This is a genomic window from Dictyobacter vulcani (genome assembly GCF_008974265.1).
Lineage (GTDB): Bacteria > Chloroflexota > Ktedonobacteria > Ktedonobacterales > Ktedonobacteraceae > Dictyobacter > Dictyobacter vulcani.
Window position 1 is genome coordinate 2,998,922 of sequence record NZ_BKZW01000001.1, and the last position, 57,671, is coordinate 3,056,592.

General features: G+C 49.5%; 43 protein-coding genes, 3 tRNA genes and 3 pseudogenes (1 of these 49 cut by a window edge). 32 read left to right on the plus strand and 17 right to left on the minus strand.

From position 1 onward, the window contains the following. On the minus strand, positions 1–630 hold the beginning of the coding sequence (gene hisS / locus KDW_RS12585; RefSeq protein ID WP_151756279.1) for a histidine--tRNA ligase. It extends 675 nt beyond the left edge of the window; 630 of the gene's 1,305 nt are visible here — the first part of the coding sequence; the start codon lies at positions 628–630; its stop codon lies off the left edge, out of view. A gap of 324 nt (positions 631–954) precedes the next feature. Here hisS and KDW_RS12590 point away from each other — a divergent pair, with 324 nt between their 5' ends. The 3 genes from KDW_RS12590 to KDW_RS12600 all read left to right on the plus strand — a co-directional run bounded on the left by KDW_RS12590 (position 955) and on the right by KDW_RS12600 (position 4,945). Further along, entirely contained in the window at positions 955–2,604 is a 1,650-nt protein-coding gene (locus tag KDW_RS12590; RefSeq protein WP_151756280.1) for a glycosyltransferase family 39 protein, read from the plus strand. A gap of 194 nt (positions 2,605–2,798) precedes the next feature. Further along, positions 2,799–3,173, plus strand: coding sequence for a hypothetical protein (locus tag KDW_RS12595; protein WP_151756281.1), 375 nt, complete (start codon positions 2,799–2,801; stop codon positions 3,171–3,173). A gap of 119 nt (positions 3,174–3,292) precedes the next feature. Further along, positions 3,293–4,945: an MptA/MptB family glycosyltransferase gene (locus KDW_RS12600; RefSeq protein ID WP_162005179.1), complete on the plus strand. Its 1,653-nt coding sequence runs from the start codon at positions 3,293–3,295 to the stop codon at positions 4,943–4,945. Between the two features lie 115 nt (positions 4,946–5,060). Here KDW_RS12600 and gyrA read toward each other — a convergent pair. Next, a pseudogene (gene gyrA / locus KDW_RS12605) lies at positions 5,061–7,663 on the minus strand (DNA gyrase subunit A). Between the two features lie 378 nt (positions 7,664–8,041). On the opposite strand from gyrA, the gene KDW_RS12610 reads away from it, so the two are divergent. Together KDW_RS12610 and KDW_RS12615 are read left to right on the plus strand one after the other, a co-directional pair. Continuing rightward, a complete protein-coding gene (locus KDW_RS12610) occupies positions 8,042–8,599 on the plus strand; it encodes a hypothetical protein (protein ID WP_151756283.1) in 558 nt (185 codons plus the stop codon). 59 nt (positions 8,600–8,658) lie between these two features. Further along, positions 8,659–10,281: a PH domain-containing protein gene (locus tag KDW_RS12615; protein ID WP_151756284.1), complete on the plus strand. Its 1,623-nt coding sequence runs from the start codon at positions 8,659–8,661 to the stop codon at positions 10,279–10,281. A 143-nt stretch (positions 10,282–10,424) separates the two neighbouring features. Here KDW_RS12615 and rlmD read toward each other — a convergent pair whose 3' ends face one another. The 5 genes from rlmD to KDW_RS12640 all read right to left on the minus strand — a co-directional run bounded on the left by rlmD (position 10,425) and on the right by KDW_RS12640 (position 15,086). After that, positions 10,425–11,786, minus strand: coding sequence for a 23S rRNA (uracil(1939)-C(5))-methyltransferase RlmD (gene rlmD / locus KDW_RS12620; RefSeq protein ID WP_151756285.1), 1,362 nt, complete (start codon positions 11,784–11,786; stop codon positions 10,425–10,427). Between the two features lie 192 nt (positions 11,787–11,978). Further along, entirely contained in the window at positions 11,979–12,977 is a 999-nt protein-coding gene (locus KDW_RS12625) for a DUF8173 domain-containing protein (RefSeq protein ID WP_151756286.1), read from the minus strand. Between the two features lie 46 nt (positions 12,978–13,023). After that, positions 13,024–13,611 carry a zf-HC2 domain-containing protein gene (locus KDW_RS12630; RefSeq protein ID WP_162005180.1) on the minus strand — a complete coding sequence of 196 codons (588 nt, stop codon included), beginning with the start codon at positions 13,609–13,611 and terminating at the stop codon, positions 13,024–13,026. Then, the gene (locus tag KDW_RS12635; protein ID WP_198925254.1) at positions 13,592–14,359 is read right to left on the minus strand and encodes an RNA polymerase sigma factor; all 768 of its coding nucleotides are present in this window, start codon (positions 14,357–14,359) and stop codon (positions 13,592–13,594) included. The genes KDW_RS12630 and KDW_RS12635 overlap by 20 nt, the downstream gene beginning before the upstream one ends. 644 nt (positions 14,360–15,003) lie before the next feature. Continuing rightward, positions 15,004–15,086, minus strand: a tRNA-Leu gene (locus tag KDW_RS12640). Between the two features lie 324 nt (positions 15,087–15,410). Between KDW_RS12640 and KDW_RS35870 the strand changes: the two are divergent. From KDW_RS35870 to KDW_RS12655, 3 genes and pseudogenes are all read left to right on the plus strand, one after another. Further along, positions 15,411–17,440, plus strand: a pseudogene (locus KDW_RS35870) (tRNA uridine-5-carboxymethylaminomethyl modification enzyme MnmG/GidA). Between the two features lie 280 nt (positions 17,441–17,720). After that, positions 17,721–18,404, plus strand: a complete 684-nt coding sequence (locus KDW_RS12650) for a response regulator transcription factor (RefSeq protein WP_151756288.1) — start codon at positions 17,721–17,723, stop codon at positions 18,402–18,404. A 19-nt stretch (positions 18,405–18,423) separates the two neighbouring features. Further along, positions 18,424–19,635 (plus strand): sensor histidine kinase, encoded by a 1,212-nt coding sequence (locus tag KDW_RS12655; protein WP_162005181.1) that lies wholly within the window; start codon positions 18,424–18,426, stop codon positions 19,633–19,635. A gap of 24 nt (positions 19,636–19,659) precedes the next feature. Here the strand turns inward: KDW_RS12655 and KDW_RS12660 are convergent, their stop codons facing one another. Next, entirely contained in the window at positions 19,660–21,357 is a 1,698-nt protein-coding gene (locus tag KDW_RS12660) for a recombinase family protein (protein WP_151756290.1), read from the minus strand. 70 nt (positions 21,358–21,427) lie between these two features. Then, entirely contained in the window at positions 21,428–22,228 is an 801-nt protein-coding gene (locus KDW_RS12665; protein WP_151756291.1) for a helix-turn-helix transcriptional regulator, read from the minus strand. Between the two features lie 353 nt (positions 22,229–22,581). Between KDW_RS12665 and KDW_RS12670 the strand changes: the two genes are divergently transcribed. Further along, positions 22,582–23,379 (plus strand): sigma-70 RNA polymerase sigma factor region 4 domain-containing protein, encoded by a 798-nt coding sequence (locus KDW_RS12670; protein WP_151756292.1) that lies wholly within the window; start codon positions 22,582–22,584, stop codon positions 23,377–23,379. Between the two features lie 506 nt (positions 23,380–23,885). After that, positions 23,886–24,074 carry a hypothetical protein gene (locus KDW_RS12675; RefSeq protein WP_151756293.1) on the plus strand — a complete coding sequence of 63 codons (189 nt, stop codon included), beginning with the start codon at positions 23,886–23,888 and terminating at the stop codon, positions 24,072–24,074. Between the two features lie 95 nt (positions 24,075–24,169). Here the strand turns inward: KDW_RS12675 and nfi are convergent, their stop codons facing one another. The 5 genes and pseudogenes from nfi to KDW_RS12700 all read right to left on the minus strand — a co-directional run bounded on the left by nfi (position 24,170) and on the right by KDW_RS12700 (position 30,609). After that, positions 24,170–24,940 carry a deoxyribonuclease V gene (gene nfi, locus KDW_RS12680; protein ID WP_151756294.1) on the minus strand — a complete coding sequence of 257 codons (771 nt, stop codon included), beginning with the start codon at positions 24,938–24,940 and terminating at the stop codon, positions 24,170–24,172. 59 nt (positions 24,941–24,999) lie between these two features. Then, complete coding sequence (locus tag KDW_RS12685; RefSeq protein ID WP_162005182.1) at positions 25,000–25,764, minus strand: class I SAM-dependent methyltransferase; 765 nt, start codon at positions 25,762–25,764, stop codon at positions 25,000–25,002. Between the two features lie 531 nt (positions 25,765–26,295). After that, on the minus strand, positions 26,296–26,874 hold the full coding sequence (locus tag KDW_RS12690) for an HdeD family acid-resistance protein (RefSeq protein ID WP_151756296.1): 579 nt from the start codon (positions 26,872–26,874) through the stop codon (positions 26,296–26,298). A 309-nt stretch (positions 26,875–27,183) separates the two neighbouring features. Continuing rightward, positions 27,184–29,963, minus strand: a pseudogene (gene ppdK, locus KDW_RS35875) (pyruvate, phosphate dikinase). A 79-nt stretch (positions 29,964–30,042) separates the two neighbouring features. After that, positions 30,043–30,609 (minus strand): HEPN domain-containing protein, encoded by a 567-nt coding sequence (locus KDW_RS12700; RefSeq protein ID WP_151756297.1) that lies wholly within the window; start codon positions 30,607–30,609, stop codon positions 30,043–30,045. A gap of 408 nt (positions 30,610–31,017) precedes the next feature. Here KDW_RS12700 and KDW_RS12705 point away from each other — a divergent pair, with 408 nt between their 5' ends. From KDW_RS12705 to KDW_RS12735, 7 genes are all read left to right on the plus strand, one after another. Further along, the gene (locus KDW_RS12705) at positions 31,018–31,875 is read left to right on the plus strand and encodes a general stress protein (protein WP_151756298.1); all 858 of its coding nucleotides are present in this window, start codon (positions 31,018–31,020) and stop codon (positions 31,873–31,875) included. A gap of 205 nt (positions 31,876–32,080) precedes the next feature. After that, on the plus strand, positions 32,081–32,788 hold the full coding sequence (locus tag KDW_RS12710) for an RNA polymerase sigma factor (RefSeq protein WP_151756299.1): 708 nt from the start codon (positions 32,081–32,083) through the stop codon (positions 32,786–32,788). 2 nt (positions 32,789–32,790) lie between these two features. Beyond that, on the plus strand, positions 32,791–33,819 hold the full coding sequence (locus tag KDW_RS12715) for an anti-sigma factor family protein (protein WP_151756300.1): 1,029 nt from the start codon (positions 32,791–32,793) through the stop codon (positions 33,817–33,819). A gap of 108 nt (positions 33,820–33,927) precedes the next feature. Next, a complete protein-coding gene (locus KDW_RS12720; RefSeq protein WP_151756301.1) occupies positions 33,928–35,112 on the plus strand; it encodes an acetyl-CoA C-acetyltransferase in 1,185 nt (394 codons plus the stop codon). Between the two features lie 33 nt (positions 35,113–35,145). Then, the gene (locus tag KDW_RS12725) at positions 35,146–36,876 is read left to right on the plus strand and encodes an acyl-CoA mutase large subunit family protein (protein ID WP_151756302.1); all 1,731 of its coding nucleotides are present in this window, start codon (positions 35,146–35,148) and stop codon (positions 36,874–36,876) included. Positions 36,877–36,977: 101 nt separating this feature from the next. Then, positions 36,978–37,886, plus strand: coding sequence for a GNAT family N-acetyltransferase (locus tag KDW_RS12730; protein WP_162005183.1), 909 nt, complete (start codon positions 36,978–36,980; stop codon positions 37,884–37,886). A 118-nt stretch (positions 37,887–38,004) separates the two neighbouring features. Next, positions 38,005–38,253, plus strand: a complete 249-nt coding sequence (locus KDW_RS12735; protein WP_151756304.1) for a hypothetical protein — start codon at positions 38,005–38,007, stop codon at positions 38,251–38,253. Positions 38,254–38,314: 61 nt separating this feature from the next. Here the strand turns inward: KDW_RS12735 and KDW_RS12740 are convergent, their stop codons facing one another. Further along, positions 38,315–39,094 (minus strand): 16S rRNA (uracil(1498)-N(3))-methyltransferase, encoded by a 780-nt coding sequence (locus KDW_RS12740; protein ID WP_151756305.1) that lies wholly within the window; start codon positions 39,092–39,094, stop codon positions 38,315–38,317. Positions 39,095–39,097: 3 nt separating this feature from the next. Next, complete coding sequence (gene prmA, locus KDW_RS12745) at positions 39,098–40,018, minus strand: 50S ribosomal protein L11 methyltransferase (RefSeq protein WP_151756306.1); 921 nt, start codon at positions 40,016–40,018, stop codon at positions 39,098–39,100. Between the two features lie 268 nt (positions 40,019–40,286). On the opposite strand from prmA, the gene KDW_RS31680 reads away from it, so the two are divergent. The 6 genes from KDW_RS31680 (at position 40,287) to recO (ending at position 46,256) form a co-directional block, all read left to right on the plus strand. After that, on the plus strand, positions 40,287–42,125 hold the full coding sequence (locus KDW_RS31680) for a hypothetical protein (protein WP_162005184.1): 1,839 nt from the start codon (positions 40,287–40,289) through the stop codon (positions 42,123–42,125). Further along, positions 42,095–42,712, plus strand: coding sequence for a helicase-associated domain-containing protein (locus KDW_RS12750; protein WP_162005185.1), 618 nt, complete (start codon positions 42,095–42,097; stop codon positions 42,710–42,712). The genes KDW_RS31680 and KDW_RS12750 overlap by 31 nt, the downstream gene beginning before the upstream one ends. Beyond that, a complete protein-coding gene (locus tag KDW_RS12755; protein WP_162005186.1) occupies positions 42,699–45,101 on the plus strand; it encodes a helicase-associated domain-containing protein in 2,403 nt (800 codons plus the stop codon). Before KDW_RS12750 ends, KDW_RS12755 begins: the two co-directional genes overlap by 14 nt. A gap of 110 nt (positions 45,102–45,211) precedes the next feature. After that, positions 45,212–45,283: transfer RNA gene (locus KDW_RS12760), tRNA-Gly, on the plus strand. A 12-nt stretch (positions 45,284–45,295) separates the two neighbouring features. After that, positions 45,296–45,369: transfer RNA gene (locus KDW_RS12765), tRNA-Cys, on the plus strand. A 62-nt stretch (positions 45,370–45,431) separates the two neighbouring features. Further along, positions 45,432–46,256, plus strand: coding sequence for a DNA repair protein RecO (gene recO, locus KDW_RS12770; RefSeq protein WP_151756309.1), 825 nt, complete (start codon positions 45,432–45,434; stop codon positions 46,254–46,256). A 77-nt stretch (positions 46,257–46,333) separates the two neighbouring features. Here the strand turns inward: recO and KDW_RS12775 are convergent, their stop codons facing one another. Then, entirely contained in the window at positions 46,334–46,885 is a 552-nt protein-coding gene (locus tag KDW_RS12775; protein WP_151756310.1) for a hypothetical protein, read from the minus strand. Positions 46,886–47,149: 264 nt separating this feature from the next. Here KDW_RS12775 and hisD point away from each other — a divergent pair, with 264 nt between their 5' ends. The 9 genes from hisD to KDW_RS12820 all read left to right on the plus strand — a co-directional run bounded on the left by hisD (position 47,150) and on the right by KDW_RS12820 (position 57,452). Further along, positions 47,150–48,454 (plus strand): histidinol dehydrogenase, encoded by a 1,305-nt coding sequence (gene hisD, locus KDW_RS12780; RefSeq protein WP_151756311.1) that lies wholly within the window; start codon positions 47,150–47,152, stop codon positions 48,452–48,454. After that, the gene (locus tag KDW_RS12785) at positions 48,426–48,605 is read left to right on the plus strand and encodes a hypothetical protein (RefSeq protein ID WP_151756312.1); all 180 of its coding nucleotides are present in this window, start codon (positions 48,426–48,428) and stop codon (positions 48,603–48,605) included. Before hisD ends, KDW_RS12785 begins: the two co-directional genes overlap by 29 nt. Positions 48,606–48,810: 205 nt before the next feature. After that, on the plus strand, positions 48,811–50,634 hold the full coding sequence (locus tag KDW_RS12790) for a protein kinase domain-containing protein (RefSeq protein WP_151756313.1): 1,824 nt from the start codon (positions 48,811–48,813) through the stop codon (positions 50,632–50,634). Between the two features lie 123 nt (positions 50,635–50,757). Continuing rightward, positions 50,758–53,271 (plus strand): PP2C family protein-serine/threonine phosphatase, encoded by a 2,514-nt coding sequence (locus KDW_RS12795; RefSeq protein WP_162005187.1) that lies wholly within the window; start codon positions 50,758–50,760, stop codon positions 53,269–53,271. 94 nt (positions 53,272–53,365) lie between these two features. Further along, positions 53,366–53,734 (plus strand): NADH-quinone oxidoreductase subunit A, encoded by a 369-nt coding sequence (locus tag KDW_RS12800; protein WP_151756315.1) that lies wholly within the window; start codon positions 53,366–53,368, stop codon positions 53,732–53,734. Next, positions 53,725–54,477 (plus strand): NADH-quinone oxidoreductase subunit C, encoded by a 753-nt coding sequence (locus tag KDW_RS12805; RefSeq protein WP_151756316.1) that lies wholly within the window; start codon positions 53,725–53,727, stop codon positions 54,475–54,477. The genes KDW_RS12800 and KDW_RS12805 overlap by 10 nt, the downstream gene beginning before the upstream one ends. A 30-nt stretch (positions 54,478–54,507) precedes the next feature. Continuing rightward, the gene (locus KDW_RS12810; RefSeq protein ID WP_151756317.1) at positions 54,508–54,807 is read left to right on the plus strand and encodes a hypothetical protein; all 300 of its coding nucleotides are present in this window, start codon (positions 54,508–54,510) and stop codon (positions 54,805–54,807) included. A 9-nt stretch (positions 54,808–54,816) separates the two neighbouring features. Beyond that, on the plus strand, positions 54,817–55,971 hold the full coding sequence (locus KDW_RS12815; protein ID WP_151756318.1) for an NADH-quinone oxidoreductase subunit D: 1,155 nt from the start codon (positions 54,817–54,819) through the stop codon (positions 55,969–55,971). A gap of 74 nt (positions 55,972–56,045) precedes the next feature. Continuing rightward, positions 56,046–57,452, plus strand: a complete 1,407-nt coding sequence (locus tag KDW_RS12820; RefSeq protein WP_198925255.1) for a complex I subunit 1/NuoH family protein — start codon at positions 56,046–56,048, stop codon at positions 57,450–57,452. Positions 57,453–57,671 lie beyond the last annotated feature (219 nt).

Genomic DNA, 57,671 nt, shown 5'->3' on the forward strand with positions numbered 1-57,671 from the left:
AGGATTTTTATGAAAGCGCGTCTGACAATCGTTACAGCAGTCGCTGAGTAGCGGCTGATAATATTCTTTCAGCTTCTCAATATATTGTGGGCGGCAGTTCTGATCCCCAATACTATTTAAGCGCACACGAATATTCTGTAAGCCCAGGCGTGTATAGATTTGATACAGCATACCGATAATTTCGGCATCGATGGCTGGATCACCCTCACCTAATGCTTCACAGCCAAATTGATGGTGTTCACGGAGCCGACCGGCCTGGGGTCGTTCACGGCGAAACATTGACATACTCAGATAGTACAGCTTAACTGGCTGCGCTAGTTTAAACATACCGTGTTCCAGATATGCGCGCACCACGCCAGCCGTACCCTCGGGTCGCAATGAGATATTCTGGCGACGGCCCTCTTTATCGGCACGATCATCAAAGCTATACATCTCGTGCTCAACAATATCTGTCGCCTCTCCCGAGGTACGACGGAAGACAGAGGTGTCTTCGAGCACAGGTGTGTCGATACGCTGATAGCCATAGAGCCGTGCTACCTCGGCCGCTGTCTCTTCAATAAAGCGCCAGTACGGCTGATCTTCTGGTAAAATGTCTTTAAAGCCCTGTAAGGCCCGGTATTGTTCTGGCATAATGTAAGTCCTTATCCTCCACGCACATGCAAGTTCTCGTTATTATAGCAGATTGAGCTTATCGCTAACAGCATACCCGCTTGCGCAAAAACTATTTTGCTGTTAACAATCTTTGTACTGGCGGCATATCCTGCGTGATTTCCTCTGCTATCATGTTGATTGGGCTTTGGGGAATAGCAGATATAGCTTAGTCTGGTGTTTTGTGGTGACTGTAAAAGGGATTGCTCGTCTCTATGTAGTAATCTCTATTGCATACTTTATTAAGATGAGACTTTATTCTGAGCATGGTATATTCTCACAATATAGTCATAAGGATTGCTCGCCATGGTGCATGATAGTAATACATTACAGGATAATCATATTTCCCGGATAGCACGATTACGTCGAGGCATAACTGCCACGCCTGCTACCTGGTTGATATGTATCTTGCTAGCTCTCTTGTCATTTATTTTGAATATGTTGTATTTAGGGCGAGCCAGTATCTGGTTTGACGAAGCGTTTTCGGTTGAGCTTGCGCGACAACCTTTGCCAGTACTCTGGCGAACTATATTTGGTCCAGAGCCAAATATGGAATTATATTATTTGTTGCTTCACTTCTGGCTCAGGTTAACTGGCTGGTCTGGCTTTCTACCAGTTGAATGGGTCGTACGCTTCCCATCAGTACTCTGTTCTGCCTTAAGCACTGGCCTCCTTTTCCTGCTGGCGCGACGCTATCTGGGAACATTAGTCGCCGCCGTTGCGGCTGTATTATATGCAACCAATTATCTGCAATTAGTATATGCTCAGCAGACACGTGCCTATGCTCTTCAATTGCTCTTGTTGATGCTGTCCTGGTTTACTTTGTTGCTGGCGATGCAGAAAGTTTCGCACGAGAAACGCTGGTGGATAAGTTATGTTCTCGTGACGACCCTGGCAATTTATACACACCTCTTTAGCCTCTTTGTGATCTTTGCGCAATTCATTGCTCTTGCTGGCCTCCTGGTGCTGCCCACAGAATGGCGTTTACAGATTCGTAGTCGCATGCCAGCTTATTTGTTGAGTCTTGTGGTAGTCGCGCTTGCGAGTATTCCGATGTTCCTCGAAAGCTTGCATGGATCGAAAACTGGTTGGCTTTTTATCCCCCATCTACATGAGTTATTATCCCTTTTCACCATTATTAGCGGCAGCAATAATCGCTATTTGTTCGTGGTTGGTGGGTCTATTCTTATGGGGATCCTGGTAATGTGTCTGGCTACCTGGATACATTTCACTGCTGCTCGCTTACGAAGCGCCGGGCAACGGAGACCTGTGATACAAAAAGCAGAGCTCCTTTCCCAATTATGGCCATTTGTTTGGATACTGCTCTGCTGGTTTGTCGTACCGATTGTGGTGAGTTATCTTGTCTCACAGGGCTCTTTGCGACTGTTCTCAACGCGCTATCTGGTCGTAGTTGTACCGCCTTTTTGCTTATTAGCAGTTTTAGGGATTGTCATCTGGCAGTGGCGGGTTTTACAAGTGCTGATGATCTGTCTGTTACTTGGTTCGGCATTATTGGTTGTGCCTCATTATTATCCTAATGCACAGATTGAAGAATGGAATACTGCAGTACATTGGTTGCTTGCACGTTCTCAACCCGATGATGGGCTGGTTTGTTATGATAATGCCACAACCCAGGGGTGTCAGATTGCTGTTGAATATTATTTGCATGCATATCCTGACGGGACACATTTTTCCGAGGATAGCCCTGGAGCTTTTTCATGGGACAAGTTTAGTCGTGACCTGCCACAAACTAATCCTGCTCTTGCCATCGATCCAATTGCACTGGCAACATATGCACGAGAGCATCCACGCATATTTATGATTACTGGACGTATTGCTACGGATGCAGACGCAACGCAGGCGCGAAAGGCAGAGCAATGGCTGGACCAGCATTATCGGTTCGATAATCAGATTGTAACTCGGACGGTCACAATTCGCTTATATCGCACCAAATGATTTTTTTAATCTTTGCGAGAGTAGACCTGGTTGGCTTGATTATCTATTGACCGAATTGTTTTATCGGTGCAGGCAGGAGTACTTGTTTTCTGCCATCATATAGAATGTATGATACTATTAAAGATATATGATTATACGCTCTTATCTAATAGCCAGCAGGTGGCTATCTGGTAAGCCAACAAATGGAGCCGAACATGCCCAATTCATTTAATGAATTGTATAGTAATATACTCAATGCTGTGTTTATCGAACGAGCTCAGCAGCAATTAGCGCAAGGGGTTGACGGACTGTCCGTGGCCGAGGCCTATGCGGATCAGGGAAAACCTGATTTTGCCCTGGCTCATCTTCTCCTCACGGAAGCGCCAGATGAGTTGAAGCGAGATATACTGGCTCGCTCTTATGAGCGGCGTGCAGAGCTCACTGATGGGCGAGCCGAGTCTTTTACCTCGCAGTTCAATCGTCCTTTTCCACTGGTCAAACTGGAAGCGCAAAAGGACCGTATGTCTGCCCAACAGGTGCGGCAAGGAAGACGCATCCGTCGTGGGGTAAAGTCGTTGACAATGAATTAAGTATAAGAGAGTGTATATTTGCTACTAGTCTTTGTAGGAGATAGTAATTCTTGCTGGAAAACTCTATAAAAACTGCTGACACGCCTTCTATGAAGGATTCGGCACATGAAAAGCAGAGGATGCTCTCTCTCTGGCCTCTGCTGTGCTATGCGGGCGTGTATCTCTTAAGTCTTTTAATGATGGTCTCTGTTCTGTATACTGTAGCTGGTTTTAAAACGAACCTCTGGTTGAGCTTAAAACTCAAGTGGTTGGGACACTGGCTTCCTGCTACTGCTTTGCGTAGCGCTTCAGATGACCGCTATCTGTCGATCCATCGTACCAGCTTTATTGAAATGATGGCTTTACTGGCAATCATGTTTGCTGTTTATGGTCTGGCTGCGCTGTTTATTTATCGCCAGAAAAAGTCCGGCCTCTATAAATATATGCTGGTGATCATCTGGGTTGGTGCCTTGCTTGGTGGCTTCATTTATTTGTTTACGCCTGGCATTCTGACCACGGATGTCTATGCGTACGCCAGTTATGGAAGGTTATTGACCCAATATGGGGCCAACCCGTATTTTGTAGCGCCTTCTGCCTTTCCACATGACGCGATCTATTCCTTGTTGTACTGGAAGGATACGGTCTCCATTTATGGACCCATCTGGACGCTGGTCAGTGCTGTTTTATGTCTCATGGGTGGCTCAACCCAGATGTCGCTCATTCTTGTCTTCCGCTGCTTTGCCTTGCTCTGCCATTTCGCTAATATTCTTCTGATCATTGCCAGTTTGCGCACTATGCGTCGTTCTCCGCATATTGTATTGTTGGGCGCACTGCTCTATGCCTGGAATCCATTGGCGTTACTTGAGACCGGGCTGAGCGCGCACAACGACGTATTTATGATGACATTTATGTTGCTGGGATTATATCTGAGTACACGAGCTGAACGTGCTGGAACCTTTTTGCAGTGGCGTGGCTATATTCCACCGATCCTGGCCTTTACCGCTGCTTTCCTGGTCAAATTTAGCGCGGCACCGGTGCTGGCGGTTTTTGTACTGGCCCTCTTCTTTGCAACCATTCAAGCTGATAGCAAAAAAGGCCAGCTAGTCTGGCTACCAGCTTTACGGTCGGCGATCATTGCTACCTGTGCCTTTGCGGTGATGACGGTGGTTCTATATGCACCCTTCTGGATCGGCCATAGTCCATCCGCGATCCTGCATGGCTTTAACGACCTTCCTTCAAATTCGCAGTCGATCAATTCTGTGCTGGCCACCTTCGCCTATATGGATAAGGCCCACGCCTTACCAGCGTCCCTGGCGATTTTGAAGAGCCGGAAATTGTGGAACGTGGCAAATGTGCTGGCGATGCTTGTACCCATTGCGATTGGTTGTATCTATCTGTGGCGTGCGCCGAATACACGCACGATTGCACTGGTGAGCATGGCCTCGCTGGCAGGATTTTTGTTGACTGCTCCCTGGTTCTTCTCCTGGTACCTGATCTGGCTGGTTGCGCTGGTGCCATTCTGCCTCTCGGGAACGAGAATGGGACGCCTGAGTCGCGCTGCCATGGCGTTTGGACTTACTTTTTCGGTTACGGCTTTCTTTGCCTACTACACTACGATGATCGGTTGGAAACTCCTGCTATTTAAGCCACCACAACTGGCCTGGTCAGGCTGGCTGAACGCTGCTATGTTGCTGGTGCCTGTTGCAGCCTTTATCCTTTATCTGCTACTCTGGCCTGCCCGGCGTAATCATACTGCCACTACGCCAGATACTACGCCAGGTATCGAGGTGTAGTTAGCGAGTAAATGCTTCGCCTGTGACATAAAAAAGCGTCCCACTGAGCATATTCAGTGGGACGCTTTTTTATGTCTGCTCTAACGGCAGGTGCGTATCTAACGGCAGGTGCGTATTACTCCTGATCTTCTGGTGTTGCTTCGTCGTCTGCGACGACAGGGGACTCTCCATCTTCAGCATTCAGCTCTTCATCGCTCTCACCTGTGGCAGGGACTGCGACTGGGATAGCTGTTTCGTCCAGTTCCAGTGGTAATTCGGTACCCTCATCCTCATCCTCGTCGCCATCAGCGGTCTTTTTGCCATTGGTTGTAGCAACGGCCACGATGGCATCATTTTTGTGGACCTGCATCAGGATCACGCCCTGGGTGGCACGTCCGCTGACCTTGATGGCATTCACATCGGTACGGATGACGACACCACTGGCTGAGATGATCATCAGATCGCTGTCCAGATCGGTGACGACACGGGCGGTGGCGACTGAACCAGTCTTGTCGGAAACCCTTGATGTGATGACGCCGCTACCACCACGGTTGTGGCGAGGATATTCCTCAACAGGTGTACGTTTGCCGTAACCGTATTCGGTAACGATGAGCAGGTGGCTGTCATCCTTGACCAGATTGAGTGAGACCAGGGTATCACTGGCATTCAGACGTAGCCCGCGAACACCACCACTGGTTCGTGAGGCGAGCCGTAGATCATCGACACAGAAGCGAATCGCCTGACCTTTCGCCGAGATGAGCAGGACATCGTCGCCGTTATGTGCCATTTTGGCACCGATCAGCTCGTCGTCGTCTTCCAGGTTCATCGCGATCAGACCCTGGCGACGCACAACCTCGAATTCGCTCATGTTGGTCTTCTTGACTTCACCCTTCTTGGTAGCCACAATCAAAACATCGCCTCTGGCATCCTTGGGAACTGAGACGATCGCGGTAATGCGTTCGCGCTGTTCGATGGCGATCATATTGATTAGATGTTCACCTTTGGCGGTGCGGCTGACATCGGGCAGTTCATAAGCTTTTAACTGGAAGACCCTACCACGATCTGTAAAGAAGAGTAAGCTATCGTGGGTATGCGTGACCAGCAAGTGGCGTACGGTATCGTCCTCGCGGGTTGCCATACCAGTCACACCTCGTCCACCACGGCGCTGTGCGCGATAGGTGTTAGAGGGGAGACGTTTGATATAGCCCTTGGCGGTCAGGGTCACGACGGCCTCTTCGTTCGGGATCAGGTCCTCGTATTTGAAGTCCCCGATCTCGGCCTCTTCAATCTCAGTACGACGTGGATCACCATATTTTTCTTTGAGCTGGATAAGATCATTGGTAATCAGCTTGCGGATCTCATTGATGTCGCTCAGCAGCATATTGTAATAGTCGATGCGTTGAAGAACCTCTGCCAGTTCCTCTTCGATCTTCTGCCGCTCCATCGAAGCCAGGCGGGCCAGACGCATATCCAGGATAGCTCTACCCTGCTCGTCGGAGAGTCCAAATTGCTCGCGCAGCTTGGTCAAACCATCGTCATAGGCGGAACGTGACGTACGGATAATGCTGATCACCGCATCCAGGTTATCAAGGGCGATCTTCAATCCATCCAGGATATGGGCACGAGCGCGGGCTTTGGCCAGCTCAAACTGCGTACGGCGCGTCAGCACAACTTCACGATGGCGAATATAGTGGTACAGGAATTTTTTTAAGGTTAACGTTTGTGGTTGCTGCTCGACCAGCGCAAGCATGTTGGTGTTGAAGGCAGTCTGCATCGCCGTATACTTGTAGAGCGAGTTAAGTACACTCTCCATATTGGCATCGCGTTTGAGATCAATAACCATACGCATACCCTGACGGTCAGACTCATCACGGACCTCTGCGATGCCATCGATCTTTTTGTCACGGGCCAGTTCAGCAATCTTTTTGACCAGATCGGCTTTATTGACCTGATAGGGAAGCTCGGTCACAATGATGCTGATACGGCCACGCTCAGTCTCTTCGGCATGGGTTTTGGCGCGAATAACCACGCGACCACGACCGTTAGCGTAGGTATTGCGGATCCCCTCACGGCCTTTGATAATACCGCCTGTTGGGAAGTCGGGACCACGAATAATGCGTGATAGTTCCTCGGTGGTGGCCTCTGGATTTTCGATCAGATACATAATGCCATCACAGACTTCATTCAAGTTGTGGGGGGGATATTCGTCGCCATACCTACGGCGATACCTGTTGAGCCATTGAGGAGCAGATTGGGTAAGCGTGCGGGAAAAACAACTGGTTCAGTCGCCTGATTATCATAGTTCGGACGAAAGTCGACCGTATCTTTTTCGATATCACTCAGCAGCTCATCGGAGATCGCGGCCATTTTGGCCTCGGTGTAACGCATCGCTGCTGGTGGATCATCATCTTGTGAGCCAAAGTTACCCTGACCAAGCACAAGTTGATAGCGCATTGACCATGGCTGAGCCATACGTACCAGCGCATCATACACGGACGCATCTCCATGGGGGTGGTAACTCTTCAACACTTCGCCAACGGTACCCGCACATTTACGAAACGTTTTCGTTGATTGCAGACCCATCTGGTCCATAGCATAGAGCACACGACGATGAACAGGTTTCAGGCCATCTCGAACGTCTGGGAGCGCGCGGCTCACAATGACACTCATTGAATAGTCGAGATAGGCTCCTGTCATTTCTGTAACGATATTAACTGGCTTTACATTGCCCGGTTCCATAAAAACATCCTCACCAAAAAGTAAGACATAGCCTGAAGGGCGATATCGGGTTGAAGCATTGATACAAGCTGCTTGGAGGGGTCTAGAAAATTTGATCCTACCTGCACTATTATAGCACATTGAGCCTCTATTTACGAATTTTTTTGACCATCGGGTAGGTGCTGGTACGCTTGCCTTCAATCCATTTAGGTCGCGTATTATCATGAGTAATAGAGGGAAGAAAGAAGAAAAATTTGCCTCCAAAGACTCTAGGTTTTGTAAATAACCTGTGGTATGATTAAATGCAAGAATGGAATTTACGGGAAAAATTTCTGCATTGCGGCTTTTTCAGGTTGTGTAGTGTATGGTGCTCGGGCGACATCGGGGAGATTCAGATATATGTCATTACCTTTCACTGAACAGCAGTGCTTTTTCGTTGCTATCCTGGTCTTCATTGTGGTTGGTTTTCAGCGTGGTTGGCGGCGTGAGCTTGTTTCACTCGTATTTATTTTGTTAGCATCGTTCCTTGTTCATCAAGATACAAGTAATGCTGTTGGTACTTTTATTGGCCGACTTCCATCGGTCATTGGCTATGCTGCTGGTGCCAGTCAACAGCCCCAAACCAACTCGATGGCGAGCTTTCTTGGCGGCCCCTTCTGGTCCTTGATTATTTTTGCAGCTATGGTTGCGCTGGGATATTATGTAGGGAACAAAGCGTTCCCTCGACCATCTTCTCCTCAGGAACGTTTTATAGGTATTGTACCCGCCGTCATTGCGGGTGCTTTTGTGCTTGGATACCTGAGTAATTACTTTAGAACCACGGCTGGTCGTTCGACCGTTTCCGTAGATATCCAATCACCGGATCCATTGAATTATGCGGCTGTCATTTTCTTGATTGCGGTTGTTGCGATTGTGGTGGCTGTCATTGCTTCACGTAGAAAAGCTGCCAAAAAATGATTGCTTGCTTATCAAGCGCACATTGTGCTTAATCCTGTGCTGACCTTTGAGGTGACTGAATGGCCGAGAAATCCAAACAAACTACAACAACGACGACTACTACCAGGTTTTCTGTGAATCCCCTGGGCTCGGTGCGACGCCGCTTTAGTGGGTCGCAGTTAAGACGTGGGCCTAATCGGGCCTGGCAATTTCCTGGTCAGCAACCAGGTGAGACTGTATTGAAGGTCGTGCGTCGGCACTGGTGGTTTTTAGTCCTGCCAGCGTGGCCACTTCTGCTATCTGTGCTGGCAATCATTGTCGTGACGACTGTCGCAGTGGTCTATCCAAACCTGACATCCCTGTGGATCGTCCTGGAGATTACGGCTATCCTGGCCATGCTGGCAACTGGTGGTTGGTTTTTGTATAAACACCTGGTTGCCTGGTGGTATGAAACGTATATTATTACCGATAAGCGCATTATCAATGCGAGTGGCTTATTCGAGCCAACACGTCAACAGACACCGATTGAAAAGGTTGAGCAAGTAGGTATTGGGGTAGATACACTACTCGGGCTCTTCCTCAATTTTGGCACTGTACACGTCTATCTGGCTGGTGGGGACCTGTATATTCGGAACGTACCAAATCCAAAAGCTGTACGTGATGCTATCCAGGGTATCTCAACTGATGTGAAAGCCAAGAAACCCAAGGCTGCGGATCCTGTCATGCCCAAAGATCCAGAGCTGGCGGCGGTCTTGCAGTCCCTGGCTAAAGGGAAAGAGGTTCCTACACTTCCTAATGCGGATGAAAATTTGCCACCGCTTCGGGGAGAGAAGGGCCGTTATCTGGGACCACGGCGTACTTTTGGTGGTATCCTGCGCTTGCCCTGTGATGTTCGTTATGTCTCGGGTGAATATACTGTCATGTATATTCAGCGCTCGGCGTACCTGCTCTGGCGCAACCTGGCCCTCCCGATAGCCTTGCTCGTCATCCTGGCTCCCATCGCCCTCTTTGCCCCTGGCACAGGTGTTATCCCATACTCTATGTGGGAATACTGGTGGATTTTCATGGGGCTGGTTGTGCTGGGATTGCTGGTAACCATCTTCCTGATCTATACCAACTTTGTGGATGACGTGTATATTCTCACGAACAGACGCATCATCGATATTGAGCGCCACATCGCCTTTTTCTTTGAGACGCGTCTGGAGGTTGAATATAAAAGTATTCGAGATATTAGAGTTAAAGTGCCAGGGGTGATTGCACGTTTCTTTGATGTCGGCGACGTGTATATTGAGACGCCTGGTAGTAATCCAGATGTGATCTTATCTTATGTGGACCATCCCTTTACCTTGCAAGATGAGATTCTGGGAATCAAGTCGCACAAGGATAAGGTTGATGCCGCGAAACGCGAGAATGACGAGAAAAAGACCTTATATACCTGGTTTGGTTCTGTGGTTGCTAAGCTTGAAGATACTGATCATCGCATAGGAGCGCCCAACCTGAAAAATCTGGATCTTTTTGACGCGATGGGGAGTGCAAAAGAATGTGGCCTGAATGTAATTGTGAGTGGCGAGGCGGTAGATAGTCCCCATGTTCAGCCAGGATTGGTGATTCAGCAGAGTCCTCCCGCTGGTACTGTGATGATGAAAGGGAGTCAGATTGAGATTACGCTGAGCAAGCGCCCAACCCTGGTCGATTCCATCTAGCTGTGTGCTTACGCCAGGGATGCGGTGCGTATCAGTGTTGATGGCTCGCATGAGTAAGCAAAAAAAGACGGATCTTGTATTGAAAGATCCGTCTTTTTGTATGCATACTTGTGCCTTTAGAAGGCTATCAGGTCAGATCAGGATTACCACTTACCGACGCGTACCAGCAAGGCCACGCTCTCAATATGGTATGTCTGCGGGAACATATCTACCGGTTGGGCTGAGACCAGACGGTAACGTCCTCCTGAGCAGAGGGTGGCGATATCGCGGGCCAGAGTACTTGGATCGCAGGAGACATAGCAGATTGCCCGGGGAGCCATCGTCTGCAGGGCTTGCAGGGCTTTAGGATGGCAGCCAGTCCGTGGTGGATCGACCAGGGCAATATCTATACGCTCACGGCGATAGTGCAACTGATTGAGAATGCGCTCAAGTGTGCCTTCCAGAGCAGTAATATTATTCTGATTATTCAGCGCACAGCCAGCACGAGCATCCATAACTGCGCTGGGTTGTGATTCTACCGCAATCACCCGCGAACACTGTGAAGCCAGAAAGGTTGAGAAGAGCCCGACGCCACTATACCCATCCAGCACGATTTCATGACGTTGAGGTTCAAGGGCATTCATGGCCTGCTCAACCAGAACCGAAGTCTGAATTGGATTCACCTGGAAGAACGAATCGGCTGAAATGCGGAAACGTCTACCAAGGACAGCATCCGTCAAAAATTCCTGACCGACAAAGACACGGCCATAGCGTCCACCGACACGCTCGATAATTACACCCACAATGCCGGGTGCGATGGTCATCAATTCCTGAGCCAGTTGATGTGGATTTTCCATCATAGAGCCTGGACGTGCATTCAGGGTCAATAGAGTCGGCACCGCTTTAACTGCGTTGGGAGCGATCCCGGTGGCGGCATTACTGACAGCTCCAATTGCTCCACGGATAGTCACGCTTTGCAACATCTGACCAAGTGTGTCACCAAAATAATCAATCAGCTTTCTGCGCACCAGTTGATACACCTGATCCAGAGCAGGATGGAGCAAGCCGCACTCCTCTAAATCCTGGACATCGTGGCTCTCAGTATACTTAAAGCCTATCTCTCCGGCCATACCCACCGTAAATACAGCATAGTTGCGATAATGCCAGGGAGGAATGTTCGCCGGCATACCAATTGTGGGATGAACGAGCGCATCTGGCTGTTTGCCAATGCGTACCAGCAGCTGGCGTACAATATGTGCCTTCCAGGTTAATTGGGCGGGATAAGCGATATGCTGCCATTGACATCCACTATCAATTAACTGTGGATAGGCTGGCTCAACCCGTTCAGGCGCAGGGCGGAGAATTTCCAGGAGTTCTGCACGTGCATGGCCGCGGCGTTCCTCAACAATCTCGACACGTACCCGCTCACCTGGAATTCCTCCAGGAACAAACAAGACACGTCCCTCATAGCGACCTACGGCGTCTCCTCCGTAGGCAAGGTCTGTCAGTTCAACATCAATGCTCATGTTCACCTCGGCGGCATCTGACGACAATTACTGTCGTTGATGTCCGTCCCATCCTTCCAGCGTTTTTGTATCTTTCAATTCTTACTACTACATAGCCCCAACAATGGAGTCTTGCATGTTGAAGGACATTGATCATGCTGGACTTATTGAAAACGCTAAGTATCAGCACTTTCTTTCATATCCATGGCAGGTTTACCAGGAAAGTGGTTGTTTGGGGGGAGCATAGAGTCGCGTGCCAAAGCGACTTAAAAAGACTGCTCCGATGCCCAGAGTACCAATCCCAATATTTATCAGCCAACCAATGTATGGAAGCGATCCAAACAATGCCAGTATGGCCAGACCGATTACTACCTGTACTATACGTGTATCATGCTGAGGAAGAATACGTTTTGTGATCCAATCCCCGATAATCCAGCCGATCGCGACAGTGCCCAGTGCCCAGGCGGCGAAAAATCCTACTGCGACCAAAATTGCCAACGGAATGGGAATAATAAGTGCCAGCAACACAGTAAAAATAGTTGGTGCAAGCAGAATACTTAATAGCCCCAGGGCGAGGCTGCGTCGCAATTTACTTTTAACCGTTGTCCGAACCATCATGACATGTTCTGGTAATAAGGTGGTTAATAACATCCCCAACAAGACCCATGTCACAATATACCAGAAACGAAATTGAATCCCCGCATCATTTCCCAGTATATCAATCACGCTAGTCGGGCAGCCGAAGTAGCTACCATGAAGCAGTAAACCAGTATCTTTGGATCGTTGACCTCCACAAACATGAATGTCCCCATTGACGTGTGCGCCAGGAGAGGAACTGAGATTGCCGCCGTAAAGGGTCACGTTCCCGTCGACCCCGCCATCGATAACCACATTTCCACCAATGACCACAACGTCCCCTTTGACTTCACCCCGAATGGTCATATTCCCCCAGAAAGAAGTCAAATCCCCACATACTATCTCACCTCTGCTCACCACCACTGCACTTTTGAAACTGGCTCTACCTGGTTGACCAGTGCAGTCGACATTACTTTGCGTGACCCGGGTAACCAGATGGTCACTGGCCTGCTTTGCCGAAGCTGTAGGAATACCGGCTGTAAGTGCTTCCACCCCACCGCCTATCAAAAACACTGCTAAGAGTACAACACTCGGCAGTGAGAGCATGAATCGTTGTCTTCGAGAGACCTTTTGCATACTAGAACTCCCTATCATGGTCACTACCTGACCATGACCCTCGCTTTTACGCCTCTTGCGGAGCGCGCATTAAGCGAAGCCACATCCCCATCATGACGACCACTGCGAATGCTAGCCCGGATAGCAGCAAGTTATCGCGAGTGACAAGAGTGAGTCCAGGTTGAATATATTCACCCAGTACAATTCCCTCATCAATAACACCATTAAACAGTGAAAGTGTTTTTAACGCAAGATCAGTTTGAATAATCGCCACGATCAGAAACAAAAGTGGAATGCTGCTCAATGTCAGGAGACCTAGCGCGGCGCTGACAGCACCGACTGTGCGCATACGTGCCACACGTATCTTTTGCTGTTGGCGCAGATCCTCAAGTTGACTTGTAATCTGTTTTTTTTGTTGAATTGCCCGCATAATCTGATCAGTTGAAATGCTGGCTGGACGTACCAATGGAGGAGTGGTTGTGGTAACCCGTTTATTTAGTGAACCAAGCATAGCGTCGAAGCGCCGCTGCTCTTGCGCAAAAGTACGGCAAGAAGCACAATGCAGTAGGTGCTCCTGGAGTGCGCCAGACTGCGATGACTCACGTTCGTCATCGTGCTGAGCGCTCAGCCATTCTTTAGCGTCGCGACAGCGCATCGATTGGTCCCCCCTCATTGGAAGTCTTTGGTTGCATATAGCGAGCCAGCAATTCGCGAGCACGATGTAAACGCGCCTTAACCAGTGCAGGAGTCAGTTTCAGGGCATTTGCGATTTCTTCATATGAGAAATCGTACCAGTAACGTAAAACAATTACTGCTCGATACTTACCTGGCAGGCGTTGGAGATACGTCTGTATATCATCCTGTTGCTCACCCTGTAAGGCCGACTGTTCCGGGCTCACACCAACATCGACAATCCATTCTAAAAATGGGACATCCTCAAGTGGTAGAGCCAGGAAACGTCTGCGGCGCAGCTGGTCAATGGCCAGATGGGACGCAATGGAAAGCAGCCAGGTACTAAATTTATGCGCAGGTTTATACGTAGCGAGCTGTGTAAAGGCTCGTACAAAAGTTTCCTGTGTCACATCTTCAGCTTCTGTGCTATTTCCGAGCATGCGATAGGCGAGATTCTGTACAGCATCTTTATAGCGCTCAACGAGCGTGGCGAAGATATCCTGTTCGCCATCGAGGACCAGTTCAACAAGCGCTGCATCGCTCATTGAGTCCACAATGACTCCCGTCTTCGTCCTGGTACTTACCACATTAGTAGTAGTGATATCCTGTACACCCGTCGCACCTACCCCTGCCCCATTATTTTGATTGCGACGTGGTTTCCGAGTAGTTGCTTTTAGAGCCCCGGTCCCCACTCCCAGTATATTTGAAGCGTTTACAGTTGATTCTAGCATTTGTCACCGCTCATTTATTCTTTTAAATCGATTCAGATCATAAGAGGACGATATACTGCGTCTTCTCTAATCATGTACGAGAAGCGGCTAAAAAAGTTGTAATCTTTTGTCGCAGTGTAACACGAGTATGGCTTGCTGACAAGAGGGAGAGGCTCTTCAACTGGCCAATCCGGCCATTTTTATGACAATTAATTCATCGATAAACGGGCTATTGCCCCATTTAGATCCATTTCTGGCCTACTTAATGAATTTTTATTCATTAAGTAGGCGTGATTCACTGTCATAGATGGTTGACATACCTGGCAGAAGTATCGGCTGCCGCATGCCATCTGAAAGCACCCTCTCCGAAAAAATTACGACTTTGTTGTGTTCTACCCATTCTCTCTAATCTGTATCGTCAGCATTAACAATAATTTCTATCCTTACAGATATAGACGTACAAAATTTCCGCCATCAAATATGATAACAAAAAATACTGTCACCGTATTGCAACGGACTAAAATTTTTGAGCCCCGTAGGCGCGAAGAACCATAGCGGAAGTGTTTTTCTAAGCCGGGAGACTTTAGCAAAAATGGCAAAAAAAAAGCCTTCTGAGTTTGTTTGCTGGTGAGTAGAAGATTCTTGATGTGTTTGTAGAAGAAGAGTGGGGCGAGAGGGAGTCGAACCCTCACAGCCTTTCAGCCGGGAGATTTTAAGTCTCCTGCGTCTACCATTCCGCCATCGCCCCTAGTCTGGTCATATTGATATTATCATGCTTCAGCCTATACGTCAATCATTTTTGGCGCTAATTTTGTGCTATCCCTGCTAATTTTTACCGATCTCTCCTCATGTTCATCTGGCTTCCCGTGTTGTTGCTTTTTACCTGATCCAAAAAACAGTAAAACTTGTCTTGTGCTATTATGGTCTTCTGGCAGAAAATACTAGTTTCGTGCATCCAATATTGACGAGGGCCGGTATCTAGGGCATAATACGAACCGTGCAGGAGTGAAAAATCGTTCATATAAAAGGAATCAACCAGGATAATACAGTTATGAGTAATGGCACGAAAAGCATGAACATGTCCTTGGATCACTATGATGTTATTGTGGTGGGAGCCGGCCACGCGGGCTGTGAGGCGGCGTTAGCCAGCGCCCGTATGGGGCGTAAGACGTTGCTCCTGACCATGAATCTGGATAGTGTGGCATTAATGCCTTGTAATCCTTCGATGGGTGGTCCAGCTAAAGGTCATTTGATTAAAGAAATTGATGCGTTGGGGGTGAAATCGGTCGCAATACCGATCGCACGTTTATCCAGATACGCATGCTTAATACGAGTAAGGGTCCTGCTGTTCAAGCTTTGCGTGCTCAGTGTGATAAACAGGCCTATCGCCTGTCGATGAAGTTTGTGTTAGAGAGCCAGCCCAATCTTGAGCTGAAGCAGGCCACTATTTCACAATTGCTCAGCTATACGGGGAGCGATGGTCGTCCGGTGATGAGCGGTGTGGTGACCAATAATGGTTGGAGTTATGAGGCACCTTCGATTATTCTGACGACCGGCACGTTTATTAATGGTCGATTGGTCGTCGGAGAGAAGACACAACCAGGTGGTCGTGCGGGCGAGGGTCCCGCATTGGGGATTTCTGATGCATTACGCGCCCTGGGACTGGAAATGCGTCGCTTTAAAACTGGCACTCCGCCTCGTATTGATGCTCGTACGGTTGATTATAGTAAGACCGAACCGCAACCTGGTAGTCGTGTGCCGCTCTATTTCTCGCGTGATCGTGAGGCGCATGAGGACATTCAATTGCCGGGCGGTCGGCCCAGTTCGATTTATCCTGTGGTAGATGAAGACTTGAACGGCTGGCGTCCACAACTCCCCTGCTATCTGGTGCGGACAACTGATCGTACCCATCAGGTTATTCGGGATAATCTGCATCGCTCGCCTCTCTACACAGGTATTATCGAAGGCGTTGGTCCACGTTACTGTCCTTCGATTGAGGATAAGATTGTCCGTTTTGCTGATAAAGTTTCGCATCAGATCTTTCTAGAGCCAGAGGGTTGGCGTACCAGTGAGATCTATGTGCAGGGACTCAATACCAGCCTGCCTGAAGATGTTCAGCTGGACATGTTGCATTCGATTCCTGGCCTGGAACGTGCCGAAATGATGCGCGTGGGCTATGCAGTTGAATATGATTATGTGCTCCCCGAGCAGTTGTTACCAACGATGCAGACCAAGCCGGTGGTTGGCCTCTTTCTGGCGGGCCAGATTAATGGTACCTCGGGATATGAAGAGGCGGCGGCGCAGGGAATTATGGCTGGTATCAATGCGGCTCTGGCGGCGCGTGGCGAGGAAGCTTTTGTGCTTGGACGCCACGAGGCCTATATCGGTGTCTTGATTGACGATCTGGTTACGCGTCCGATGAGTGAGCCCTATCGTTTGCATACGTCGCGGGCGGAACATCGACTTTTATTGCGACCGGACAGTGCGGATCTGCGTCTGAGTGATCATGCCTATCGCCTGGGATTGATTGATGAGGAGCGTTACTTTCAGGTGTTGCAGAAACGTGCCGCCATCGAAGCTGCGCTGACACGTCTGGATGATGTGACGTTTACCTCTTCACGACTGGTGGAGACGTGCGCGCAAGAGGTGGGTATCGCGCAACTCGGCCAGATGATGACCGGACGCGAGTTGCTGCGGCGACCAGATGTGCGTTATCAGCAGGTGGAGCAACTGGCTCAGCGGGTGGAACAAGAACGCGCTGCCCTGGCAGAAGATCCTGCTTCTGTTACCGGCACCCTACAACTTCCACCGCTGGAAGATGAAGCGGCTGAGGAGGTTGATTTGCAGGTCAAATATGAAAATTATATTCGTAAGCAAGAGCAATTAGTTCGGCGGACCCGGCGTCTGGAAGAAATGCGCATCCCTGAAACTCTCGACTATCAGGTTATCCCTCATTTGCGCACCGAAGCACGCCAGAAGCTCATGCGTACATTACCCCGAACCGTTGGGCAAGCTTCACGAGTGGAAGGTGTGACTCCAGCAGACATCGCAATATTGATGATCCAGCTGGAAAAATTACGAGCATTAAAGGCTTCATCTTGACACTACACGCATTCAGCGTGTACCATACACACATATTACTCATCAATAATATATCAATATGCAATTGATCGGTGATGTATGTTTCCCCCCTACATGCATTAATGGTCCTTGTATACACATAGATGGTTTGATTCAGGTGCCTTTCGCGGGCACCAACCATCGGGGGTAATCCTGATGCCCGTAGGTTCTTCTATAGGTGTATTGATGCTCACCAGTCTCTATAGAGAGCGACCTACAGGGGGTGCGCGGCAAACTGAGATATCAAGAAGAGGGGAAAACAGTGTACATTCTTGTCGTTGATGACGATCGGTTTGCGAACACGCTGGTGCAATTCGTTCTCAGTAAAGAGGGCTACGAGGTCGAAACAGCCGATAATCCACGTGGGGCCATGCAAATGATCCAGAAGCGTGAACCGGATTTGTTGATCCTTGATGTCACCATGCCATACATTAGTGGTTTTGAGTTTTCCGCGAAATTGCGTGCGGAAGGCTATGAGATTCCACTCATTTTTATGACGGCCCAGGACACGATTGAGGCCAAGTTACAGGGATTTAATATCGGTGCAGATGACTATATCTGTAAACCATATAATCATCAGGAACTTGTGGCTCGGGTACAGGCTGTGATGCGGCGCATTAAGAAAAATGGGAAGGTTGGCAACCAAAGTATCAGGGGAGGACAGATTGAACTTTTTCCGGCTGAACTGAAAGTGGTGGTTGGGAATCGCTCACCGATTACTTTAACTCCAACCGAAATGCAAGTCCTACGCGTTCTGATGAATAGTTCCGGTCAGGTTGTTAATCGGGACCATTTACTGGCTGATGTCTGGAATGATAATGAGAATAACAGTAACATCGTAGATGTCTATATTCGTCGTTTACGTATGAAGTTAGAAATAGATCCTGATCGGCCGCAACATATTGTATCAGTGCGAGGTATTGGGTATAAGTTTGTTGTGAAGTAGGGGGAAAGGTTGGGCCAGGTTGAGGAAGCGTATTCAAAAACAAGCTCAAATTGAAGAAAAAATGGATGCATCACTGCCAGTTGTACCCGAGGCATTCTCTCAGGAGGTGACCATAGATACAGCCGATGAAAACACCACAGAACCACGGCGGCACGCCATTAATGCCGCTATCGAGAATACTTCTGATGCTATTATTACCCTCAGGCAAGATTTTCAGATCTCCTATCTGAATCCTGCTGCGGCGACAAAGCTAGGTGTAGCCAGGCCGAGCGCCATTGGAAAAAGCTGTACCGAGCTCTTAGGTTGCCAGAATCTTAATCGCATGCTTCTTTGTGGAACATCGAGCTGTCCACTGGTGCGGGCGCTAGAGCAAAAGCGTCCTCTTCCCAATGAAGAGTTAATCATCGGGACCGATCAACCTGGTAAATTTGAGGTTTCGGCCAGTGTGAATCCTATTCAACTGGACGATGGCTTTTCCTATGCCATTTTTAATGCACGTGATATGTCCGCTTTAAAAGTTGCCAATCGTGTGCGTTCAAACTTTGTTTCGATGGTTTCGCATGAGTTACGTACCCCTCTCAACTCGGTGCATGGTTTTATTGATCTGCTGCTACAGGGGCATATGGGTGAGATGAATGAGGAGCAGCGCATGTACCTGGGATATACCCAGGAAGGTGTGCAGCAACTGATCTCGATCGTAGAAGATATCTTGTTTATGACACGGTCAGACTTGGGTCAGTTTGAAGTAAAGCAGCAGGAGGTTCATCTCTTGAGCCTGGTGCGCCAGGTAGTGCGTAGCTTGCAACCGCAAGCTTTAAAAGCTGAAGTTGCGCTATGCCAGGACATTCCGTCTGATGTACCAGCGCTCTATATGGATCCCCAGCGTATCAAACAGGTCCTGAATAACCTGGTGGCCAACGCCATTAAATTTACTCCCCCTGGAGGCACTGTCACGGTCAGTGCACGTCGGCATGATGATCATTTTGAGATGATCTCAGTGGTGGATACCGGATATGGTATTCCAGTTGAAGATAGCCAGCATGTTTTTGAGCGTTTTTACCAGTCAAACCATAGCCAGCAATCCAAAATGGGTGGCTATGGTCTGGGTTTGTCTATTGCCAGGTTGATTGTGGAGCAACACGGTGGCACCATTGGCTTTGATACCGTGGTCAACAAAGGTACAACTTTTTACTTTACCTTACCGTTGTACATCAATGAATCCAAAGGCTAGTACCGCGTATTTTTTAATGGTAACTTATGGCCACAGGCTTAGCTGCTGATCTTGTTCGTCTCGGGGCTCTGTCCAGTCGTTATCTTTAGATAATGGAACACCTGTCAGGACTGGCGAGTACGTTATGTATACTTTCCCCTCTGGAATTATATATGCTTGGTTTGGTAGTTTCTTAATAGAGGGGAGTTTGCTAACATATACTTTAACGCCTAGAATGTAGAGCGCCTCTCTTTTTTCTTTGTAACTGGCTTTGTGATATTTGCCCTTCATGGTGTTGAGGAAGGCAATAAAGTTCTGTATGCGTTTTTTATACGTGTCTGCTCTGTTTATAAAAGGTGTGGATTTTATGGCCTCCTCTTTATGTTTTTGTAGTTGTTCTTCTTTTTTCTGGATGTCTTGAGTTATGAGATTGTAATAGTAACTTCCTTCTCTATGATTTCTTCTTTCCTCCTTTGCATAGTCTATTTCTGTTTCTAATTGTGAGGTGAGATTACTTGCAGAGTCATCGTTCAACAGTTTTTGTACTGCTTTCTCTGCTTCTCTTTCTAAGATGTCTTGAATAAGTTCTAGCCTCTCAAAGATACGGCAACATTCTTCCCATACTAATTTGTCTAATGCTGGTGCGTTAATACGTGTACGTGCGTCACATGTTATGTACTTGTTGTTGTTATATCCGCATTGGTAGTAAGGGAACTCCCGTCCTTTTTTCTTTTCTGTCGTTGTTCGCATCCTTGTTCTACACTCTTTACAATAGACGTATCCTGCACGTAGTAGAAAATCCTCTATATTCCTTGGTGGATGGCTTTTTTCTATTTTGTTCGTTTCCAGTTTTTGTACTGCTCTATTGTATCTATCTATATCTACTATGGCTGGTATTCCGTTTGGAATTATGCGTGCATTTTTATTTGGTCTGGCAACCTTTTTGCCATTTTCCGATAATACATAAGTCACCTTGCAAATTGTAAGATTGCCTATGTTCTTCTCGTCAATTATCATTCTGTATACATTTGCTGGTAGCCATCCTTTTGCTGCATGCTTCTCCTTTCGCATGGCTGATGGTGATGGTATGTTGTCTTCTGTGAGTTTGTGAGCGATACTTCTTAAACTCATATCCAGATCGACGAACATATAGAGTATGGAGAAACGTATACGGGCTAACTCAGGGTTGATCTTGTAGTATGTTTTATTTTCATCTGCCCAGTCCCAACCGTAGGGCGCTCTTCCCGTTGCCATAGGTAAACCCTGTGCTAGCCTGCTTTGCCAATGTCGGTTTGCGTATTCAACAATTTTGTGGCGTTCTGATTCTGCGCTCCACGCAAGAATAGACCTAATGAGCTTTCCTGTGAGGCTGTTGTCAATGTTCTCGCTGACACTGACTACAGATCCTCCTGCTTGTTCTATTTCCTCAAAGATGATGGCTGAATGAACAAAGTTACGGGAAAGGCGTCTCAGGTCAAACACAATTAATACTTTAGCCAGCTCGTCGTGTATTAATTGTCGGGCAATGGTTAATTGATCGCGTAGGCTGTAATGTATATATCCGCTTTTCGCCTCCTTTATTGTTTTTATAACTTTGTAATTATGTAGCTTGGCATATTGTAAGCATTTTTCTTCCTGGTAGTCTAAACTTTCTCCATCATCTTCTTGTCTATCTGTGGATACACGACAGTAGATAATAGCAGGTATCGCTGTTGGATATATGCTATTGTTTGTTTGTAGCATGTTTTCCTCCTGTTTATCCTACATTGCATATTTTGGCTTTGTTGGTTGGCCTGGCCTCCATTTGTTTTAGTTACTTTATGCGTTTGTTTTTCAGTGATGGAACAAGGGGGTCTTCTTCTTGTTCCATTTGATTTATGAATGCTTGTATGGGTCTGGTTGCGCTTTTGAGGTCGGTTAATACGTATGCGTCTCTCTTCCCTTTAAGTTTCTTGAATCCTAGGTGTTCAACCAGTTTCTTGCCTTCTGGGGTTGCAGCAATTGCATACCACTTTTTGATATCGTAGTGTTTGTCTAGAGAGAGTGCCCATCTTAAAGCGTTCCTGATGATAAAGAGTCCTCTGTCTTTGTCCTTCCGTTTGTCGCCTGTGTGGTGTATTGATATGCTTGGTATATAGGCTGCTAGATCTTTGTCAGACCATTTTCTTATGGACCAGGGCTCTATATCTTGCTTCTTGATCTTGTCATCTATCAGTGACTTAATAACATCTTCTGCCAGTGGCATGATTGTTACTCCTCCAACTCTCTTCCCGTTTTCCCTGGCCGACATGAATATGTCTTTGTTGGCGTCCTTCCACTCTAAGAGCCGGTCGTATGTAACGATGTCTTCAGGTTCGTACAGGTTGAAGTGGTTCTGATAGCTTGCCCATAGCTCGCTGTTGGTAGTTGGGCCAAACGTTAGTTTGGGTTGATCCTTGCGCTTTTGTAATTTCACATGCGCATTGATGGCTTCTTTTGGGTATTTTCTGCCCCTTTTTTTTCCTGGCTCTAACTCACTTGGTATAGTTCCGTCTTCCGCTCTTCTGTTTAATGTTGCTTTGGATATGCCTAGCAGTTTCATGACCTCATCGGGTGTATAGTATCGTTCCTGCATTGCCGCCTCCCTTTTTTGATTTTTGATTTTTGCGACTAGAGATATTGATATTATAAGCCTTTTGGCTCAATTTGTCTAATGATTTTTGAGCCTTAAACTTGATTGTGATTTTTATTGACAATTTGATTTTTGCGATGCATAATAGTTATGTGATTATTGAGATTTGAGTCTTGATCTTGAGGGGATTTGGGTAAGGTTGGCGTTAGGTGTTTTTTGTGGAAGGTTGCTAGCCAGGGTGTTCCAGCACTCTAGCTAGCTGTATGAGAGTAGTTCCAGTTTCACGGGGTCCAGCTCTCACACTTTGAGTATGCAGTGTGAGGCGGGCAAAGTCAACTCAGGGAAGGGGGCCGCTTATGGCTGCATCTCAAACTGCTGACTATGGACCAATTTTGACCAATGAAGAACAGTATCGTAGGGACGTAGCGAATTTGATTGATGAAAATTTTTCTGGAACGGAACGGTTGTCTTTGGATCAAGAGAAGATATTAATTCAGCGTGCCCGTGTAGCTGATAGCTTGGCTCGTTCTGAGTTGATTGAATATTGTCTTTCATCTGTTACCTGGATGGCTCGCAAGTATGCTGAGATTTGCCACTGTAACGGTCGTAGACGTGTTGAGTATCTTGATCTTGTACAGATAGGTAACTTGACGCTTGTTGAGTGTCTAGATAAAGCTCTGGCTCATACTAACCCAATTGGTTATTTAAAGCGTGCTGCTCTTGGTGAGATTGTTAAGCATTGTATGAGGCATGGTAGTTTGATCACGTCTCCGCAAGAACGTGGTGGTAAGGTGCTACCTATGATGCAGGTTGATAGCTATGATGTCTTGCTGGTTAATCATAGTGGCTCTGAGGGTACCTATCTTAGGGATTTATTAGAGGTTCCTAATGAAGCTCCTCGATCTGAACGTGACTTCACTCCTCTTTATGCTGCACTCGATACCTTAACGCCTGGACAGCGTGAAGTCATAAAACGCCATTATGGGGTTGATTGTGCAGCTGAGGATCTATTTACTATCTCTTGCAGTATGCGAGCTGCCCAGGGGAAACCGTTCAACCGAAACGCTAATGATGCCTATTCTGCTCATAAGGGGGGCATAGCTTCATTAGGGCGAAAATTAGCACCCTTGGTAGATCGCGCAATTTCAGCTTAAACTAATGAAACTCCCCGTTTAAACGCCGACTTTTGTAGTTTTGAGCTTCTGTAAGGTGGCGAAACTGGTAGGTGTAAAATATGCAGAAAAATCTGATGTCCCTAAATTATCCGGTGTGCAGGAAGTTTATAGCTTCTTGCACGCCTGCACGCCCGTACGCCCGTACGCCAAACTGCCAGGGGCAAGCGAAACGGTCAAGCTGTAGCTGCCCATGATGTCCTGCTCCTGGCTGCTGATCAGGTCCAGGCAGAGAACCAGCACACCATTCCCTTCAAGAAATGGGCTGGCATTGGTTCATGCTCGGTGTTGCTGGCCATGCCGACAAGCGACACAGCACACCATATCCTTCAAGAAAAACTTTCCCCTACTCACAGGCGCACTCAAGTAACACGCGCCTGTCTATCCCCATGTATTGTGAGTTTGATGTATCTGGTTTCCTGCTGGTTGTTTGTGAAGGGAATGGTTTGTTCTTAATTAGGCTGTTTCTGATGATTAGGAGGTAACCTATGGAAGACTTCACGGAAGATGGTTCTAAAGGCAACTATGAGCTGATGTACTTTGCTCTTCTTGACTATCGATTTGAAAAGGTCAGTTTTCTTGAGATGTTGGATATGTGGGAGATGATTCTAGGCATTAAATCTTCTTCTTTGTGCAAAGTCGAGGGCAAGAAAAATACTACAGAGTTGGCTTCCTGATTTAAGCAATAAATCCGAATACACTGCATATGCATCTGCTAATTATCCTGATAAGCAAAATAGCTTGCCTATCAGGATAATTTTTTGTTTGGTTGCTACCATAGTTTGAACTGATTTACCTGGACATTCATGTTCTTGGTATCTGGCTGCGAGGAAGAGTAGTTAATAGTAAAGTTTACGTCCGTATTGTCAGGTGTTGTGTTATCCTTAGATAGTTTGTCTGCCTGCCGGGTTGGCTCTGGTAAGCGATAGCCCTTGCCACAGGCCAGTACATAGCGAATGCTGGTTTCCAGACTGATCAGGTGACCGGGCGAGATAAACATCGGGTTGACGCGGGTACGGGTGCGGACCACTGCTCCGATTGTCTCTTTGCGGCTGATCAATGGCACCCATGAGCCCGCTTCTTCCCCGAGTTTCTCTTTGTCATATTTGCCAGTCAACAGCGATTTCGCGCAACCAATAGTGGGAATCTCCAACCAGAGTCCCAGATGGGCACCGATACCCAGGCGCCTGGGATGGGCAATACCCTGACCATCAACCATAATCAGGTCTGGTTTCTGACGTAATTGTTCAAAGGCTCCGATGACGCTGGGTGCTTCTCGAAACGAGAGCAGGCCTGGCACATACGGCATGCGAATTGGTTCCTCGTAGACGTGACGCTCCACAATCTCTAATTCGGGAAAACTCATGAGCACGACCGCGGCGCGGGCAGCATTATGCTCTTCGTTAATCGCCATATCGACGCCAGCGATAAAGCGGACCTCACCGAGATGATCTTCCAACACGATATGCTGTGCCAGCTCATGCTGCAAGGCTATCGCAGCTTCGGTCTTCAGATTCCATTCATGTAACGGAGTACGTGCCATTTTCAACATCCTTTTCTTCATTTGCCATTTACTCGTTACCGCTTATCTGTGACTGCGGCTTATGATCGGGCTTCAGCCACAAAAATCATGCGCGGACTCTCCAGGCTGAAAGGACCCAGGTCATGATCCCCATAGACATCCTTAACGACAAAGCCCGCCTGTTCGAGGAGCAGTTCCATCTCACTGCGTTCAAATAGATAAAGGTGCGTGGTTGCCACAGTTCTTTGGACAGTGCCACCCTGGCTATGGCGATCATAGAAATGGGTGAGTTCGAGCTGGTGGGTACGTGTTGCTGAAGCGGGACTGACAAAATGGGTAAAATATGTCCCATCTTCATCCTGCCAGGTACCCTGATGGAGGACCTGTCCGGTCAGTTCTTCCATATAGCGAGCATCCGCATTGCTGATATCCACGATAAACGTTCCGCCGGTACTCATATGGGCACGAACCGCGGCCAGTACTTTTTGTTGCTCTTTGCGGGTAGTGATATGGGCAAACGAGCCCAGCGCAATGATCGCCAGCCGGAATTTTTGCTGTAACTGGAGCTGGCTGATATCTTGCTCTACCAGGGTGCAGCGGGCGGCTACTCCTGCTTCCTGTAGCGCCTCGCGGGCCAGTTCCAGCATCTGACTGGAATTATCCACCCCGGTTACCTCGTAACCCTGTTCCGCCAGAGGGAGCATTACACGGCCACTCCCACAGGCCAGCTCGAGTATTTTTCCTCCGCACAGCTCGGCGAAGTTATTGTACATATCCAGATCTTCGTCAAAATGTGCGTGCTCGATATCGTAAAATGGAGCGATGAGATCATATTCAGGATTCATGTGTTTGTCTCTATCTTTATGCCGCACCCGACCAGGGGCGCGCTTACTTTCCTTTATCATATCACCTGACGGAGCAGATGACCGCCCGGAGATCTCCTAGTAGTCTGTCAGACATCATGTGATAGGAAAGCGGGGATGCAAGGGGCGGCGAGCCCCTTGACTGGGGGATCGGGGGCTGTGCCCCGGCATTTCCCCCCTCCCGCCCGCGTAGCGGGCGCACAACCTAGCAAACGAAGTTTGACAAAGTACTAGTATAACGCGATAAACTTGTAAATGGCAAGCGTAAAAGGATATTTTTATGTTCAGGCCGTAAAAGATTGAATTTTTATCTGTCCAACACTTCTGCTAGATTATTCATCCTGATGGGATATGCTGTACAAAGCATGTTTGCTGGAAATTGCAGTTCTACATGAGGATAGTGGAGCGGGCGAAGTCGAAAAAATGAACAGCTGTTGCTGATCATACATCTGGCGCTTTCCTATTGATGGATAGGAAAGCGCCAGATTGAATTTTTGTGTGGTCAGAAGTTGATTAGATGGCAGCAGAAGGTTCTGACCTGGATATCTGCTGGCGATCCTGTAGCCGGAAAGAGCTGGCAAATGTAGCCACACCGGCAATCACGGCGAAGATGCCCAGGACCAATGGGAGTGCTCTAGCTGCAATCAATGGTGCAGTGAGGAGGATAATACCGAAAATGATATTAACAACCCCCAATACTACTACACCAAGACCACCACCTTTAAATCCCTGATACAACTGGATGAGGCCCGTGATTAATGCCTGCACAGCCAGGAAAACGACGATGAAAGCAGGGATCATCAAGGCGCTCCAGAGTGGATGACGGATGACTACAATACCAGCTAATATTCCCAGAACCCCGGTGACCGCTTTCAACCCCCACTGATTTCGATCAATAAACATACTTACAAATGCCATGATGCCGCTGATTAACCAGAACCACCCGAGAATCTGTACCAGCAAAATTGTCGTGGTTGCCGGTGCGAATAGAAGGAGTAGACCCACAATGAACAGGGCAATACCTTCTATCATGACCATCCACCATGGGGTGGCCGTAAAACTTCTAGGGACGCTTGCAAATTGGGATTCCATGATGCGTTCTCCTCTTGTGTTCAGGATTGAACAGGCTGCTCATGTGTGATGATTGTAGAATGGTAAAAACAACTTCAATGCTTCATCACAGCGAGCTGGAATACAAAATACTACGATTAATCCCCAGTCACTTTGGTAATCATTCAAGTTACCTGAGATGATCTATCTAAAGCATAGTGGGAAATCGCTGGACCGGGGTCGTCCAAAAGGCGGATGCTAAAGGAGGAATTTTGTGTGAAACGAAGGGATCGTCAAAACTCCGATCAGAGCGTTGACGATCCCTGTGTTTTTTTGGGGAGATGCTTTTGCCTAGCGATCTTTTTCGGAACGCGTTAGCGCTGCCTGTGCAGCGGCCAGACGTGCAACTGGCACGCGGAACGGTGAGCAACTGACATAGTCGAGTCCAATTTGGTTACAGAATTCGATACTATCAGGATCGCCACCATGCTCGCCACAGATGCCTAACTCGATGTCAGGATTGGCCTTGCGACCTTTCTCAACGGCCATGGCTACCAGTTGACCAACACCATCCCGATCCAATGTCTGGAACGGATTGAGTGGCAGGATCTTCACTTTGTCCTTCATGCCTGGCACATCCAGACCTTCAACGTATTTGAGCAAGAATTTGCCCTCGGCGTCGTCACGGCTATAGCCGAAAGTGGTCTGGGTCAGGTCATTGGTACCAAAGCTGAAGAAGTCTGCAACCGGAGCGATCTGGTCGGCGGTCAGGGCGGCGCGAGGTAACTCGATCATCGTGCCGAATTTATAATCAATTGGTCTGCCAGCTTCACGAGCGATTTCGGCTGCGGCACTCTCTAACTGACGACGTACCTCTTTGAGTTCATTGACATGACCAACGAGGGGAATCATGATCTTGGGATGCAGTTTCTTGCCGGCTTTTTCCAGTTCAGCGGCGGCACCCAGAATGGCCCGTGTCTGCATGACGTTGATCTCAGGGAAGAGTAAGCCCAGGCGGCAACCACGGAGACCGAGCATTGGATTCATCTCGCGCATAGAGCCAACAGCCTCTAGCAACTGGCGTTTCTCGGCCAGTTCCGCTTCATGGCCGCCCTGCGTCTCCAGACGAGTGACATCCACCAGCAACTCTTCATACGATGGCAGGAACTCGTGCAGCGGTGGATCAATCAAGCGGATAACCACTGGATAGCCTTCGTTGCTGTCGGGATCAACCATGGCTTCGAAGATACCCTTGAAGTCGCTCTGCTGGAATGGTAGCAACTGATCAAGTGCGGCCTCGCGCTCTGCCTTGGTTTTGGCCAGAATCATCTTCTGAACGATTGGCAGGCGCTCTTGTTCCATGAACATATGCTCGGTGCGGCACAGACCAATACCTTCAGCGCCAAAGGTGATGGCGCGTTGAGCATCTCGTGGATAGTCGGCGTTGGCCCACACACCCAGTTTGCGGAAGCCATCGGCCCAGTTCAGCAACTTCTTGAGGTCGGTCTCTTTATTGAAGTCGGCGTCCATGGTTTTGATGATGCCAGCAAAGACTTCGCCGGTGGCGCCATCGATCGAGATATCGTCGCCCTCTTTAATGACCATATCGGAACCCACGACGCGGAAGAGGTGTTGCTCTTCGTTGACACGAATGCCTTCACAACCAGCGACGCAGGGGAGTCCCAGACCACGAGCCACTACGGCCGCATGGCTGGTGGCGCCACCACGGGCGGTCAGGATACCTTTCGCGACCAGCATGCCATGCACATCATCTGGACTGGTCTCAGGACGCACCAGTACGACTGGCGTGCCAGCTTTACCGAGTTCCTCTGCCCGATCCGCATCGAAGATGGCTTTACCATAAGCGGCCCCTGGAGAAGCATTTAAGCCCTTCGCTAGCAGGCGACCCTCTTGTTCCGCCCGCTTCTTCTCAGAATCATCAAAGCGTGGCAAGAGTAACTGATAGACCTGGGATGGCTCGACGCGTTTGACGGCTTCTTCGGGGTGATCACACCCTCTTCCACCATATCAACGGCGATCTTCACGGCCGCACCAGCGTTACGCTTACCCGAGCGTGTCTGCAACATATAGAGCTTGCCCTGCTCAACGGTAAACTCGAGATCCTGCATATCGCGATAATGATTCTCAAGCCGTTGCGCAATCTCCTGGAACTGCTGGTATACCTCGGGGAGATCCTGCTCCAATTTACTGATCGGGGATGGGGTGCGGATACCTGCCACCACATCTTCGCCCTGGGCATTCAGCAAATATTCACCATATAACTTTTTTTCGCCCGTAGCAGGATTGCGGGTAAAGGCGACACCGGTACCACTGTTCGCGCCCATATTACCAAATACCATGCTCTGAACATTGACGCCCGTGCCCAGGGTATGAGGAATCTTATTGAAATTACGGTAATCGATGGCGCGTTTATTGTTCCAGGATGAAAACACCGCCTCGATAGCTTTGTGCAACTGCTGACGCACATCCGTGGGGAAAGGTTGACCTGAGGCACGCTCGGCGATGGCTTTGAATTCAGCTACCATCTTCTTCAGTGAAGATGCAGGAATCTCGGCATCAGTTTGCACGCCTGCCTCATGCTTATAGCGCTCAAGTACCGCCTCAAAATCTTGAGGATTGGTGTCGAGCACAATTTTGCTGAACATCTGGATAAAGCGGCGATACGCATCATAGGCGAAGCGCTCATCGCCGGTCAATTGTACCAGACCCAGCACCGTCTCATCGTTAATACCCAGATTCAGGACCGTGTCCATCATACCAGGCATTGAAAACTTGGCACCGGAACGAACTGAGACCAGCAGGGGATTCTCCTTTGAACCGAACCCTTTATTGGTCTGCTTCTCAACGATAGCCAGGGCAGCTTCAGTCTGCTCCCAGACACCGTCAGGAAATTGTTGTTTATTATCGTAGTAACCGTTACATGCTTCCGTTGTAATTGTAAATCCGGGAGGTACTGGAAGCCCGGCGTTGGTCATTTCTGCCACGCCTGCGCCTTTGCCGCCAAGCAATTCGCGCATGTTCGCATTGCCTTCACTGAAGAGGTAAACCCATTTGCGAGGAGAACGTTTTACAGCTTCGTCCAACTCTGAATGAGTAATCTGTTGTGTCATGAAAACTTCCTCCAACTGATGTTGTGGGACAACGAACGTATAAAGGTCCAGCCTGAGCCTTTACTGTTAGAAATAATGGTTACACACTGAGCACAATGGCTCTAGCCCAGCGTAGGACTTTACGAGCGCTTTGTACATAGCCACTAGCCTGTTCGGCATTGATGATCTCATCTGCTTCTTCCGGCGGAGTATCCATATAGAAGTCTTCCGGATGAAACGGTGTCAGGCGTTCCAACTCGCTGAGAATCTCGTCGGGAGCACCAACCTGAGATCCAAGGACCCGTAAATCATGGTCATAGGTGGTGCGACGCCCAAAACGCAACATGCTCACCGCCTGCGTTGCCTTTTCAGCTGCCTGATTACAAAAATCCACGCAGGCAAAGTGTCGCCCGAGTCCTAGCTCAACTGCAGCTGTAGCCATATCCTGAGCTCCTTCCGCAAAGAGTCCTAATGCCCCCTGAATATCACTACTCAGATGACTTCCGGATTCTATGGCATCTGGTTCTCCATTGGATATTGTGCCATGGGCGCCGGAATCGTTCGTTGATGGTGATTGTGATGAGAGACCATATAAAAGTTGTTGCTCTATATCATCCTCATTGTAGTCATCAGGCGTTCCATGGTTGTTATTCTGCATTTGTGACATGATGGTGTGATCCTTTTTCCATGCTTGGTAAAATGTGTGCAATGTGTTGCATACTGCATAGCGCTATTCAGCTATCCTGCACATAGTATTCCTAAGTGCCGTGTTGTGTCAATGCTTTGGATGTGTGTAGATTATCCATCTTTTGGCCTCTAGCTCAGGTGTTTCATAAAATAATCAGGTACACACTGGCACATCCCAGGCTAGCGGCCAGGCCTTCCCGCAGCATATAGAGCGGAGAAGCGTGGCTTGAATGCGTGCATCCATTGTGTAACCTGATTCGTGTAAAAACTGGTATGAATAGAAGAGCATTTTATAGAAATAGATAGTGAATAGTTTTAAAAGAAGCTAAACATAGATATCGCTTAAAAATTGATTTGATATTTCCAGTCATTCAAGGAGGAAAATAGTATGACAACAGCGGAACGAACTACAGCAGTCGGTGTTTTTTCTGAGCAGGCGTTAGCTGAGCAAGCTATGTCCCAACTCCATAAGGCTGGTTTTACTGATGAACAGATCGGTTTTGTTACGCGGGACCCGCAGCAGAGCCAGACCTCAGATGTTGAGAATACCAGTTCTGCAGGTTCTGCTGCGGCTGGAGCGGTCAGTGGTGGTGTGATTGGTGGCATCATTGGCGCCGCCACTTCCTTGCTGATTCCAGGTATTGGACCGATTCTGGCTACTGGTATTCTGGTAACCACCATCGGTGGTGTGGCCCTGGGGGCGCTGGCCGGTGGACTGGCTGGATCGTTAATGCATCTTGGTGTTCCCGAACACGAGGCCCGCTACTATGAAGATCAGTTGAATACAGGACGCTCTATTATCACGGTCAATGCGCCAGGACGCTATAATGAGGCGGTAAACATTTTACGGCAGTATGGCGCATCTGATGCTGAAACGCGTGCCGATGCTCCTGTTGCAGAGACATCGTCAGCAGCGGATGCTTCTGCTGGTGTCGTTCCCATGGTCACCTATCCCGCCGGACTGGCTGGTATTGATGGTCCTGCTGGCATGATCAATCCAGGTTTGCCTTTAGACGCGGCTTTTCCTGTGGAACCTGCAGCCAGTACGAATGAGTTGAGTGGTCGTTCTTTGAATGAACCTGTGTATGCAGCAGAGCAGACCGATCCCGAAAATGATGACACCGTCCAGGTGCGTGCTGCTCGTCCGGCGCAAAATATTGCCAATAACTCTCAGACCATGGCTCCGGACGTCAATGGTCCTGTGCCCGCCCCAGCACGTTCGGCAGATACCTATAATAATCGCTAACACCGGTAAATTGAGACCAGGAAAACCACCTCTTCACAAAACAAAGAGGTGGTTTTTTTGCGGCAATTGTGGATTGTGTATGTGATATTTGCTCCTGAATATCGAAACTATATGGTGTTGCAGAAAATATAGCGCTACTTTGACGTGATTAGGAATAGGGAAACACGTATGGGGATTAGCTATCTTCAGGAAGAGAGTGGCTAATATGTTCAATTTACTGGTTATTGCTGGTATACTACTCATACCAAATGTGGATATCAGTTCAACGAATATTCGCGCGCGAGAGAGAGTATATCCTGGCATGACAGTGGACAAATCGGTCAATCAGTCGCAGACTGGCACCACAACTGATGAGGCTGCGCTTATACAATTGTATGAGCAGTTTCGTCGACCTATCCATTCCTATATTTTTCGTTTGCTAGGAAGTCAGGAAGATGCTGACGATGTAACGCAAGAAGTATTTGTACGTGTCTTTACCGCCTGGAATGGGTTGTATGAACGCGACAATCTCTCGGCCTGGCTGTATCGCATCGCCACCAATCTCTGTGTGGATATCCTGCGCAAACGCAAGCGCATATCCTGGTGGTCATTGGGATTACGGTCTCGCCAGGATGATCCTTATAGCGATAATGCTTCACAAGAAGATTTCACTGCCTTTCTCGCCGATAGTGGCGGAATTCCAGAGATCGCTGAACGTGAATTGATCCGTCAAACGCTGGCAGAGATGCCCACAGAATACGCAGTTGTCCTGGTATTAAATGCGGCTCAGGGAGTGCCATATCAGGAGATTGCAACGATTGTGGGTATCTCTCCCAATGCTGCGGCCACCCGTATTTCGCGCGCTAAAAAGATGTTTGCAAAACAATATCAGCATGTGAATAAAGATGGTGTTGGCAAGCGGAGCAGTAAATAGATATGAGCAACACCAACAATAAAAATGCATTGCCGGATGCGATTATTTTTGCTCAGCGGCGCCTGCAGGACCTGCCACCTTTGCCTCCTCAAGGAGCGATTGGACCTGAGGTTTGCGCGATCATACACTTGTATCTGGCTGTCTGGCAAGATGTGACGCCTGCACAAAGGCAGGCTGTCTCTCTGCATGTACAATCCTGTCCTCGCTGCCAGAATGAATTGAGTGTTTTGCAGCGGGCTACTCAGATAGTCTACAGTTTGCCATCCTCAGAGCCATCGGTACAGGTAGATCAGGCGTTACTGGCTGCCATCAGAGCACGCAGACAGGCGGATACCAGGTCTGCGCCAGCAGCGCTACCACCACGTCCATTGAGAAGTCGTAAAAAGCAACTGCCCATGCGCTTCATTGGCGTCCTGGCAGCAGCAGCGATACTCATCCTGGCTCTGGCCTTTTCAGTTCCCAGATTTATCAATCAACCCTTGCAGGCCTTCACCCTACCGACCAATCTATCCTGGAATAATTATGTGCTTTTTTCCAAGCAGGCCATGACCAATGCACAGGGAGAACACTATCAAGTTATGACGTATCATCAGATGCAGGCAAATGTCATCAATGTAGAGACCGTAATGAATGGTAAACTGGATGTGGTAGTGGTGAAAGATCCGCAGAAGGCGCTGGGACTTGATATGATGCACCATGTTGCCCAGTGGGATGCACAATCCTGGGTTGATGATACAAAGTTTTTTGATCTGGATCGCCTGCGTCATGATCTCAGCACAGGCAGTGCAGTCTATCTGGGGAAAGACCACTTCAATGGCAAAGATGTCTACCGTATTCGTTATCCCGATGGCCATATACTGATCTTAGATATGGATTATATGCCAGTCAACATCTTGCCAGCGGATAAGAACAACGGCACGCCGATGTATGAAACTATCCAGTGGTTGTATCCTTCGAAGGTATCAGCATCTGTGTGGAGTATGCAAGTCCCGGATAATTTTCGGATGGGACAATTGCCTCGCCACCCCTGATGTTTACTCCCCATTTTGGGGTACAATACGATAGACGATTGTTTTCGTCTATGCGGCCTTTCCCCAGTTTTTGGTTCACAGTGTTGTGAAAATAATAAGAGGAGAAAAATGATGTCCGATCATATCCCTGTCATTGTTGGAGCGGCGAGGACGCCGACCGGAAAATTTCTCAGTTCCCTTGCCAGTTTTTCTGCGCCCCAACTGGGTGCTATAGCGATAAAAGAAGCAGTGCGTCGTTCCGGCATTGATGCAGCAGCCATTGACGAAGTGATTATGGGTAATGTTGTTTCTGCCGGTGTCGGTCAATCGCCTGCGCGTCAGGCGGCGCTGCATGCTGGCCTGCCCGTTGATATTCCTGCCTTCACCGTCAATAAAGTCTGTGGCTCGGGCTTAAAAGCCGTGATGCTGGCCTCGCAGGCTATTCGCGCAGGCGATGCCCAGGCTTTTGTGGCGGGTGGTATGGAGAGTATGAGTAATGCTCCTTATTTATTACCCAATGCGCGTACCGGCTATCGCATGGGCGATGGCAAACTCGTTGATAGCGTAGTTCACGACGGACTCTGGTGTGCCTTTGAAAATATTCATATGGGCAAAGAGGCTGAGATTATCGCCGAGAAATTCGGGGTTACTCGTGAAGAGCAGGATCAGTTTTCCTTGCAGAGTCATCAGCATGCGGCTGCGGCCACGGCGGCTGGCTATTTTAAAGACGAGATTGTTCCTGTTGAGGTCAAACAGAAAAAAGGCTCCTTCCTGGTAGAAACCGATGAGCCGATCCGTGGTGATTCCACAATGGATGCTCTGGCCAGACTGATGCCTGCCTTTCAGGAGGGTGGTAGCGTGACGGCCGGAAATGCTCCTGGTTTGAGTGATGGTGCGTCGGCGACCGTGGTTGTGGCGCAGGATTTTGCTCGCGAACGTGGGCTGGAGGTTATGGCCCGTATCACTGGCTATGCTTCGGCTGCTATCACGCCACGCTACATTTTTGCCGCTCCTCCCCTGGCGGTAAAGCGTCTGCTCGAACGTACCGGTCAGCAGATTTCCGACTTTGATCTGATCGAGGTCAATGAAGCTTTCGCGGCTCAGGCTCTGGCCAATGGTAAAGAATTGGATTGGGATTGGTCACGCGTGAATGTCAATGGTGGAGCGATTGCTCTGGGCCATCCGATTGGTTCTAGCGGTTCCCGGGTGCTGACAACCCTGATCTATGCATTACGCCGCCGGGGTGGTGGCCGGGGTCTGGCTACCCTTTGTCTGGGTGGCGGTGGTGCCGTTGCACTTTCTGTCGAAGTTTAGTAATCACACGTGGAGAGGAGTGCAACATTACCTATGACTGAGCAAAAATTAAGCGAGGCCATCCAGCCAGGCGTGCAGCAGGGAAGCCTTTTTGATGCGGCCGAACTGGCCCGCCTTGAAACGGCGCGCACTGATTGGGAAGCAGGCAGCGTACAGAAATCAACACGGCGTATTCCTGAGCGTGATCTGTATGAGACGACCTCTGGTGTACCAGTCGAGCGCTTGTACATGCCCCAGGATATCGCGGGACAACACTATCTGCGCGATATTGGCATGCCGGGTGAATATCCTTTTACCCGTGGCGTACAGCCAACTATGTATCGTGCCAAGCCCTGGACCATGCGCATGTTTGCTGGCTTTGGAACGGCAGAGGATACCAATGCGCGTTTCAAATATCTGTTGCAGCAGGGCCAGACAGGACTCTCGACCGCATTTGATATGGCGACACTCTATGGTTATGATACCGATCATCAGATGGCTGCCGGTGAATTTGGGAAGTGCGGAGTTGCCATTTCTTCACTGGCTGACATGGAGGTCCTCTTTGCTGATTTGCCACTGGATCAGATTACGACCTCGATGACGATCAATAGTCCAGCGGCGATTATCTGGGCGATGTATATTGTCAATGCGGAAAAGCGTGGTTATCCGATGGAGAAATTGGGTGGGACGCTGCAAAACGATATCCTTAAAGAGTATATCGCGCAGAAAGAATATCTGTTTCCACCCGAGCCTTCGTTGCGACTGGTCATTGATACCATCGAGTTTGGCTCGCAGCACATGCCGCGCTGGAATACGGTCAGTATTAGCGGGTATCACATCCGCGAAGCCGGTGCTACCGCGGTGCAAGAACTGGCCTTCACGATTGCTGATGGTCTGGCGTATGTGGATGCCTGCCTTGAGCGTGGCATGAAGATCGACGATTTTGCGCCCCGCCTCTCGTTCTTCTTTGATGTACACAATGATTTTCTGGAGGAGATTGCCAAGTTCCGCGCTGGACGACGCCTCTGGGCCCGACTGATGCGAGAAAAATATGGTGCCAAAGATCCTCGCTCCTGGATGATGCGCTGCCATGCGCAGACTGCGGGTGTCTCGCTCTCCGCACAGCAACCTGAGAATAATATTGTGCGCACCACAATTCAGGCTCTGGCTGCTGTCCTGGGCGGTACCAATTCGCTGCACACCAATTCATTGGATGAAGCCCTTGCCCTGCCAACCGAAAAAGCGGCCTTGATCGCTCTGCGTACCCAGCAGATTATCGCCAGTGAGAGCGGAGTCACCAATACCATCGATCCACTGGCTGGATCCTATGCGATTGAGGCTCTGACCGATCAAACTGAGCAAGCGGCCCAGCAGTATCTGGATCGTATTGAGCAGTTGGGTGGCGTGCTGGCTTGTATCGAGAATGGCTTTTTCCAGCATGAGATTGCTGAATCAGCTTATCGCTACCAGCAAGAGGTTGATCAACAACAGCGTAAGATTGTTGGTGTGAACTCGTATATGTTGGACGAAGACGTAAAAGTTCCTACTTTGTATGTGGACTACGAAGGCCAGAAACGTCACCTGGAACGGCTGGAGCGCGTACGCCGTGAGCGCGATCAGTCCGAGGTACAACGGACGCTTGATTCCCTGCGTTCAGCTTGCGATCAGCATATCAATACCATGCCAGCCTTGCTGGATGCGGTACGCGCTTATGCTACCCTGGGTGAAATTACCGATGTCCTCCGGGCCGCCTTTGGCGATTATCTGGAGCCAGCCGTTTTTTAATCCTCGTAGTTATGGCTTGATCAGGAGCAGGGCCTTTCTTTTGCAGAGGGCTCTGCTCCTCTGCTTTTTTTAACATTGCATGTCACGAAATGGAGTCATTGATGCCAGATGAGCAAGTACAGGGCCTGGTTAAGAAGCTTATCCTGACCCCTGAAGATCAACAGCACATTAAACAATTGGCCGTGCTCTGCGAACGTCATGAGCAACTCCATATGCGTATCGAATGGAACTTATTGGCACGGCGCTCTGGCGCTATTGTCAGTGATTATTTGTATTATGCGGATGGTATGCTGGTGGGTTATCTGCTGTTGGATAATCAGGGGGCGTCACAGAGTGAACTGGTTGGTATGGTACATCCAGATTATCGTCGGCAAGGAATCTTTCGGCACATGCTGGCAGAAGCGGCTCAGCAGCATCGGGCGCAGGGATCCCGGGCGTTGATCCTGACCTGTGAGCACAAATCCCTCTCTGGTCAGGCTTTTTTACGTGCTTTGGATGCCAGACTGAGCGAGTCAGAGCACGAGATGTTTCTGGTCCACCATCCCCCACATCCGGCTTTTGATGAGCGCCTGCTTGTCGAGAGAGCGGATAGCAGTGATATTGAAGCATTAGCCCTCGTACAGGCAGAGAGCTTTCAAGACCCGCTGGATATCACGCGGCAGCGTATCCAGAATTGTCTGCAAGCTCCCGACCGTATCTATTATCTTGCCATGTTTGGTGATTCGGAACTGGGCTGTCGGGAACCTGTTGGGAGCTTTCGCCTGGATATTGGCGGCGAGTTTGATGGGATTTACGCCTTTGGTGTACGTCCGGCCTATCAGGGCAGGGGCTATGGTCGACAAATCTTAATGGAAGCGATCACTATTTTGCACGCACGCAGTCAGAAAAGTATTCTGATCGAGGTCGATATTGAAAATAGCCGCGCCATCCACCTGTATAAATCCTGTGGTTTTGTTATTCGTACCACATATGACTACTATGTCCTTGAGCTTGATGTGTTTGGGCGGTAACGTTTGACATGTAAACATTTGCTTGCGTATAGTAGTGATAGATAATGAATGGTTTGTCTTTGTAGAAAAGTAGCGAAGAGAGCTTCAGGCACACTGCCTGCGAAAGGTTGGTTTGGTGATGACTAACGTTTTTCGCCTTTTTCAAGAAGAAGATAAATTTACGGATGAGTTGTTTGGTTTTATTACGGATCCCAATGCTGATAACCGCAACGAACGAGCGATTGTCAGCGTGCTGCACGAGATTGCGCCACAGATCGTCTCAGTGGCGGAGTGTATGATTATTGATGGTGTAGATGAGCGTCATTATGTGGCTGATTATGTGCATGCTGTCCTCAATGGGTATGGGCTCGATGGTGAGAATCGTTAGAGCAGGAACAGGACATGCCTGATCACAACTGGTCGGGCAATGTCCTTGTTTGTCTATTCTGCTAGCCCAGGGATTCCAGTTCATACATGACATTGGCAACGGTCATCAGGGCGGCAGTTTCCGCACGCAGAATACGCTTGCCCAGCGTCACGATTTTGACGCCATGCTGCCTGGCTAATGCTGCTTCATCAGGAGTCAGGCCCCCCTCTGGACCAATAAAGATTACAACTGTGATTGGCTCCTGTTGAGTGTTACCCGCCGACCATTCCTGACGCGCTTGCTGAAGCGTCTCATAGAGGCTTTCCCCATGTTCTTCTTCCCAGGGCATAATTGCCAGTGCACCGGATGGAATGTCAGTCAGGGTCTGAATAAGTGGTCGGATGGCCTGGAGTTCTGGCACGTGTGCGCGACCACATTGTTCGGTTGCTTCCTGTATGATGCGTTCCCAGCGCTGCAATTTTTTTGGACCGGCCTCTTCTAAACCAGCTATTGAACGGCGGCACAGCGTTGGCACAAAGGTGGTTACGCCGAGTTCGGTTCCTTTTTCCAGAATAAATTCAAAGCGTGCCGATTTCAGCAATCCCTGACAGAGAATAATGCGCACCGCTGCTTCTGTTTGACCAACACGTTGTGCTTCCACCTGTACCTCAACGCCTGCACGAGTACTCTGGGTAACGTGACAGACATATTCAGTGCCGCTATTGTCGAAGAGGATCAGTTGTTCCTCAATAGCCAGATGGAGCACATCGCGTACCTGATGGGCTAGCTTGTCCGGTAAGGTGGCGCTCTCTCCGGGTATGATGGCTGGCAGGTCGGACTTTCCGATGAAAAAGCGGTGCATCAGTTATGCTCGCTTTCGATAGGTGAGGGCAAGCCAGTCGTCGATTTTGGTCTCTTCAACCAGTTCCAGTCCGGCTGCCAGTAATGGGCCTTCGGCATCGGGACGGCGCGCCTCGATAATACCGCTAACCACCAGTAAGCCATGTGGGGCAACCACCTGAGCCAGTTGGGGAGCGATTGAGCCAATGATATGCGCGATAATATTGGCTAATACCAGATCGTATTGATTGGCTTTATTCGTCGCTTCGGCCTCGTCCAATACTCCCAGGACAACATTTATTTGTTCCTGAAGATCATTCATCTCGGCATTGGCTTTTGAGCTTTCTACTGCGACGCTACTATTGTCGATGGCATCGATGTGTGTCGCGCCCAATTTTGCCGCTGCCAGGGCCAGGATACCCGAGCCGGTTCCTACATCCAGGATGCGCATGCCGGGCTGTACCAGTTGCTCAACCCTTTCCAGACACATCCGGGTGGTTGGATGGACACCGGTACCAAAAGCCATACCAGGATCCAGCGTGAGGACGACTTCGTTTTCCTTTGGCGTATATTCGCGCCAGGAAGGGCGGATCACCAGTCGCTGTCCGATGTGGGTAACATGATAATAGTCTTTCCAGGCATTGGCCCAGTCTTCTTCATCAACCACGCGGGAATGAAGCTCACCCACGAAATGAGCTCCCAGACTGGTGAAATGCCAGAGTCCACGTGCGATCTCCTGTTTCTTTTCCTCTTCAGTTCCATCCATGGGAAGATAGGCATGCACCTGAACAGGCTTATTGACCAGAATGCGGTATTCCTGTCCATCGTCACTGAGCTCATAGGGTTCCTCAATAACGACGCCATCGCGGGAATAGCCGCTCAGTAATTCACTGACCGATTCGACCGCTTCTGGATGTGTTTGTACGGTTAATTCCAACCACTGCATAACAACAACTTTCTACCTTTCGCGTTGAGATGTCCGAGGCAGTCGCTTGCGCTTAGAATGACTGCCTTCTGCGCCCTCTAGCATATCACAGGCTACTACTCAACTGTGTGAGCAATGCTAGTTGTGGATGAGTGGCATTCCAATTGCATATCAAGAACAAGTCAGTGAGGATATAACATTTTGAGGCAGATTGACCTGAGCAGATACTTCGTGCTATCATAGCCGAATATAGTTGGGTCAAAATAGGCTTTACGAGTAATTGCCATTGATGGAAAATATAGTACCGGGTGTATTACAGCGTCTTCGCCCTGCCGATATTATTCGCATGGCAGGCTTAAACGCGGCTTCTTTAGGGCAGGAGTATAACCGTACCAGCACGATACGTTCTACTCAACGCCAGGGAACACTGCTGCGTGGTGTGGTAGAACTTCCTCAGGATATGGATCCTCTGGTGCTGGTCCTGGATGAAGAAGATGAGACGGCAAGCCCAGAACGTACGACCACGTTACGCTCATATACAACTGAAGTTGAGATGATGAACTTGACTTCATGGCGTAGTTCCTGTTCCTGTGATGAACAGGGAACATTGTTATGTGTCCATGGAGCGGCTCTGTTGTATCGTTGGTTAGCACAGCCCCTGGTTTTTGAGCCACTGGCAGAGACACCCCCGGCTCCTGAAGTCCGATCTACTCGATTTCCAACGCCTACCAGAACTGTGCCCGCTCGGGAGCATATGAAAGCAGAAAAACTTCCCTCCTCTACCAGTTCTGATCCATCTACCAATGCAGCGGTACGCTATAGTCCTGATCTTAGTACGATCCTTGCGCAGATCAGTTTGAGCGAATTGCGTGGGATTGCACGGGAATATGAGCTTACCACGAATGGACTGTCCAGAGCGCAATTAGCGGAGGCGGTGCTGGAGGCACTGCAACAGCCGGATGTTGTGCGCCGAGTTGCATCCACATTGGAGAAAACGCAACGCCAATTGTTGGCCGCGCTGGCATTAGCTGGTGGGATGGTCAGTGATGATGACCTTCGAGGTTTGTTTGAGCGTTTCTCCCTGGGCAAACCTCCGCAACTCCAACGGACCCTGCTGGCTTTACAGGGAAAAGCATTGCTGTTCCGGGTTAATATATCTCGGGCCGATGCTGTGGCTCGTCCGGCCAGTAATAACAGTCTGTTAGATATTGGCTGGTTTGTGCCTGCGGAGATACATAGTGCGCTACGGGTTTATATTCCTGTCACCTCTTTTGATGTGACACAACCAGATGAGCATTCTGCTCTGCCTGATGTGCAGGTGGCCAGACCATATCGGATACTGGCCGATCTATTGCTGGTTGCGCGTGCCCTGGAAAGTGTAAAGATTGAGCCAGCTGATCCCTGGTCACCGCTTCATCCACCTGATTTGCCTGCGCCTGTCGCAACGAATAGTAATCAGGCTGCAGAGCATGTAGGATTGGTGCCGGCTCCAGCTGACATGCCTTCGGCCGCTTTGTTGGAGACATTACAACAGACACTACCATTTACTCAATCCTTCCTGCGTTTTGCCGTACAGGTATTGCTGCTGACCGGCATCGTTCAGAAGCCGCAGCGCCAGGCTCTCTATATGCACGTCCTGCCTGATGCGGCACAGTTGTTGCTGGGTTCAAGCAACGCAGATGTCCTGCAGGATCTTTTTAAGCTCTGGCTGCAGTCACCATCAGTGGCGGAGTTATTTGCATTACCGTCTGAGGGTTTGCGTCTTTTATGCCGCATGACACCCTTGAAAATACCTGTTTTACGCCTCAGCGAATTAGCTGAAGAAAATACCGCGGCGCGCCACACCCTGGTGGCACTGCTGACACAGGCATGTGCGCACAAATGGATGCAATTCGCCGCCTTTGCCCGCTTTGTCTCGCGTTTAAATCCCCTCTTTTTGCAGCGACGACAGCGGCTTTTTCCCGCACCCCATTGGTGGTTGGAAGCCGAAGCTGGCAAACCGCTGAAGCCTACCCTGCTGGGAGATTGGCAGCGGGCGGAATTACTGTACATCGAGCGCCTGATTCTGGGCCTCTGTACTGGTGGGGACTCTGTGACGTGGCCGTGTCCACTCAAGGACGCCTGTTAGCTTTCCGCATGACAGATATATCAGCCTGGTTGCTGCATGAAAGATTGTCCGAGGCTATTGAATATCCTGCTGGAAGCGAAGAGGCTGCGTTAGCGATGCTCAAGTTTCAAGATGATGGCCAGGTCTGGCTTGCCTGCACTCCTCACAATTGGTCCAACATCCAACTGTTTGAGCAGTTTGCTGAGTCAGTTGGCGTAAAGGATGGATACCTGTGCTACCGCTTTACTCCACAGATTTTGAGCCGTGCCATCAGCAAAGGTCACTCTGGTGAGCGTTTATTAGAAGTGTTGCGTGCCTATAGTATGCAACAGGATGCGAGTGCGCAATTATTAGCCGGGGTGGAACAATGGCTTGCCAGTTATGGGCATGTGCGGCTCTATACCGGGGTCACCATGTTGGAGACTGTGGATACCGCTGTCATGCGTGAATTATCAGCCACAACCTCACTGGATGAACAGGTTATTCGCGCCTTACATCCTACCCTGCTTGTATTAAAGAAAGCTGCTAATGAGCGCTTAAGTGAAGAATTGAAGCGGCGCGAACATTCTCCGCTGATACATGATGAGGAAGTTTATGGACCAGAATGATCTTGAGTTGCTACAGACGTTACCTTTGTACCATCTACAGGCGATGATCAAAGCTCGGCATATCACAGTGGCTCCTCATGTTTTCCATGGACATAGCTCCTCGACTGATCAGACTGCTACGGTTTCTACTCCTGTAGTGTTAGAAGTGGCTCGTTATCTATTTGATGCAAGTTCTATTGAAGAATTTTTAGATGAGTTAAGTGCGCTAGAAGTTGTCTTGCTGCAGGAACTCATCTCCTGTGGTGGACGAGCTAATAGCCGCGATCTGGCTCTGTATGCGCAAACGGCGGGCTTACTCGATGCAGAGAAGAAAGATGAGACTACTGGACCTGAAAGAGCGCCTGGAACGGGAGGTATAGCAATCCCTGTGGGTGCGAACTCTCTACAACCTCCTCTGTATCCGCAGGCCCATCCACATGGTTTATTTGAACAAGCCATTCGCCATCTGCTCTTATTGGGATTTGTCTGCTGGGGCAAGCAGACCCATTTTGTAGGCCGTGATTATACCAGTGGGATGCATGATGGCGTTTTGATCATGCCACAAACGATCATCAAGGTGGCCCAACGCAGATGGCGCAGCGCATCAAGTACTTCCTTGCCTGATCCCAGTGAGCCAGATGAACATCTGTATGCTTTCCAGCGCAGGCTGTATCTTTACTGGTCGTTTGTGCAGACTCATGGTCAACTGGCGCTGGTGAATAGTGGCTTATTAGCACGGACTGCCCTGCGACAGATCAGTGAGCATATGGGGATGGCTGCTGAGGGCGAGCCGTTGCGCTCAGAGAATGATCATCCACAGCTCTTCTTTCTGCGTTTGTTGCTGATGCAACTGGGATTGCTCGCGGTACGGCAGCAATATCTGATTGCTCGTCCGGCGGAAGAATTTTTTACCCTGACGGTTAGCGAGCGAACGCAGCGCTGTTATCAGGCTTACATGGAGACGCAGTTCTGGAATGAGCTGATCTATTTGTCCGAAATCAATGTGCGACCTGTGCCTGATCCTTTGACTCCCGCCCATGAGGAAGTTGTACTGGCACGCCAGCAAGTCGTTGAGCGAATCCTGGCGGAAGAAACGGGATCATGGCACGATGTGTCTGCTTTTATTGCTCGTACCAAACTACATGTGCCCTATCTTTTGTTTCCTCGTCGTTATGGACCACGGGCCGAACGTTACTCGCAGGGATGCAATCCTTATGGCTGGGATTTTCGTTTGCGCCGTGGCTGGCTGACGCATCGGGAGGGCTGGCACATGGTAGAGGGCGGTTTTATTCGTGCTATGCTGGCTGGACCTCTTGCATGGATGGGGTTGGTTCAGGAGAGACAGCAGGAGGCGGCTTTTCAGTTTTCTTTTGCATCCGGGACACTGATGCGTGGCCAATCCTTCCAGGAAACAGCTGTAGTGTCCAATCGTCTGGTAGTCCAGCCCAATTTTGAACTGGTTGTGCTGGCTCCTGTTTCTGAGGGCTTCCTGGTCAAATTAGATCGCTTCGCTGAACGTGTCAGCCTGGAACATATTGCGCAGTATCGACTCACTAAGGCCAGCGTGATACGCGCGATTCAGCGGGGAGCAAATGCAGTTCTGATTCTCCAGACCCTGAAAAGCGCGGTCGAAGGTGATATCCCACAAAATGTTCGTTATTCGCTGGAAGAATGGGAACGTCAGGCGCGACGGATTGAGATCTGGCCAGATGCGACTCTGATCGAAGTAGCAGATAGCTCCCTGCTGGATAGTTTTTTTGCTGATAGTCAGTTCCAGTTGCTGTTTCGGCGTCGCCTGACTCCGCACCTGGCGGAAGTTATTCCTGCTCAGTTAGATGCAGTCCAGCAATTGCTCTGGCAGCAGAATTACTTGCCCGCGTTAACTGTTGCTCCCGACTACGCCTCTATCTCTGATGCACCACTGCCGGTCCATGAGCCGCAGTGGAGATTGCGTCCAGAAGATGGGGTACTCGAACCTATCTATGCTGTACTCGATTTTTATGTACTGGCAGAAGCTATCCTGTTTTGTGAACAGGATCCAGTTAATGGCGGGCTGCGTGTGACTGCCCAATCGTTACAGAGGGCGCTCCAGGATGGTATCCTGCTGGAGCAGATTATTCGTTTCTTACAGCACTATTGCCAGGAAGGTATACCAGGTGCTTTTTTGATCAAATTGAAGTTGTGGGGAGGAGGCTATGAGCGCACGCCGCATATTTATGTAGAGCAAACCCCGTTATTGCGGCTCTCCGCCGATGTCCTGAAGGATCTCCAGTCCGATAGTGAATTGGCGGCATTATTAGGCTCCGAAATTATTGATGGTCAGCGCCTGGTACATGTAGCAACAGATAAATTGCCCCGAGTGCTGGCTGTCTTGCGGCAACGTGGTTTTTTGCCAGTTACAGGTGAATAGTGGTCCAATTTTCAGGCGCAAAAAACTCAATAAGAAAACTGTTGACAAACAGTAGTGTGTATGATATCTTATCCCTACAAACGTGATGCAGTTCATTACGAAATGCATTTGCGGGAGTGGCTCAGTGGTAGAGCACTTCCTTGCCAAGGAAGATGTCGCGGGTTCGAATCCCGTCTCCCGCTCCCCCTTTTTCAGGCGACGTAGCCAAGTGGTAAGGCACGGCTCTGCAAAAGCTGCACCAGCGGTTCAAGTCCGCTCGTCGCCTCCAATCGAGACGTGGTAGATTATTACCACGTCTCTTTTTTTTAGCAATCACCTGGAAAATGACCTATGCGTGAACAACGTAGTTACCCCACCGAAGCGATTATTCTGAAGCATACCGATCTGGGTGAAGCCGATCGGGTCCTGACGCTGTTTACTCCCTATAAAGGAAAAATCCGTGCCCTGGCCAAGGGTTCGCGCCGGCCGGGCAGCAAAAAAGCCGGCCACCTTGAGTTGCTTTGTTATAGTCAGTTGCAGCTGGCGGTTGGTCGAAACTTCGATGTCGTCACCCAGGCCCAGGCGAAAGAAAACTATTTCCACTTGCGTACCGATCTCTGGTATATGACCTGTGGTTTCTACCTGGCCGAGATGGTGGATCGCTTTGTCGAGGATAATGCACAGCAACAGGATGTATATAACTTATTGTTGACTACGCTACGTCTCTTAGATGTGGATGCAACCGAGCTTCAGCAGCAGCTGGCGAAAGGTGAGCCGGCCTCAATACATGATCATGATCGCTCGCGTCTCTTGCTGCGCTATTTCGAAATTTATCTACTTTCTTATATTGGTTATGAGCCAGTACTCAGGCAGTGCGCCCATTGCGGTGCTGAACTAAAACCTGAAGAGAATGGTTTCGCACCGGCGCTGGGTGGGGCCCTCTGTCCCAATTGTTCCCATCTCTGGTCCCAGGCCCTTTCGATGAATGCCCTGAAAGTGCTACGCCTCTTGCAGCGGACCCCGTGGTCGAAGCTGCCACGTTTGCAGCTCGATATTCGTCTCCAGGCAGAAATTGAAGCCGCCATGCATAGCCTGATCCGTTTCCACCTGGAGCGTGATCTGAAGTCCTGGAGTTTTCTTGAAATGCTCAATGGCCAGCGTTCACCAACCGTATAAGTAGATGTTTGCTTTCTATCCCGCGCCTGTAGCGCTCACCACACAATATACTGGTCATCACAAAATTGTTTATGACGCTAGCTGAGTACCTTATGGCTGTAGATAAGGGTACCTGTAGCATCGTAGAGTTCAGCTTGAATAGGCAGATCAACGCGTTGTGCGCTTATAAAGAGGACCATACCACTCTCTACCTGGTCTTCTACGGTAGTACCGTTTTTGGAGATCAGACGGACGCGGACGATATGCCGATCATGATCGGCGACCAATCCACCGGCATAAAAATGGTCTGGCATACCGCCACCACCCAGATTAGCCCAGGCCTGTTCCATGATAGGACCTGGCGTACCACCCATGATTCCGTCTCCGGCCGCACCACGAAACTGCCAGAGTTCCTTTGCGTCCTGCTCAACGTAGCAGGTAAAGTATACCTCATGCCCCTGCTCATTTTCAAAGACGGCAATATAGGCTTTGCGCCCCGGTAAAGAGCGTTCTTTCACAAAGCGCAGGGTCTTGTTTTTTGTTTCTTGCTCACTCTCATTAAGGTTTCCGGCTGGAACCTTGTTGGTGCGTGGGAGCAGTAAACGGGTTAACCTGTTGATTATTTCCTGTTTGGGATCTTGATGTGCCATAAATAACCTCATCCTCGCTAGGCAATTTGGTTTTGGCAATCATATCATAGTCATCAATGAAAAATATAGACGTGGATTGGCAGGACTGGCTTTTTAATGCGGTCTGGCCAGACATAGACAATATTCCTATCATTCGCGTATCATGATAGTAGATGAGCCAACCAGTAGTATTCATTTTTAATGTGCGGGTCTTGTGCAGATTTTTTGGCAGATTTTTTGTCTATGAGACCTGCTATGCGAAATCAAAGGAAAGAAGTAAAGATCATGGTCCATTTTTATGAATTGGCCAGTTTGGATAGAATGCAGCGTGCCCGTCTTCTTCGTCGTGCTGAAGTCGCAATTGACGATCTGCTCGACTATGTACGGCCAATTGTCCATGCAGTTCGCGATCGAGGTGATGCAGCGCTGCTCGAATATATGGAGCGCTTTGATCATGTGCAACTATCGGCGGATAAACTGCGGGTAACCCGTGCAGAGATTGATCATGCTCATGATGTACTCGATAAAGATGTCCATCAGGCCATCAAGCACGCTATTCAAAATGTTCGTAGCTTCCATGAGCGTCAGATGCCACATGAGCAGTGGTTTACGCAGATGGCTCCGGGCGTAATGGCGGGTGAGAAGATTACGCCGATTACCAGTGTTGGCCTGTATGTGCCGCGTGGAAAAGGCGCCTTTCCTTCTGTGATGTATATGCTGGCTACGCCGGCTAGTATCGCGGGAGTCCCGCGCATTGTGGTCTGTACGCCTCCTGCACCCAATGGCGATGTAGATCCCGCTTCCCTGGTGGCTGCCGACCTGTGTGGTGTACATGAGATTTATCGTATTGGTGGCGCACAGGCGATTGCCGCCCTGGCCTATGGCACAGAGACCATTCAGCGCGTACACAAAGTTACTGGTCCTGGTAATCCCTATGTTTCAGCTGCGAAGCGCCTGTTGTATGGCACCCTGGATGTAGGACTGCCTGCTGGTCCCAGTGAGTCGATCCTGCTGGCGGACGATAGTGCGGATCCAGAACTGGTGGCACGCGACCTGCTGGTTGAAGCCGAACATGGTCCAGACTCATCAAGCCTGCTGGTGACTGATAGTCGTGCCTTGATTGAGGCGGTCCAGAAATTGTTACCGGCCAAAATCGCGGCCCTGCCTGAACCCCGCCAGACTTTCTGCCGTACCGGCTTTGAGAGCGAGAAAGGGACCGGCGGTTTGATTCTGACTACCGATATGACCGAGGCGATTGCTTTTACCAACGAATATGCACCTGAGCATCTGGAGGTACATGTGCGTGAGCCCTTTGCGCTCCTGCCTGAACTGAAAAACGCGGGCGAGATCCTGCTAGGCTCGCATACGCCGACGCCATTGGGCAACTATAGCCTGGGTACAAATGCAATCCTGCCAACCGGTGGCTTTGCCCATACCTTTTCCTGTACCTCCGTCTTTGATTTTCTGAAGCGTACAGGACTGGGATATGTTACGCGTGAAGGTTATGCTCAATTGAGTGAAACCACCCGTACGCTGGCCGAGTTTGAAGGCTTTCCTTCTCATGCTCAGGCCGTCACCAATCGTCCGTAGTAGTGGCCGCGCTGGTCGCTGCTTGCTCGGACGCGAACGGGTCCGCAGCGACCAGCGCGGCCACTACGATGGTGTATGGTGTAAAAATATCCAGCACATTCGTTTAACAAGTAATGAAAAAGCTATTATGTCGATCACACCCCATGGATAAAAATAGCAAGGATGGCACATGTGATTGTGGTGCTTTAGGACTCTGGATTTAATACTGCTCACAATAAGGAAAGATGTGTTATAATGCCCCCTATAAAAGTTTAAATCTGCGGTATGGAGAGTATATATTTTTTGAGCTCCATGATTAGCCAGTTTTTTATTGTGTTGATGAGGAAATTCAAATAGTTTTTGCGGTGTAAAAAAGTATGTCAAATAACTTTTCGTCTGATTCAGAGCATGTATTACCAGTAAGTGGTTCACAACCTGATCAAAAAAGTAATGTGCCAGAAGATGCACACACACCGCTAGCTTCTAGCGCCAATTTGCCTGAAACAGATGGTAATGCTGTACCGCCACGAAGGCTGGCACACGGTACTGTGCTTTCAGGTGGACGCTATAAACTTGAAAAACTCATTGCATCAGGCGGCATGGGTGCTGTGTATCGTGCGATTGACACGCGCTTTAATCGCCCTTGTGCCGTCAAAGAAATGCTGGATGAGTTTCGTAATGAGGCCGAGCGGACACAGGCGGTGGAATGGTTTTCGCGTGAGGCTACGCTTCTGCTGGATTTAAATCATCCTTGTATTCCACGGGTGCGCGATTTCTTTGCTGAAAATGGCCGTAACTATCTGGTCATGGACTTTATCGATGGTCGTACACTCGCAGATGCGCTGGATGTAGAAGGTAATGTGGCTGGCATCAATGGAGCGCGTGGTGTCACTGAAGCTCGTGCCAGGAGCTGGATGCGCCAGGTGAGCAGCGTGTTGAGCTATCTGCATTCTCAATCACCACCAATTATTTTCCGTGACTTGAAACCATCCAATATTATGGTAACCGGGCGGGATGAAATTAAATTGATCGATTTCGGTATTGCTCGTACTTTTCAGTCACAACGTCAGGCTACCGTGATTATGACGCTGGGTTATGCGCCTCCTGAACAGTTGCATGGTATGCCAGAGCCGCGAAGCGATATCTATGCATTGGGTGCCACTATCCATCGTTTGTTGACACGCCATGATCCGTCTAATAATAAACCAGGACCTTTTGACTTTCCTTCTCTGCGGGTGCTGCGACCGGATATATCGCCAGCCTTTGATCAGATCGTCATGAAGTCCCTGGCTCCGCAATTAAATTATCGCTGGCTCAATGCGTCCGAACTGGAACGTGCTTTGATCAATCTTCCACCAGTGACCGTTGTTCCTCCGCTGATTAATGCTGCGGTTGACCAGCGTCAGGATGCTGTGAGTGGAGGGGCGCTTGCTGCATCCAGAGGCTCGGGTATGCACTCTTCACCACATGTAACGCCTGCCAGACCGATTTCATCGCCTATGACGGGTCCGGCCGCACCACAGTTAACGACCGCACTGGGACATCTAAAAAACTCGCGCATTGACGCGGCCCATGATGCAGTCAAGTGGGCGCATTCATTGGAGCCACAAAATGCGGTGGTGCATAAAATCTTTGGACAGGTGTTTGCTCGGCGCACCCCACCACAACCGGATCTGGCCCTACAGGCCTATAATCGCTCGCTGCAGATCAATCCCTTGGATGCTGAAACGCATAAACTGATTGGCGATGTCTGGTTTTATTTACGGCAATCGCCGCAACAGGCTATTACTGCCTATACTCAATCTTTGCGTCTCAATGCTCAGGATTTTGAAGCACATGATCGATTGGGCCAGTGTTTTGAAAAAACGAATCAGATTGATCCGGCGATTCGTGAATATCAAGAGGCGATACGTCTGGCACCAGCTCAGCCTGAGATTTTACGTTTGCGCCTGTACTTTTCGTTGGGCCAGTTAGCCATGCGTAAAAATCAATGGTCGGTTGCAGAACATGCTTTTGTACAAGTGCTGATCTTAAATGCGGCAGATTCGCAGGCACGCTTTTTACTTAGTCAGGTATATGAGCGTGAAGGGAAACTGGATGATGCTTTTCGCGAGTGTGGCTATGTGCTCAAGGGATCTATGGGCAACACTCCCGCAGTTCAGCAACTCTTCTATAGTTTGAAAAATCGTTTAGGACGGTAAGAGGCAATCTTTTATGCACTGTCTATCTGGCATGAAGGGAACGTGTCAATGAGTACGCATCGTCTCGGCTCTAGAGAATACAGGAGCTTTCGACTGCCTATAATTATAGTACTCGTTTGGCTCATGATCGCCCTACAAGTGGGGCTCTCCTCCACTGCCTTTGCTGCTGCTGCCCCGCAGCCTTTAGCGCCACAGCCAGCGCAAGATGTCACGCGTGCAGGTGTTTCTGTTGTTCGCTTGCTCTTGTCGTATGTGGGCAAGGACTCTTCGGAGGGGAATGCCAACTCCACTATTATGTGTACGGGATTGGGTGTGCTGGTGCGTAGTCAGCGCAGCACTAATCCTTCTGATCACTATGAAAACTGGGTACTGACCGATGGGGCTCTGGTAAATAATGAGAAAAAAGCCACCTGCCTGTCTACAGAGCCAGCAGCCACCCTATCTGGCATTTCTATTTATATGAGCAGTACCTATAATGCGCAGCAGGTGATTAAATTTGAGCGCAAAGCTGCCGATATTTCTATTCATTGTCCGGCTGGCTCACGTCCGTGTGTCGATGGTTCAACGCTCTTTTCATTCAACAGTAGCTTATCTGAGCCGCAGCCTTTTATCGATCTGGCTGCGAAGCAGGGGAGTAGCCGGGCAAATGGAGAGCAAGATCACGCACTTTCTCTGACAAAAGCCGACCAGACTCTCAATGGATTGCCTACTTCCATGGGGGGGTCTGCCCCATTGAGCGTCTATGAGAAGCAATTAGAACCCTATCGTCTGCCAACGATCCGGCAGCAGACTGGTAAAACATTGGAGGTTGGCACTCCAATGGTGAATGGTGTTGGAGAATTGACAGGAATTCATGCTGGCAAAAATGCCGCGGTGCATTCTCGGGATGAGATTCAGTCTTTTCTTGACGCAACCCTGCCAAAGGTCACTGACCCCGCTGCTGTCAGTCCGCTACATGATAATTGGAAAAATGGCATGGATGCGTATTATCAACAAAATGCCGCGAGTGCGCGCTTAGCTTTGCAAAAAGCTTCTGCAGACAACAGTAATTTTCAGGCGGCCCAGAGTTTACTGGCCTTGAACCAACCAAAAGCTGCTGTGATTACCAAAACGGCAGCTCCGGCTCCGGCGGATGGCGTAACCCTCTTTGGTTTCCATCTTCCATACTGGGTGCTGGCGGTAGTGGCAGCGGTGCTGGCCCTACTGGTAGTACTGATCATTTTCTGGTTCTGGCGCTCGCGTATCAAAAAGCACAGGCGTGTTTTGGAGGCTGAACTGGCACATGCTGAGCAGCATGCTACCATTGAAGCACAGCGTATTCGGCTGGCGGAAAAAGAGGTGGCGCAGGCTAAGAGCAAGATGCGTCAATCAGGTTCTCTGCCATCCATCCAACCTGCAACGGTAGCAACCGGCCAATTGGGAAATATCACGCTGCGTTGTCCACGGTGTAATGAGATAGTGGCACCTGAGGATAACTTTTGTGCCAACTGCCAGCAGCAACTACTCCCAACTGATATGAACCAGTATCAACAACAGGGTAAAGCGGTTGTGCCTGCCACTCCTGGTAGCAGTCCAGTACCACGATCCGCGCCCACTGCACGTTCGATTTCAGAGCAACCGACGATTGTGCCTGCCAGTTCAATTGCGGAACAGCCGACGATTGTGCCGGGTCGTTCAATTGCGGAGCAGCCGACCGTGGATATTCCATCTGACCATATTTCTGCCTCTCACCAGGATCCAGAGAAGACTGTGCCATATGCGATGCGGCAGTTGAGTGGTCGGCAGTTGGGATTGGCGGTTGGGGCCAAATCTGATCCTGGTATTAAACGCAAATATAAGCCAAATGAAGATAGCCTTTTTGCTGCTCAGGGCCTGATCAGTGGCAGTTCAAAGCCGCCGCTGTTTGGTTTGTTTGTCGTGGCTGATGGCATGGGTGGACACGCGAATGGAGAAGATGCCAGTCGCCTGGCGATTCAGACCATCGTGAATTATCTGTTGCCAAAGATTTGTAGCCAGGGATTGCGCCAGAGCAATGCTTATGAAAAGCTGCTGGTTGATGGCGTGCAGGAAGCAAATCTGGCTGTCCATCAAAATAATATGCAGCAGAATGCAGATATGGGTACAACCATGACTGCAGCCCTGGTTGTTGATGGGATGGCTTATATTGTAAATGTAGGAGATAGTCGTACCTATCTGTATCGGCCAGCTACTGGCCTGCGGAAGGTAACGCTGGATCATTCGGTTGTAGCCAGTCTGGTTGAGGCAGGTATCATCAAGCCCGATGATATCTACACCCATCCCAAACGTAATCAGATTTATCGTAGTCTGGGTGAAAAGCCAGCTATCGAGATCGATGCGTTTAAAGAGCCGTTACAGCCGGGAGATAAAATAGTGCTTTGCTCGGATGGCTTATGGGATATGGTGCGCGACCCTAAAATCGAAGCGGTCGTCAAATCTCCTGTTCCCAATCCTGCCATAATCGGCGATGCTTTGATTAAAGCTGCTCTTGAGGGTGGCGGTGAAGATAACGTCAGTGTGGTTGTCGTGCACGTAACTGAGCCTGTCGAAACGACCGGGATGCCCCGGCTGCAACTTGTTGCCAAGCCCGACTCAGTAGACATGCCCCAGTTGCCATAAAATTGTCGCACTTTCTTCCCTGTGCTATAATCTAGACAGCATTTTCTTGACCTCCGCTCTTAATAGCGGAGGTATTTATTGGGAGGAAAAGCTCGTGTCAACACCAGCTAATATTGGATATTTATATGCAGGTATCTTGCTGGCAGCAGGCTTTGTGTTCGTTCTACTTGCTACTACTGTCGCAAACCTGCTTGCTCCACATAAAGCAACTGAAGAAAAACTGCAAACTTATGAGTCTGGCGAAACTCCCATTGGTTCTGCTTGGGTTCAATATCCACTAGGATTTTACATCTTCGCCTTGTTATTCGTGGCCTTTGACGTGGATATCGTTTTTATCATTTCCTGGGCTGTAATCTTTAAACAGTTAAGCATTTTTGGCTTCTGTGAGATCGTCTTCTTTATCATAGTCCTTACACTTGGTTTGGTTTATGCGTGGCGTAAGGGAGTGACTCGATGGATCTAGTACCACGTTCAAAAAATATACCCAGTGCTACTACTGGTTATCGCGATCAGAATGCTGCTCTGGCTCGTGATCTGGCTCCTATTGCGCAGATTACTGGCACACCAGTGGTGACTCAGCTTCAGAAGGGCGACTACCTTGGTTTTGAGGTGGCTCGTGAACATCTGGTGGCTGTCTGCCGTTTTTTGCGTGATCAACTGGGTTTTGATCTGCTCAGCAGCAATTCGGGTGTGGATATGCTCGATCATTTAGAGTCGGTCTATCATATTCGTTCTACGACGCGTAATCAATTGCTCCAGCTAAAGGTGCGTCTCTCTTCTGAGTCTCCTGAGGTTGATAGCGTGGTTTCAGTCTGGCCAACAGCCAACTGGTTTGAGCGCGAAACATACGATATGTATGGTATCCGTTTTTCAGGCCACCCCGACCTGCGCCGCATGTTGCTTGACGATGATTTTGAAGGCCATCCTTTGCTCAAGAATTTCCATCAGGTACCTTTGACGGTGAAGCCTCGTGCCACAACCCAGATTGATCCGAACATGGCTGTTTCTGGTCAATATCAGCAGCAGAATATGGAGCGTGTGGTGCAGAAGAAGTTGGGCCAGGGTCAGCAGGAGCGTTTGCATCCAGGTACCCCTACTTTTGGGCATGCGAATGAAGCGGCTCAGCGGGATGCCAACGTACATGAATCAACCGAGTCCGGCCAGTCAACGCGCGATAAAAACGCGACTACCGACGAAAAAGCGTAGGAAAAAGCGACCAGGACGTGAGTGAATATCATGCCAAAGTCGAAACAGCGAAAAGTGACGAATAAACCTGACGATGTGCAGCAATCAGTCCCGCCAGCCACAAGATATCGCCGGCGACAGGCTGCACAGAATAGTAGTAGTGGATGGGTTGGATTGGTTCCCGGAGCGATTGTAGCGCTGGGATGCTGGGTATTCGCTTATACATTTACCTTGCAGGATAGTCCGAATCGCTATCTCTTTGCTGGTATGATGGCACTGATTGCGTTAATGTGGTCGATTAGCTTCTGCGTTCGTTTATGGAAATGGCAACGAAGAAGACAAACAAATTAGAGGAAGCTTATGGCTACGAATCAAGACACTGATCTTCAAGGCCTGACAACAACAGATTCGTCAGAGGGCGTGAAGACGCAGGAAATGTTGCTCAACCTGGGTCCACAGCATCCCAGTACCCACGGGGTGTTGCGTTTGATTATGACCCTTGAGGGCGAAACCATTACGGGATGTACCCCTGTGATCGGCTATCTGCACCGCGGCCTGGAAAAAATTCTGGAAAACCGCACGATTATGGCTGGTATCCGTTATATGGATAATTCTGACTATCTGTCTCCTATGTTGAATGAGACGGCATATGTCGGTGCAGTCGAGCAGTTAATGGGTATGGAGCCACCCCGGCGTGCGCAATATATTCGCTTGCTCACCAATGAGTTGCAGCGTATTGCCAGCCACCTGGTGGGTATTGGTACCTATGGTATGGACCTGGGTGCATCAACGCCAATTCTGTGGGCCTTCCGCGATCGTGAAGGTATTCTTTCTTTGTTCGAGGCTCTGGGTGGCAGTCGCTTTAACGTCAACTACATGCGTGTGGGTGGCGTCCTGCATGACTTCCCCAAGGACTGGCTCAAAGAGTGTGAGACCTTCCTGGACACCCTGGAAAAAAACATGAAGGAAATGGATGCCCTTCTGAGTGGCAATGAAATCTTTATGTCACGTACCCAGGGCGTTGGTTATATTGATCCTCAGCAGGCACTGGCCTATGGTCTGACCGGCCCGATGCTACGTGCCAGTGGTGTCAACTGGGACCTGCGTGTGAATCGCCCCTATATGGCGTATCGCGAGGTGCCTGTTAATACCTATGTACGACAGGAAGGCGACTGTTACGCTCGCTATTATGTGCGCCTGCAGGAGATTACTGAGAGCATTCGTCTCTGTCGGGTCGCTATTGATAAAATGCCTGGCGGAGCCATCAGTACCCGCACTCCTATCGCGCTGCGTCCTCCACGTGGAGAGAGCTACTTTGCGGTGGAAAGCAGTAAAGGCGAGCTGGGTGTCTATCTGATCAGTGATGGTAGCGAATATCCATGGCGTGCGAAGCTGCGTGGACCCTCGTTTATCAACCTGCAGATCGTCCCTGAACTGATGCGTGGTCACAAAATGAGCGACGCTATCGCCATCCTGGGTAGTACTGATATCGTGCTTGGCGAGGTCGACCGGTAAGTATCTTTGTGAAGTAGTAGACAAGTCTGGCATGTTATCTCTCTTGTTTGCTTCTTCACCTCTGGAGTTATCATATGTTTGCAATGATTGTAGCCGAAACTGCCCCCTGGTATCAGTGGGCGGCCGATCTGTGGAAGGGCATCGCTGACTGGAATTTCCTGCAGTTTGTGGTTGCCTTTCTGACCATCTTCGGCTTTATTCTAACCAGCGCGACGATCCTGGTGCTCGCCGAACGTAAAGTCATAGCCTGGATGCAGGACCGTGAAGGACCTCTGCACACAGGTCCCTGGGGTCTTTTGCAGTCGGTGGCGGACGTCGGTAAGCTGCTGCTCAAAGAAGATATTCGTGTGAAACACGCGGATAAGTTGATGTTCTTGCTTTCACCGGCTGTCTTTATGGCACCCGTGATTGCGGCATTCGCGGTACTGCCTTTCTCACCATATATCCAGTTACCCGGTGGTGCACTCACCACTGGTCTGGTCTTCCTGGTAGCTATGAGCTCGATCGACGTGATCGGTGTGATCATGGCTGGCTGGGGTTCAAATAACAAATACTCTTTGATCGGCGGTCTGCGTTCCGCGGCCCAGATGATCTCATATGAGCTGCCACTGGTCCTGGCCTTTGTTGGCGTAATCATGCTGACAAGCGTACTGGCTGGCCAGCCAGGCTTCCCTGGACAGAGCGGCATAGGATCGATCGCACCATACCAGATCATGCAGTTCCAGAACTCTGCCTGGCACCATACCGGCATTGGTATCCTGGACTTCATTTTCCAGGGCTTCACCCCCTGGTCCTGGTTCTTCCTCTTCCAGCCATTGATGTTGATCATCTACTACACCTGTGGATTGGCTGAGACCAACCGCGCACCATTCGACCTGCCAGAAGCTGAGTCAGAGCTGGTTGCCGGTTATATGACCGAGTATAGTGGTATGCGCTGGGCTATGTTCTTCCTGGGTGAGTATGGTAACATGACCATCGCTTCGGCTGTGGCCTCCTACCTCTTCCTGGGCGGCTTTGCTGGTCCTGGCGTGAGCTGGTTAACAGCTCAGGGTCCACTGCTCTGGGGCTTTGTGGGCAATATCCTGGCCCTGGGTTACTTTGTCTTCAAGATCTATGGCCTGTGCTTTGTCTTCATCTGGATCCGCGCTACCCTGCCACGTCTGCGCGCTGACCAGTTGATGCAGTTTGCCTGGTTAATCTTGATGCCTGTCACACTGGCCAACATCCTGGTAACTGGCCTGGTATACTTCCTGACCAGTGCTCTGCCAACCTGGGTCTTCCTGACCGTTCTGGCTGCGATCAACTGGGCCAGCGTCTTCGGGTTCATCTGGCTGGTTGGCCGTGTCACTACCTCTACCACACGGCATGCGCAAGCTCCGGCGATTCGCGCCCAGCTACGTGCCAAGCCTGCAATTCCAGCACCAGCACTGCGCGATGGCGTACCCGCTCGTGTGGCCTTGCCAGCTGGTAGCCACGAGTAATCGCGCTGCCCGGATGAACGAGTAAACTATCATTACAAGCAGGTGGGATGACCAGCAATGGTCTCCCACCTGCTTTTTTCTTGTAGCGTGTGCCTGAAACTCACTTCCATGGAGCCCTTTGTCATCAGGTTTTCGCGCCTGCGGCGCTCAAAATTTTATGCTGTGGTGAAAATAATGCGCATCGCGCATTATTTTCACCACAGCATAAAAGAAGTATGG

Excerpts from the sequence above, each read along its gene's own strand:
- KDW_RS12775 (WP_151756310.1), bottom strand. The coding sequence starts at position 46,885 with ATGGCACATCAAGATCCCAAACAGGAAATAATCAACAGGTTAACCCGT.
- KDW_RS12690 (WP_151756296.1), bottom strand. The coding sequence starts at position 26,874 with ATGGAATCCCAATTTGCAAGCGTCCCTAGAAGTTTTACGGCCACCCCA.
- KDW_RS12810 (WP_151756317.1), top strand. The coding sequence starts at position 54,508 with ATGCCAAAGTCGAAACAGCGAAAAGTGACGAATAAACCTGACGATGTG.
- KDW_RS12670 (WP_151756292.1), top strand. The coding sequence starts at position 22,582 with ATGGCTGCATCTCAAACTGCTGACTATGGACCAATTTTGACCAATGAA.
- KDW_RS12675 (WP_151756293.1), top strand. The coding sequence starts at position 23,886 with ATGGAAGACTTCACGGAAGATGGTTCTAAAGGCAACTATGAGCTGATG.
- KDW_RS12630 (WP_162005180.1), bottom strand. The coding sequence starts at position 13,611 with ATGCGCTGTCGCGACGCTAAAGAATGGCTGAGCGCTCAGCACGATGAC.
- prmA (WP_151756306.1), bottom strand. The coding sequence starts at position 40,018 with ATGCAGTGGTTGGAATTAACCGTACAAACACATCCAGAAGCGGTCGAA.
- KDW_RS12705 (WP_151756298.1), top strand. The coding sequence starts at position 31,018 with ATGACAACAGCGGAACGAACTACAGCAGTCGGTGTTTTTTCTGAGCAG.
- KDW_RS12600 (WP_162005179.1), top strand. The coding sequence starts at position 3,293 with ATGCTCTCTCTCTGGCCTCTGCTGTGCTATGCGGGCGTGTATCTCTTA.
- KDW_RS12815 (WP_151756318.1), top strand. The coding sequence starts at position 54,817 with ATGGCTACGAATCAAGACACTGATCTTCAAGGCCTGACAACAACAGAT.
- KDW_RS12715 (WP_151756300.1), top strand. The coding sequence starts at position 32,791 with ATGAGCAACACCAACAATAAAAATGCATTGCCGGATGCGATTATTTTT.
- KDW_RS12665 (WP_151756291.1), bottom strand. The coding sequence starts at position 22,228 with ATGCAGGAACGATACTATACACCCGATGAGGTCATGAAACTGCTAGGC.
- KDW_RS12700 (WP_151756297.1), bottom strand. The coding sequence starts at position 30,609 with ATGTCACAAATGCAGAATAACAACCATGGAACGCCTGATGACTACAAT.
- KDW_RS12610 (WP_151756283.1), top strand. The coding sequence starts at position 8,042 with ATGTCATTACCTTTCACTGAACAGCAGTGCTTTTTCGTTGCTATCCTG.
- KDW_RS12740 (WP_151756305.1), bottom strand. The coding sequence starts at position 39,094 with ATGCACCGCTTTTTCATCGGAAAGTCCGACCTGCCAGCCATCATACCC.
- KDW_RS12755 (WP_162005186.1), top strand. The coding sequence starts at position 42,699 with ATGGACCAGAATGATCTTGAGTTGCTACAGACGTTACCTTTGTACCAT.
- KDW_RS12820 (WP_198925255.1), top strand. The coding sequence starts at position 56,046 with ATGTTTGCAATGATTGTAGCCGAAACTGCCCCCTGGTATCAGTGGGCG.
- KDW_RS12795 (WP_162005187.1), top strand. The coding sequence starts at position 50,758 with ATGATCGCCCTACAAGTGGGGCTCTCCTCCACTGCCTTTGCTGCTGCT.
- KDW_RS31680 (WP_162005184.1), top strand. The coding sequence starts at position 40,287 with ATGGAAAATATAGTACCGGGTGTATTACAGCGTCTTCGCCCTGCCGAT.
- KDW_RS12660 (WP_151756290.1), bottom strand. The coding sequence starts at position 21,357 with ATGCTACAAACAAACAATAGCATATATCCAACAGCGATACCTGCTATT.
- KDW_RS12720 (WP_151756301.1), top strand. The coding sequence starts at position 33,928 with ATGATGTCCGATCATATCCCTGTCATTGTTGGAGCGGCGAGGACGCCG.
- KDW_RS12595 (WP_151756281.1), top strand. The coding sequence starts at position 2,799 with ATGCCCAATTCATTTAATGAATTGTATAGTAATATACTCAATGCTGTG.
- rlmD (WP_151756285.1), bottom strand. The coding sequence starts at position 11,786 with ATGAGCATTGATGTTGAACTGACAGACCTTGCCTACGGAGGAGACGCC.
- KDW_RS12590 (WP_151756280.1), top strand. The coding sequence starts at position 955 with ATGGTGCATGATAGTAATACATTACAGGATAATCATATTTCCCGGATA.
- KDW_RS12805 (WP_151756316.1), top strand. The coding sequence starts at position 53,725 with ATGGATCTAGTACCACGTTCAAAAAATATACCCAGTGCTACTACTGGT.
- KDW_RS12735 (WP_151756304.1), top strand. The coding sequence starts at position 38,005 with ATGACTAACGTTTTTCGCCTTTTTCAAGAAGAAGATAAATTTACGGAT.
- KDW_RS12685 (WP_162005182.1), bottom strand. The coding sequence starts at position 25,764 with ATGAATCCTGAATATGATCTCATCGCTCCATTTTACGATATCGAGCAC.
- recO (WP_151756309.1), top strand. The coding sequence starts at position 45,432 with ATGCGTGAACAACGTAGTTACCCCACCGAAGCGATTATTCTGAAGCAT.
- hisD (WP_151756311.1), top strand. The coding sequence starts at position 47,150 with ATGGTCCATTTTTATGAATTGGCCAGTTTGGATAGAATGCAGCGTGCC.
- nfi (WP_151756294.1), bottom strand. The coding sequence starts at position 24,940 with ATGGCACGTACTCCGTTACATGAATGGAATCTGAAGACCGAAGCTGCG.
- KDW_RS12790 (WP_151756313.1), top strand. The coding sequence starts at position 48,811 with ATGTCAAATAACTTTTCGTCTGATTCAGAGCATGTATTACCAGTAAGT.
- KDW_RS12725 (WP_151756302.1), top strand. The coding sequence starts at position 35,146 with ATGACTGAGCAAAAATTAAGCGAGGCCATCCAGCCAGGCGTGCAGCAG.
- KDW_RS12710 (WP_151756299.1), top strand. The coding sequence starts at position 32,081 with ATGTTCAATTTACTGGTTATTGCTGGTATACTACTCATACCAAATGTG.
- KDW_RS12785 (WP_151756312.1), top strand. The coding sequence starts at position 48,426 with ATGCTCAGGCCGTCACCAATCGTCCGTAGTAGTGGCCGCGCTGGTCGC.
- KDW_RS12625 (WP_151756286.1), bottom strand. The coding sequence starts at position 12,977 with ATGCAAAAGGTCTCTCGAAGACAACGATTCATGCTCTCACTGCCGAGT.
- KDW_RS12635 (WP_198925254.1), bottom strand. The coding sequence starts at position 14,359 with ATGCTAGAATCAACTGTAAACGCTTCAAATATACTGGGAGTGGGGACC.
- KDW_RS12730 (WP_162005183.1), top strand. The coding sequence starts at position 36,978 with ATGCCAGATGAGCAAGTACAGGGCCTGGTTAAGAAGCTTATCCTGACC.
- KDW_RS12615 (WP_151756284.1), top strand. The coding sequence starts at position 8,659 with ATGGCCGAGAAATCCAAACAAACTACAACAACGACGACTACTACCAGG.